This is a genomic window from Streptomyces sp. MCA2 (assembly GCF_023544705.1).
Lineage (GTDB): Bacteria > Actinomycetota > Actinomycetes > Streptomycetales > Streptomycetaceae > Streptomyces > Streptomyces decoyicus.
The window spans coordinates 1-40,658 of record NZ_JAMJFM010000073.1 but is presented as its reverse complement, the minus strand read 5'-3'; the positions used below and the strand labels follow the sequence as shown (position 1 = coordinate 40,658).

At 68.8% G+C, this 40,658-nt stretch carries 32 protein-coding genes; 11 read left to right on the top strand and 21 right to left on the bottom strand.

The features are described from left to right. Positions 1-393: 393 nt before the first annotated feature. The 3 genes from M8I34_RS37605 to thyX all read right to left on the bottom strand — a co-directional run bounded on the left by M8I34_RS37605 (position 394) and on the right by thyX (position 4,049). Positions 394-2,079: a ribonuclease J gene (locus M8I34_RS37605; protein ID WP_250057442.1), complete on the bottom strand. Its 1,686-nt coding sequence runs from the start codon at positions 2,077-2,079 to the stop codon at positions 394-396. 114 nt (positions 2,080-2,193) lie between these two features. Further along, entirely contained in the window at positions 2,194-3,093 is a 900-nt protein-coding gene (dapA, locus tag M8I34_RS37600) for a 4-hydroxy-tetrahydrodipicolinate synthase (RefSeq protein WP_030991931.1), read from the bottom strand. A 197-nt stretch (positions 3,094-3,290) separates the two neighbouring features. Next, positions 3,291-4,049: an FAD-dependent thymidylate synthase gene (thyX, locus tag M8I34_RS37595; RefSeq protein ID WP_244418436.1), complete on the bottom strand. Its 759-nt coding sequence runs from the start codon at positions 4,047-4,049 to the stop codon at positions 3,291-3,293. Positions 4,050-4,281: 232 nt separating this feature from the next. On the opposite strand from thyX, the gene M8I34_RS37590 reads away from it, so the two are divergent. Together M8I34_RS37590 and M8I34_RS37585 are read left to right on the top strand one after the other, a co-directional pair. Beyond that, on the top strand, positions 4,282-4,521 hold the full coding sequence (locus M8I34_RS37590) for a hypothetical protein (protein WP_030080836.1): 240 nt from the start codon (positions 4,282-4,284) through the stop codon (positions 4,519-4,521). A gap of 101 nt (positions 4,522-4,622) precedes the next feature. Beyond that, positions 4,623-5,180 carry a phage holin family protein gene (locus tag M8I34_RS37585; RefSeq protein ID WP_250057440.1) on the top strand — a complete coding sequence of 186 codons (558 nt, stop codon included), beginning with the start codon at positions 4,623-4,625 and terminating at the stop codon, positions 5,178-5,180. Positions 5,181-5,277: 97 nt separating this feature from the next. Here the strand turns inward: M8I34_RS37585 and M8I34_RS37580 are convergent, their stop codons facing one another. The 6 genes from M8I34_RS37580 to eccD all read right to left on the bottom strand — a co-directional run bounded on the left by M8I34_RS37580 (position 5,278) and on the right by eccD (position 12,325). Beyond that, positions 5,278-5,733 carry a hypothetical protein gene (locus tag M8I34_RS37580; RefSeq protein ID WP_250057438.1) on the bottom strand — a complete coding sequence of 152 codons (456 nt, stop codon included), beginning with the start codon at positions 5,731-5,733 and terminating at the stop codon, positions 5,278-5,280. Positions 5,734-5,738: 5 nt separating this feature from the next. Further along, entirely contained in the window at positions 5,739-6,491 is a 753-nt protein-coding gene (gene dapB / locus M8I34_RS37575) for a 4-hydroxy-tetrahydrodipicolinate reductase (RefSeq protein WP_250057436.1), read from the bottom strand. A gap of 42 nt (positions 6,492-6,533) precedes the next feature. Beyond that, positions 6,534-7,913: a pitrilysin family protein gene (locus tag M8I34_RS37570; protein ID WP_030991937.1), complete on the bottom strand. Its 1,380-nt coding sequence runs from the start codon at positions 7,911-7,913 to the stop codon at positions 6,534-6,536. Then, on the bottom strand, positions 7,910-10,129 hold the full coding sequence (locus tag M8I34_RS37565) for a polyribonucleotide nucleotidyltransferase (protein ID WP_250057434.1): 2,220 nt from the start codon (positions 10,127-10,129) through the stop codon (positions 7,910-7,912). The genes M8I34_RS37570 and M8I34_RS37565 overlap by 4 nt, the downstream gene beginning before the upstream one ends. Before the next feature lie 289 nt (positions 10,130-10,418). Beyond that, positions 10,419-10,706, bottom strand: coding sequence for a 30S ribosomal protein S15 (gene rpsO, locus M8I34_RS37560; protein WP_030991941.1), 288 nt, complete (start codon positions 10,704-10,706; stop codon positions 10,419-10,421). A gap of 155 nt (positions 10,707-10,861) precedes the next feature. Then, positions 10,862-12,325, bottom strand: coding sequence for a type VII secretion integral membrane protein EccD (gene eccD / locus M8I34_RS37555; RefSeq protein ID WP_030991943.1), 1,464 nt, complete (start codon positions 12,323-12,325; stop codon positions 10,862-10,864). Positions 12,326-12,580: 255 nt separating this feature from the next. Between eccD and eccCa the strand changes: the two genes are divergently transcribed. Continuing rightward, positions 12,581-16,537 (top strand): type VII secretion protein EccCa, encoded by a 3,957-nt coding sequence (eccCa, locus tag M8I34_RS37550; protein ID WP_250057432.1) that lies wholly within the window; start codon positions 12,581-12,583, stop codon positions 16,535-16,537. 168 nt (positions 16,538-16,705) lie between these two features. On the opposite strand, the gene M8I34_RS37545 is transcribed toward eccCa, so the two are convergent. After that, a complete protein-coding gene (locus tag M8I34_RS37545) occupies positions 16,706-17,455 on the bottom strand; it encodes a WXG100 family type VII secretion target (RefSeq protein WP_250057429.1) in 750 nt (249 codons plus the stop codon). Then, positions 17,452-17,760 carry a WXG100 family type VII secretion target gene (locus tag M8I34_RS37540; protein WP_250057427.1) on the bottom strand — a complete coding sequence of 103 codons (309 nt, stop codon included), beginning with the start codon at positions 17,758-17,760 and terminating at the stop codon, positions 17,452-17,454. Before M8I34_RS37540 ends, M8I34_RS37545 begins: the two co-directional genes overlap by 4 nt. Before the next feature lie 239 nt (positions 17,761-17,999). Between M8I34_RS37540 and M8I34_RS37535 the strand changes: the two genes are divergently transcribed. The 3 genes from M8I34_RS37535 (at position 18,000) to M8I34_RS37525 (ending at position 22,386) form a co-directional block, all read left to right on the top strand. Then, complete coding sequence (locus M8I34_RS37535; protein WP_030991949.1) at positions 18,000-18,407, top strand: hypothetical protein; 408 nt, start codon at positions 18,000-18,002, stop codon at positions 18,405-18,407. A gap of 419 nt (positions 18,408-18,826) precedes the next feature. Continuing rightward, positions 18,827-21,058 (top strand): ATP-binding protein, encoded by a 2,232-nt coding sequence (locus tag M8I34_RS37530; RefSeq protein ID WP_250057425.1) that lies wholly within the window; start codon positions 18,827-18,829, stop codon positions 21,056-21,058. Continuing rightward, positions 21,055-22,386 (top strand): SUKH-4 family immunity protein, encoded by a 1,332-nt coding sequence (locus M8I34_RS37525; RefSeq protein WP_250057423.1) that lies wholly within the window; start codon positions 21,055-21,057, stop codon positions 22,384-22,386. Before M8I34_RS37530 ends, M8I34_RS37525 begins: the two co-directional genes overlap by 4 nt. A gap of 376 nt (positions 22,387-22,762) precedes the next feature. Here M8I34_RS37525 and M8I34_RS37520 read toward each other — a convergent pair whose 3' ends face one another. Continuing rightward, complete coding sequence (locus M8I34_RS37520) at positions 22,763-23,062, bottom strand: hypothetical protein (RefSeq protein ID WP_030080343.1); 300 nt, start codon at positions 23,060-23,062, stop codon at positions 22,763-22,765. 596 nt (positions 23,063-23,658) lie between these two features. Between M8I34_RS37520 and M8I34_RS37515 the strand changes: the two genes are divergently transcribed. Together M8I34_RS37515 and M8I34_RS37510 are read left to right on the top strand one after the other, a co-directional pair. Beyond that, on the top strand, positions 23,659-23,988 hold the full coding sequence (locus tag M8I34_RS37515; protein ID WP_250057421.1) for a WXG100 family type VII secretion target: 330 nt from the start codon (positions 23,659-23,661) through the stop codon (positions 23,986-23,988). Between the two features lie 233 nt (positions 23,989-24,221). Beyond that, positions 24,222-25,214 (top strand): PE-PGRS family protein, encoded by a 993-nt coding sequence (locus M8I34_RS37510; protein WP_250057419.1) that lies wholly within the window; start codon positions 24,222-24,224, stop codon positions 25,212-25,214. A gap of 192 nt (positions 25,215-25,406) precedes the next feature. Here M8I34_RS37510 and M8I34_RS37505 read toward each other — a convergent pair whose 3' ends face one another. The 9 genes from M8I34_RS37505 to M8I34_RS37465 form a co-directional block, all read right to left on the bottom strand. Then, positions 25,407-25,574, bottom strand: coding sequence for a hypothetical protein (locus M8I34_RS37505; protein WP_250057417.1), 168 nt, complete (start codon positions 25,572-25,574; stop codon positions 25,407-25,409). A gap of 305 nt (positions 25,575-25,879) precedes the next feature. After that, positions 25,880-27,247 carry a S8 family serine peptidase gene (locus M8I34_RS37500; RefSeq protein WP_250057415.1) on the bottom strand — a complete coding sequence of 456 codons (1,368 nt, stop codon included), beginning with the start codon at positions 27,245-27,247 and terminating at the stop codon, positions 25,880-25,882. Positions 27,248-27,442: 195 nt separating this feature from the next. Continuing rightward, entirely contained in the window at positions 27,443-28,783 is a 1,341-nt protein-coding gene (locus M8I34_RS37495) for a S8 family serine peptidase (protein WP_250057413.1), read from the bottom strand. Positions 28,784-28,879: 96 nt separating this feature from the next. Then, positions 28,880-30,505, bottom strand: coding sequence for a hypothetical protein (locus tag M8I34_RS37490; protein ID WP_250057411.1), 1,626 nt, complete (start codon positions 30,503-30,505; stop codon positions 28,880-28,882). 62 nt (positions 30,506-30,567) lie between these two features. Continuing rightward, positions 30,568-30,885 carry a hypothetical protein gene (locus M8I34_RS37485; protein ID WP_250057409.1) on the bottom strand — a complete coding sequence of 106 codons (318 nt, stop codon included), beginning with the start codon at positions 30,883-30,885 and terminating at the stop codon, positions 30,568-30,570. 2 nt (positions 30,886-30,887) lie between these two features. After that, positions 30,888-32,150, bottom strand: coding sequence for a type VII secretion-associated serine protease mycosin (gene mycP / locus M8I34_RS37480; protein ID WP_374211041.1), 1,263 nt, complete (start codon positions 32,148-32,150; stop codon positions 30,888-30,890). A 219-nt stretch (positions 32,151-32,369) separates the two neighbouring features. Next, positions 32,370-32,663, bottom strand: coding sequence for a WXG100 family type VII secretion target (locus tag M8I34_RS37475; protein ID WP_006602760.1), 294 nt, complete (start codon positions 32,661-32,663; stop codon positions 32,370-32,372). 121 nt (positions 32,664-32,784) lie between these two features. Continuing rightward, the gene (locus tag M8I34_RS37470; RefSeq protein ID WP_006602761.1) at positions 32,785-33,108 is read right to left on the bottom strand and encodes a WXG100 family type VII secretion target; all 324 of its coding nucleotides are present in this window, start codon (positions 33,106-33,108) and stop codon (positions 32,785-32,787) included. Between the two features lie 361 nt (positions 33,109-33,469). Then, positions 33,470-35,086: a type VII secretion protein EccB gene (locus M8I34_RS37465; RefSeq protein WP_244418455.1), complete on the bottom strand. Its 1,617-nt coding sequence runs from the start codon at positions 35,084-35,086 to the stop codon at positions 33,470-33,472. A 345-nt stretch (positions 35,087-35,431) separates the two neighbouring features. Between M8I34_RS37465 and eccE the strand changes: the two genes are divergently transcribed. From eccE to M8I34_RS37450, 3 genes are all read left to right on the top strand, one after another. Continuing rightward, the gene (eccE, locus tag M8I34_RS37460; protein WP_244418456.1) at positions 35,432-36,658 is read left to right on the top strand and encodes a type VII secretion protein EccE; all 1,227 of its coding nucleotides are present in this window, start codon (positions 35,432-35,434) and stop codon (positions 36,656-36,658) included. Continuing rightward, positions 36,658-37,503: a hypothetical protein gene (locus M8I34_RS37455; RefSeq protein WP_250057405.1), complete on the top strand. Its 846-nt coding sequence runs from the start codon at positions 36,658-36,660 to the stop codon at positions 37,501-37,503. Before eccE ends, M8I34_RS37455 begins: the two co-directional genes overlap by 1 nt. A gap of 334 nt (positions 37,504-37,837) precedes the next feature. Beyond that, positions 37,838-40,654: an SCO5717 family growth-regulating ATPase gene (locus M8I34_RS37450; protein WP_250057403.1), complete on the top strand. Its 2,817-nt coding sequence runs from the start codon at positions 37,838-37,840 to the stop codon at positions 40,652-40,654. Positions 40,655-40,658 lie beyond the last annotated feature (4 nt).

Below are 40,658 nucleotides of genomic sequence, written 5' to 3'. Positions count from 1 at the left end.
CTGCGGGCCCGATTTTCGCCGGTGCGTTTCCGCCCTTCGGCTTCTTCGCGTTTCCGACTCTACCAGATCCGTTTCCGTCTCTGGCCCCTGTCGGAGCGGGTCGGCCGTTCGGCTTTCGCTTTCCGGCCTTTCCGACTCTACCAGGCCCGACTTCGTTCCGTTGCCGGTTCTCATTCGGTCCGATTTCCCGTCGGAGGGGGTTTGCCTTTCGGCTGATCCGACTTTATCAGATTGCTCTGGGCCGGAATTCCGCCTGGTTACACGAGGCGCTCCGTACGCACAAGCGTGCGGCGCTTCCCGATCAGGAGGAGACGTAAACGTACTGGAGCGGGGCGCCCGGATGCAAATCCGGGTGCCCCGCTCCGACTTGAGTACTTCGTGTGGCTCTGTGCGTCAGACCTCGACGACCACGGGGAGGATCATCGGGCGGCGGCGGTAGTTGTCCGAGACCCACTTGCCGACCGAGCGGCGGATCAGCTGCTGGAGCTGGTGCGCTTCCGCGACGCCGTCCTGAGCCGCCTTGGCCAAGGCCTCATCGATCTTGGGGACCACGCCCAGCAGAGCGGCGTCTTCGATGCCGGAGCCGCGCGCATGCAGGTCCGGGCCGCCGACGATCTTGCCGGTGCTGCTGTCCACGACCACGAAGACCGAGATGATGCCTTCGTCACCCAGGATGCGGCGGTCCTTCAGGTGGGTTTCCGTGACGTCGCCGACCGAGAGGCCGTCGACGTAGACGTAGCCCGCCTGGACCTTGCCGACGATCTTGGCAACGCCGTTGACCATGTCGACCACGACACCGTCCTCGGCGATGACGATCCGGTCCTTCGGCACACCGGTCAGCGCACCCAGTTCGGCGTTGGCGCGCAGATGGCGCCATTCGCCGTGTACCGGCATGAGGTTCTTCGGCTTGCAGATGTTGTAGAAGTACAGCAGCTCGCCGGCCGAGGCGTGGCCCGAGACATGGACCTTGGCATTGCCCTTGTGGACGACGTCCGCGCCCCATCGGGTGAGGCCGTTGATCACGCGGTAGACCGCGTTCTCGTTGCCCGGGATGAGGGAGGACGCCAGGATCACGGTGTCGCCCTGGACGATCCGGATCTGGTGGTCGCGGTTGGCCATCCGGGAGAGGGCGGCCATCGGCTCGCCCTGGGAACCCGTGCAGACCAGCACGACCTCGTCGTCGGGGAGATCGTCGAGGGTCTTGACGTCGACGACCAGGCCGGCGGGGACCTTCAGATACCCCAGCTCGCGCGCGATGCCCATGTTGCGGACCATCGAACGGCCGACGAAGGCGACCCGGCGGCCGTACTCGTGTGCCGCGTCGAGGATCTGCTGGATGCGGTGCACATGGCTGGCGAAGCTGGCCACGATGATGCGCTTCTGGGCGTTCGCGAACACCGTGCGCAGGACATTGGAGATGTCCCGCTCGGGCGGGACGAAGCCCGGGACCTCGGCGTTCGTGGAGTCGGAGAGGAGAAGGTCGATGCCTTCCTCGCCGAGCCGCGCGAAGGCAGGGAGGTCGGTCAGGCGGCGGTCCAGCGGGAGCTGGTCCATCTTGAAGTCGCCGGTGTGCACGACCATGCCCGCGGGGGTGCGGATGGCGACGGCCAGGGCGTCGGGGATGGAGTGGTTGACCGCGACGAACTCGCAGTCGAAGGAGCCGATCCGCTCCGTGTGCCCTTCCTTCACCTCGAGGGTGTAGGGGCGGATGCGGTGCTCCTGAAGCTTGGCCTCGATGAGGGCGAGGGTCAGCTTCGAACCGATGAGGGGGATGTCCGGCTTCTCGCGCAGGAGATAGGGGACACCACCGATGTGGTCCTCGTGGCCGTGGGTGAGCACGATGCCGTCGATGTCGTCGAGGCGATCCCTGATGGACGTGAAGTCCGGCAGGATCAGGTCGATTCCGGGCTGCTCCTCCTCGGGGAAAAGCACTCCGCAGTCGACGATCAGCAGCCGGCCGTCGTATTCGAAGACCGTCATGTTGCGGCCGATTTCACCCAGGCCGCCGAGGGGGGTGACGCGCAGGCCACCCTTGGGAAGCTTCGGCGGGGCGCCGAGCTCAGGATGCGGATGACTCAAAAGACTCTCCTCACCACACACGCCACGCTGCCGTCGAGGGCACGTGGCGCGCATGACATTCGTGCACTTGCTATGTGGCGGTTGTTGGTCCGTATTCAGTTGTGAAGTCTGTGGTCAGAGGTGTACCCCGCCGGCGGCGAGATCGCGCGTGAGCTGTTCGGTCTCCTCGGGGGAGAGCTCCACGAGCGGCAGCCGCAGCGGGCCTGCGGGCAGGCCTTGGAGGCCGAGGGCGGCCTTGGTCGTGATCACGCCCTGGGTGCGGAACATGCCGGTGAAGACGGGCAGCAGCTTCTGGTGGATCTCGGTGGCCTTGGTGACGTCACCGTTGAGATGGGCGTCCAGGAGGGCGCGCAGCTCGGGGGTGACGATATGCCCGACCACGGACACGAAGCCGACGGCGCCGACCGAGAGCAGCGGGAGGTTGAGCATGTCGTCACCGCTGTACCAGGCGAGGCTGGAGCGGGCGATGGCCCAGCTGGCGCGGCCGAGGTCGCCCTTGGCGTCCTTGTTGGCGACGATCCGGGGGTGCTCGGCGAGCCGGACGATGGTCTCGGTGTTGATCGGGACACCGCTGCGGCCCGGGATGTCGTAGAGCATGACCGGCAGGTCGGTGGCATCCGCAATGGCCGTGAAATGCCGCAGGAGACCCTCCTGCGGGGGCTTGCTGTAGTACGGCGTCACCGCGAGCAGGCCATGGGCGCCGGCGTCCTGGGCGGCGCGGGCCAGCTCCAGGCTGTGGCGGGTGTCGTTGGTACCGGCTCCGGCGACGACAAAGGCCCGATCGCCCACCGCATCGACCACCGCGCGCACCAGCTGAGCTTTCTCCGCGTCGCTGGTGGTCGGGGACTCTCCGGTGGTGCCGTTGACGACGAGGCCGTCATTGCCGGCATCCACCAGGTGGGCAGCGAGCCGCTGTGCGCCGTCGAGATCGAGAGCGCCATCCGGCGTGAACGGCGTGACCATGGCGGTCAGCACCCGCCCGAAGGGGGTCTGCGGTGTGGAAGTCGGAGCCATGGGTCCCACGCTACTCGTAGCTCACCGCGGGTTGCGCCTCTGGGGAGCAAGGATGTGGACTCCGGCACTGCCTGCTCGGGGGTTCAAGCAGTGCCGGGTCCGTCTGTTCAGCGTAGATGAACTTCTCAAAATGCCGCAATCCGGACACATCGCACGTCTGTCCCGCGGGCCGCGGTATCCAGCCCGCAACCTGGGCCTTACGGAGCGATCCGGCCGTTCGCATTGAATGCGCCGTACGTGAGCGGCATGAGCTCGGCCCAGTGGGCCTCCATCCGCTCGCCGACCATTTCGATCTCGCGCTGCGGGAAGGACGGCACCTTCGCCTGCTCGTGCTGGGTGCGCAGACCGAGGAAGTGCATCAGGGAGCGGGCATTGCAGGTCGCGTACATCGAGGAGAAGAGACCGACGGGGAGCACCGCGCGGGCGACCTCACGGGCGACGCCGGCGGCGAGCATCTCCTGATACGCCTCGTAGGCCCGGCGGTAGGAATCCTCCATGACGCGGCCGGTGAGCTCCTGCTGCGCCGGGGTGCCCTCGACGAATTCGTACTTGCCGGGGCGGCCCTGCTGGACGAGCTTGCGGTCCTCGCCGGGGACGTAGAAGACCGGATCCAGCTGACGGTAGCGGCCGGACTCCTCGTTGTACGACCAGCCGACGCGGTGCCGCATGAACTCGCGGAAGACGAAGATCGGCGCGCTGATGAAGAACGTCATGGAGTTGTGCTCGAAGGGGCTGCCGTGCCGGTCCCGCATGAGGTAGTTGATCAGGCCCTTGGAGCGCTCCGGGTCCTTCTGGAGCTCCTCCAGGGACTGCTCGCCTGCCGTGGAGACCCGGGCCGCCCACAGCACGTCACTGTCCGCGGCGCTGTGCTTGACCAGCTCTACCGTCACCTCGCTCCGGAAGCTGACGGCTGCACTGTCGGGGCTCTCAGTGCTCTCGGCGGGGGTGTGGGACACCGGCGGTTCCTTCCGTTCGATCCTCGTGCGCGACCAGCCTACGGCCCGCCACTGACAGCCCGGGAAACCTGGTGTGATGCCGCGTTAGCCACAAAACGGGCGTCGTATAGCAGCGCATGGACCGGCCGTTGATATTTTTCACAGAAGTCCCTGAAAACGGGCACCAACCGGACGCCACACACGTCTAACCCTGTGACAGTGCCCACTTCGAGGTTCCTAGGAGAGCCCGCTCATGTTCCGCCGGCGAGAGCCCGTCCCGTTCGCCTTCGTTGCCGAGGCAGACCGGTTCCGCAGCAATGTCACTCCCCCGCCGCGGCAGCGCGCCTCTCGTGCGCAGCTCCTCGGCCAGTCTCTCATCACGCTGACAGTCGTGGGCGGCCTGGCCGGCGCGCTGCTGTTCGGCGTTCCCGCGCTCCAGCAGGACAGTTCCGGGTCGAGCCGGGTGCATCACTCCGAAGCTGCCCATCGCTGAACGGGCGGGCGGGGCGTGCCGCAAAGTGGTTCCGCCCCGCCGGTCCGGATAGCCTCACCGGTCACAGCTTCAGTCAGCTTGCCCATGAGTGAGGATCAGCCGTGCCCCTGCCCTTCCTGACGGCCGACCGCGACCTCGATCTCGACACCCCTGCCGCGGATTCGGCCGCCCTTCCGCATGACGAGCCCGACCACTGGCGCCGTCCCTACCGCCCCGGACCGTGGCGGGTGGGGGCGGCGGCGGTGTTTTTGCTGCTCGCCTCGTTCGTGCTGATCTCCGCAATGATCATCGCGATGGCCGGCTCGCTGCCCGGCGCCGCGGCCTGTGCGGTGCTCGGCGCCGTGCTGATCGCCTTTGCCGTACGGCTGCTGCGGGTCGGCGTGTGGGTCAGCGCGCACGGTCTGCGGCAGGTGAATCTGCTGCGTACGGCGACCGAGCCGTGGAGTGCCATCGCCGCCGTGCGTACCCGCCAGGAGCCGGTGCGCTGGCTGGGACTGCCGCGGACGGTGCAGGGGCAGTCGCTGATCATCGAGCGGACGCAGGGCGAGCCGCTGCGCCCCCTGATCACGGACCACAACGGCGACTTCCTGTCCCGTCCGGAGGCGTTCGAGCGGGCCGCGGATGTGCTGGAGGCCTGGGCGGCGGAGTACCGCGACTGAGGTCCGGGGGCTTCTCTGCCCCTGCTGGCGCCCACCCGGGCGCCGCATCTAGCCCGTACGGGCCAGGGCCGGTCCGGCCAGGTCGGCCGGACCGGGCTCAGGCGGCCGGTACGGGCTTGTTGTCGTGCAGGGCGATGGCGCGCTGCATCGCCTTGCGGGCGCGCGGGGTGTCCCGGGCGTCGTGGTAGGCGACCGCGAGCCGGAACCACGTACGCCAGTCGCCGGGCGCATCCTCCGTCTCGGCCTGCCGCCGGGCGAAGACCGCGTCGGCCGCGTCCCGGTCGATGCGGCCGCCGGGGGTCCGCGCCGGCTCGTCGGCCGGGAGTCCGCCCTCGGCCTCCAGGGCGTGCGCCAGCCGGTGGGCGTTGCGGGCGAAGCGGGTGTTGTGCCACAGGAACCAGCCACCGATGCCCGGCAGCAGGAAGGCCACCGCGCCCATGCCCATGGCGGCCGGCTCGCCGGTCATCAGCAGGAGTACGCCCTCCAGCGCCACCACGCCGAACACGATGACCAGCACCGTGGCGAGGAAGAAGTACGTGATCTTTCCGCCCATACCCGTCAGCCCAGGTCGAGGAAGTTTTCCAGGCCCACGGTCAGGCCCGGAGTGGTGACTACGCGGCGCACACCGAGCAGGATGCCCGGCATGAAGCTGCTGTGGTGGAGGGAGTCATGGCGGATGGTGAGCGTCTCGCCCTCCCCGCCGAGGAGCACCTCCTGGTGCGCCAGCAGCCCGCGCAGCCGTACGGAGTGGACGGGGATGCCGTCCACGTCCGCACCGCGGGCGCCGTCCAGCGCGGTGGTGGTGGCGTCCGGCTGCGGGTCGCAGCCGGCCTCCTCGCGGGCCCGGGCGATCAGCTGGGCGGTGCGGGCGGCGGTGCCGGACGGGGCGTCCGCCTTCTTCGGGTGGTGCAGCTCGATGACCTCGGCCGACTCGAAGAAGCGGGCCGCCTGCTGGGCGAACCGCATGGTCAGCACCGCGCCGATGGAGAAGTTCGGGGCGATGAGCACGCCCGCCCCGGGCGAGGCGGCGAGCGAGGTGCGCAGCTGCGCGAGGCGCTCGTCGGTCCACCCGGTCGTCCCGACCACCGCGTGCATGCCATGACGCACGCAGAAGTCGAGATTGCCCATCACCGCGCCGGGGTTGGTCAGCTCGACCACGACCTGGGCACCGGTCTCGACCAGTGTCTCCAGCTTGTCGCCCCGGCCGAGGCCGGCGACCAGCTCCATGTCCTCGGCGGCCTCGACGGCCCGTACGGCCTCGGAGCCGATGCGCCCCTGGGCTCCCAGTACGGCCACGCGCAGCTTGCTCATCGTTTCCCGTCTCTCTTTCGGTGGTTCGCCGCGGCGAGGGGCCTAGGCGACGACGTCGTCCAGCCGGGCCGCCTGCCGGTCCTTCAGGGGGCCGATGACGGACAGCGAGGGGCGGGTGCCCAGCACCTCGCGGGCCACCTCGCGCACCTCGTCCGGGGTGACGGCCGCGATCCGCGTGAGCATCTCGTCGACCGACATCTGCTCGCCCCAGCACAGCTCGCTCTTGCCGAGGCGGTGCATGAGCGCGCCGCTGTCCTCCAGACCGAGGACGGTGGACCCGCGCAGCTGTCCGATCGCGCGGCGGATCTCGTCGTCGGTGAGGCCGTGGGACGCCACCTGGTCGAGTTCGTCGCGGCAGATCTTGAGGACGTCGTGCACCTGGCTCGGGCGGCAGCCGGCATAGACGCCGAACAGCCCGCAGTCGGCGAACCCGGAGGTGTACGAGTACACGCTGTAGGCCAGACCGCGCTTCTCACGGACCTCCTGGAAGAGGCGGGAGCTCATCCCGCCGCCCAGGGCGGTGTTCAGCACACCCATGGCCCAGCGCCGGTCGTCCGAGCGCGACATCCCCGGCATCCCGAGAATGACATGGGCCTGCTCGGTCTTGCGGTTGAGCAGTTCCACGCGGCCGGCGGCACGGATGCCGCGGGTGCCGGAGCGCGGCGCGACCGGCGCGGCGTCCGCCCGGTCCAGGGCACCGGCCTGCTCGAAGGCGCGGCGCACCAGGCGGACGACCTTGGCGTGGTCGACGTTGCCGGCGGCCGTGACGACGAGGTGGGTCGGGTCGTAGTGCTTCTTGTAGAAGCGGCGGATGCGCTCGGGGGTGAGGGCGTTGACGGTGTCGACCGTGCCCAGGACCGGGCGGCCGAGCGGGGTGTCGCCGAGCATGGTGTGCGCGAACAGGTCGTGCACACAGTCGCCCGGGTCGTCCTCGGTCATCGCGATCTCTTCGAGGATGACCCCGCGCTCGGCGTCCACGTCCTCGGCCTCGACCAGCGAGCCGGTGAGCATGTCGCACACCACGTCGATGGCGAGCGGCAGATCGGTGTCGAGCACCCGCGCGTAGTAGCAGGTGTACTCCTTCGCGGTGAAGGCGTTCATCTCGCCGCCGACCGCGTCGATGGCGGCGGAGATGTCCAGTGCGCTGCGCCGCTCGGTGCCCTTGAAGAGCAGGTGCTCGAGGTAGTGCGTGGCGCCGTTGAGCGACGGCGTCTCGTCTCGGGAGCCGACGTGCGCCCAGATCCCGAAGGTGACGGAGCGGACCGTCGGCAGCGTCTCGGTGACGATGCGGAGGCCGCCTGGGAGGGTGGTCCGGCGGACCGTGCCTGCGCCCGCGGTGCCCTTGAGAAGCGTTTGGGTACGGGCGACGGCCCGCCCCTCCGAAGAGGTGCGGGCCGTCGTCGTGTGCGTCCGGGACGTCACTTGGCGGCGTCGTCCTTCGTGTCCTCGGCCGCGTCCTCGTCCTCGATCACGGGGATCAGGGAGAGCTTGCCGCGCTGGTCGATCTCGGCGATCTCGACCTGGACCTTGGCGCCCACACCGAGCACGTCCTCGACGTTCTCCACGCGCTTGCCACCGGCGAGCTTGCGGATCTGCGAGATGTGCAGCAGGCCGTCCTTGCCCGGGAGCAGGGAGACGAACGCACCGAAGGTGGTGGTCTTGACGACCGTGCCCAGGTAGCGCTCGCCGACCTCCGGCATGGTCGGGTTGGCGATGCCGTTGATCGTGGCGCGGGCGGCCTCGGCGGCCGGACCGTCGGCGGCACCGATGTAGATCGTGCCGTCGTCCTCGATCGTGATGTCGGCGCCGGTGTCCTCCTGGATCTGGTTGATCATCTTGCCCTTGGGGCCGATGACCTCACCGATCTTGTCCACCGGGATCTTGACGGTGATGATCCGCGGGGCGTTCGGGGACATCTCGTCCGGAACGTCGATGGCCTCGTTCATGACGTCCAGGATGTGCAGACGCGCGTCACGGGCCTGCTTCAGCGCGGCGGCCAGGACCGAGGCGGGGATGCCGTCGAGCTTGGTGTCGAGCTGGAGCGCGGTCACGAACTGCTTGGTGCCGGCGACCTTGAAGTCCATGTCGCCGAAGGCGTCCTCCGCACCGAGGATGTCGGTGAGGGCGACGTAGTGGGTCTGGCCGTCGATCTCCTGGGAGATCAGGCCCATGGCGATACCGGCGACCGGGGCCTTGAGGGGCACACCGGCGTTCAGCAGCGACATGGTCGAGGCGCAGACCGAGCCCATGGACGTCGAGCCGTTGGAGCCGAGCGCCTCGGACACCTGACGGATCGCGTAGGGGAACTCCTCGCGGGTCGGCAGCACCGGCACGATGGCGCGCTCGGCGAGCGCGCCGTGGCCGATCTCGCGGCGCTTGGGCGAACCCACGCGGCCGGTCTCACCGACGGAGTACGGCGGGAAGTTGTAGTTGTGCATGTAGCGCTTGCGGGTCACCGGGGAAAGGGTGTCCAGCTGCTGCTCCATGCGGAGCATGTTGAGGGTGGTGACGCCCAGGATCTGGGTCTCGCCACGCTCGAACAGCGCCGAGCCGTGCACGCGCGGGATCGCCTCGACCTCGGCGGCGAGCGTACGGATGTCCGTCACGCCACGGCCGTCGATGCGGACCTTGTCCTTGATGACGCGCTCGCGGACCAGCTTCTTGGTCAGCGCGCGGTAGGCACCGGAGATCTCCTTCTCGCGACCCTCGAACTGCGGGAGCAGCTTCTCGGCGGCGATCTCCTTGATGCGGTCGAGCTCGTTCTCGCGCTCCTGCTTGCCGGCGATGGTCAGCGCCTGGGCGAGCTCGCCCTTGACGGCTGCGGTCAGCACCTCCAGGACGTCGTCCTGGTAGTCGAGGAAGACCGGGAACTCACCGGTGGGCTTGGCGGCCTTGGCGGCGAGGTCCGACTGGGCCTTGCACAGCACCTTGATGAAGGGCTTGGCGGCCTCGAGACCGGCGGCGACGACCTCTTCGGTCGGGGCCTCGGCGCCGTCCTTGACCAGCTGGACGGTCTTCTCGGTGGCCTCGGCCTCGACCATCATGATCGCGACGTCGCCGTCCGGGAGGACACGGCCGGCCACGACCATGTCGAAGACCGCGTCCTCGAGCTCGGTGTGGGTCGGGAAGGCGACCCACTGGCCGTTGATCAGTGCGACACGGGTGCCGCCGATCGGGCCGGAGAAGGGCAGGCCGGCCAGCTGCGTGGAGCAGGAGGCGGCGTTGATCGCGACCACGTCGTAGAGGTGGTCGGGGTTGAGCGCCATGATCGTCTCGACGATCTGGATCTCGTTGCGCAGGCCCTTCTTGAAGGAGGGGCGCAGCGGCCGGTCGATCAGGCGGCAGGTGAGGATCGCGTCCTCGGAGGGGCGGCCCTCACGGCGGAAGAAGGAACCGGGGATCTTCCCGGCTGCGTACATCCGCTCCTCGACGTCGACGGTCAGCGGGAAGAAGTCCAGCTGGTCCTTCGGCTTCTTGGAAGCGGTGGTGGCCGACAGCACCATGGTGTCGTCGTCCAGGTACGCCACGGCGGAGCCGGCGGCCTGCTTGGCCAGGCGGCCCGTCTCGAAGCGGATGGTGCGGGTGCCGAAGGAGCCGTTGTCGATCACGGCTTCGGCGTAGTGGGTCTCGTTCTCCACCAGGAATATCTCCTCGTCTGCGTCTGCTGCCCGTGTGGCAGCAGACCGTCTTCGGTGGAGCGCCGGTACGGGCCGGTCTTCGATCGAAGCACCCGGAGTGATGACGCTTGCGTCATGGATGTCCGGGGGCCACTACCGAGGACCGGCGGCCAGGAGCGCTCCTACCGCGTTCACTTTTGCGATATGGCACCAGACTACAAAGCTTCCGTCCACCATGAGAGGGCGTGAGCGTCCGGTGCGTATGGCAAAGGGAGCGGCCCCCGGTAGGAGCCGCTCCCCGTACAGCTTCTTACTTGGCGCCCGCCGCGCCGCGGCGGATGCCCAGGCGCTCGACCAGCGCACGGAAGCGCGTGATGTCCTTCTTCGCCAGGTACTGGAGCAGGCGACGGCGCTGGCCGACGAGCAGCAGCAGACCCCGGCGGGAGTGGTGGTCGTGCTTGTGGGTCTTGAGGTGCTCGGTCAGGTCCGAGATGCGGCGGGAGAGCATCGCGACCTGGACCTCGGGGGAACCGGTGTCACCCTCCTTGGTGGCGAACTCGGTCATGATCTGCTTCTTCGTAGCGGCGTCGAGCGACACGCGGTACTCCTCAGGGTTCCAGCCGGTGAGCGCCCCTGGTTTACCTCACAGGGAATCTTGGATGACTCGTCCGGGCCGTCACACAGCGTACCAGCTGGAAACGGCCCCCCGACCGGGTGGTCGGGGGGCCGCGGACAGGCCGGTGAACGGCCGCGTCAGCTGCCGGTGAGGCCTCGTACCTTGCCGTACACGTCGAGGACCGCCAGGCACAGCGGCACCAGGGACAGCAGGACCAGGCCGTCGAAGATGTCGAAGAGCCGGCCCCAGAAGGGGGTGACGCCCTTCTGGGGGACGACCAGGCCGACACCCACCAGGAGGGCGGCGCCCGCCGCGATGCTGCTGGAGAACCAGACGGTGCGGATGTTCAGCGGACCGGAGTCGTCGAACCGGGCCAGGTCGATGAAGATGTCCGTCGGCGGGTGCAGCGCGATGCCCAGGATGAGCAGGACGATCGTGAGGATGCCGGCGATGGTCAGGCAGGCGACCTGCGCGGTGTAGTCGAAGAGCCGGGCCCGGAGCATGACCGTGATGCCCGCGGCCAGCGCCAGCAGCTGCGCCCAGCCGTTGTCGGAGAAGCCGAGGACGGCACCGGCCGAGCCGACGACCAGGGCGGCGCAGCCGGCGACGAGGCCCAGGAGCAGCTCGTGGCCGCGCTTGGCCTGGTTGCCGATCTTGACGAAGTCGACGGACTCGGTCTCGCCGCCGCCGTCGTACGAGCCCTTGGCGATCTGGTCGGGCGACTTGTAGCCGATGGGCAGCCGGGCGAAGCGGGCGGAGAGGCCGGGCAGCCAGGCGACCATGGCGATGGCGACGACGGCGGTGACGGCGGCGACCTCGCGGGGCGCGGCGTCGGTGAGGATCGCGGCGAAGACCGCGAGGGTGCCGATGGCGGACAGGAACGCGGCGGCGACGAAGGGTGCGTCACCGCGCGGCAGCAGGACCACCAGGAGCACGGACGCGATCAGTACGGTCACACAGCCGACGAGGAGGTGCAGCCGGCCGGGGCCGGATCCCGCCTCGACGGGGAAGATGCCGGAGCCGGCGAGCAGCAGGTGCGGCAGCGAGGCCAGGCCCAGCGCGATGGAGGATCCGTGGTCGTCGTAGACGCGGGCGCGGACGCCGGCCAGCGCGACCAGCACGATGCCGACGACACCGGCGATGATGCCGGGCAGGCGGTGCATGTCGCGGTCGACGGGGTTCGAGAACCACAGGGCGAACGCCATCATGACGAGCAGCAGCACACCGGCCGGGAGGCCGACGACACGCATGAGGTCGTCGCTCCAGCGGCTGCGGTTGCGCTTGACCGCGGAGGCGACGGCGTCGGAGACATCGTCGAAGACCGGGAGCGGCAGCGACTCGGCGAACGGCTTCAGAAGAAGGAGGTCGCCGTCGAGGATCTGCTGCTGGGCGAGCGACTGTCCGGCGTCAAGAACCGTGCCGTCGCGGCGTACTAGGTGATAGCCGGTCGGTGCGCCCTCCGCCTGCGACTGGCCGGAGAGCCGAAGGATCTCCGGATAGATGTCGACGAGTGCGACGTCCTCCGGCAGAGCCACGTCGATCCGTGCATCCGGCGCGGCGACTGTGACCCGGCAAAAGCCGGTGCCAGTACTCGTGCTCACCTGGCGGTTCCCCCTATCCGTTGGGCGTTTTGTCGCGTCGCGCGCCCTATATATAGAGCCGTCACTTCAGGACGCGGGCACGCTCGCGAGGCGTCAGCGTACCGTCCAATTCAGCGACTGCCCCACCCACCCCGAGACTTGACGTTTAACAGTAGGATCAACGCCTGGTTCGGGCCAAGCACTTGGTCCGGGGGGACCGTCGAATCCAACGGGGGCGGTCCGAGACTGCGAGATGCATGAAGGACTGATGCCTCGGTGAGCGTTGTCATCGTCAAGCGCCCGCCCCGCGCGCTGCCACCCGAAGTCCCCTCGGAGGAGGTGACACTCGAGGCGCCTCCGGAGCTTCCGCGTGAAGGCGAATCAGAGAACATGCTGATGACCCTTATGCCCATGATGGGCATGGCGTCCTCGGCGGGATTCTTGTTCATGGGCAATCAGCCGTTCATGAAAATCATGGGCGGCTTTATGGTGGCGTCCACTCTGGCAATGGCGATCGTGCAGATCGTCAAGGCCCGCCAAGGGCCTTCCGGGCAAATGCTCCAAGAGCGCCAGGATTACCTCAAGTACCTTACGCAGAAGCGAAAAGAGGTACGGCGGACCGCGCGCAAGCAGCGCGACGCGCAGTTGTTCACCCACCCCGACCCGAGCCAGTTGTGGTCGATCGTGGCCGAGGGCAAACGCGTATGGGAACGCCGGACGACCGATCCGGACTTCGGGCAGGTACGGCTGGGGCTCGGACCGCAGCAGCTGGCCACTCCCCTGCGGGCTCCGGAGACCGCTCCGGTCGACGAGCTGGAGCCGCTCACCGCGCATGCGATGAAGGAGTTCCTCGACAAGCACGGGCAGTTGGACGATCTGCCGCTCGCGGTCTCGCTGCGCGCCTTCTACCACCTGACCGTCTCGGGTGACCCGGACACGGTCTACGGCGCCTCGCGCGCCATCATCGCCCAGCTGTGCACGATGCACTCGCCCGAGGACCTGGTGGTGGCGGTCGTCGCCGCGCCGGGTGCGCAGGCGGAGTGGGAGTGGACCAAGTGGCTGCCGCAGGTGCAGGACAAGACCACGGACGGCGCGGGTACCCGCCGGCTGGTGGTCGGCGACCTCGGTGAGATCGAGGAGCTGCTGGCGGACGACCTGGAGGGCCGTGGGCGGTTCAACCCGCAGGGCACTCCGGTGACCGACAGCCCGCATGTGGTGATCGTGCTGGACGGCGGCGAGGTCCCGATGGACTCGGTGATCGCCGGGGCCGAGGGCCTCCAGGGCGTCACCATCCTGGAGGTCGTACCGGGCGACCTGGACGAGATCCGGGGCGGTCTGGCCGTGCAGGTGTGGCCGGGCAAGCTGGTGCTGGAGTCGGCCAGCGGCGCGGTCTACCACGGTGTCTGCGACACCCTGTCGATCCCCGAGTCGGAGTCGCTGGCACGTCAGCTGGCCCCGCTGCGGGCGGGCTCCGGCGCCGACGGCGAGGAGCCGCTGCTGTCGAACCTGGACTTCACCGATCTGCTGAACCTCGGTGACGCCGGTTCCGTCGATGTGTCGCGTACGTGGCGGCCGCGCACGCTCCACGAGCGGCTGCGGGTGCCGATCGGTGTCGACAAGGACGGCCAGCCCGTCATGCTCGACATCAAGGAGGCCTCGCAGGAGGGCATGGGCCCGCACGGCCTGTGTGTCGGTGCGACCGGTTCCGGTAAGTCCGAGGTGCTGCGCACCCTGGTGCTGGCGCTCGCGGTCACCCACTCCTCGGAGACCCTCAACTTCATCCTCGCGGACTTCAAGGGTGGCGCCACCTTCACCGGTATGTCGGAGATGCCGCACGTCGCGGCCGTCATCACCAACCTCGGTGAGGACGTCACCCTCATCGACCGCATGCGCGACTCCATCACCGGTGAACTCCAGCGCCGTCAGGAGCTGCTGCGCTCGGCGGGCAACTACGCCAACATCACCGACTACGAGAAGGCGCGTGCCGCGGGTGCCCCGCTGGACCCGCTGCCGTCGCTGGTGATGGTGCTCGACGAGTTCTCCGAGCTGCTGACCGCCAAGCCCGACTTCATCGACATGTTCATCCAGATCGGCCGTATCGGCCGGTCGATGGGTGTGCACATGCTGCTCGCCTCGCAGCGCCTGGAAGAGGGCAAGCTGCGCGGTCTGGACACCTTCCTGTCCTACCGGCTGGGTCTGCGGACCTTCTCCGCGGCCGAGTCGCGGACCGCGATCGGTGTGCCGGACGCCTACCACCTGCCCAACGTCCCGGGTTCCGGCATCCTCAAGTACGACACCGAGACGATGGTCCAGTTCAAGGCCGCGTATGTCTCGGGCCCGTACCGCGGTCCCGGTGCCGGCGGCGGTCCCGGCGGCAGCCGGACGAACCGGCTGCCGGTGCCGTTCACGGCGGCCCCGGTCGTCGAGCAGATCATCGAGGACCCGACGCCGGTCGTGCAGGCCGAGCCGGAGCAGGACGACGCGCTCGCCGACACCGTGCTCGACGTCATCGTCCAGCGCATGCAGGGCCAGGGCCCGCCGGCGCACCAGGTGTGGCTGCCGCCGCTGGACGAGCCGCCCACGGTCAACCAGCTGCTGCCGACGCTCGCGGTCACGCCCGAACGGGGTGTGCACGCACCGGAGTACACCGCGCTCGGCAAGCTCGTGGTGCCGGTCGCGCTGGTGGACAAGCCGTTCGAGCAGCGGCGTGACGTGATGTACCTGGACTTCTCCGCCGGCGCCGGTCACGGTCTGGTCGTGGGTGGTCCGCAGTCCGGCAAGTCCACGCTCATCCGGTCCGCCATCGCCGCGTTCGCGCTCACCCACACGCCGTCCGAGGTGCAGTTCTACTGCCTCGACTTCGGTGGCGGCGGCATGCTCGCCATGGAGGGCCTGCCGCACGTCGGTGGTGTCGCCTCGCGTCTGGACGCCGAGAAGGTGCGCCGTACGGTCGCCGAGGTCGTCGGCATCCTCAACGAGCGCGAGGAGTTCTTCCGCTCCAACAACATCGACTCGATCGGGACCTACCGCCAGCGGCGGGCCGCGGGCGCCTTCCCCGACCAGAAGTGGGGCGACGTCTTCCTGGTCATCGACGGCTGGGGAACCTTCAAGACCGACTACGAGCAGCTCGACCCGGTGATTCTGGACATCGCCGGCCGGGGCCTCGGTTTCGGTGTCCACCTCATCCTCGCGGGCTCGCGCTACACGGAGGTCCGGCCCGCGCTGCGTGACCAGCTCCTCAACCGCGTCGAGCTGCGCCTGGGCGACCCGATGGAGTCGGAGTTCGACCGCAAGCGCGCGGAGAACGTCCCGATGGGCAAGCCGGGCCGCGGTATGTCCCCCGAGAAGCTCGACTTCCTGGCGGCGCTGCCGCGCCTGGACGGGATGGCCGACCCGGAGACGCTCAGCGACGGCATGGCGAACCTGGTGGAGACGGTCAACGAGCACTGGCAGGGCGAGCCCGCCCCCAAGGTGCGGATGCTGCCGACGATGCTGTACGCCAACGAGCTGCCCAAGGGCAACGACTACCCGGAGCACGGGATCGCGATCGGTGTCGACGAGACCACGCTGTCGCCGGCGTTCATCGACTTCGAGACCGACCCGCTGCTGGTCATCTACGGCGAGAGCGAGTCCGGCAAGTCCTCGCTGCTGCGCCTGCTGACCAAGCAGATCGCCGAGCGGTACCCCTCCGACAAGGCGCTGATGGTGGTCTCCGACTACCGTCGCGCGCTGCTCGGCGAGGTCCCCGAGAGCCACCTGTACAAGTACTGTGCCGCAGGGCCGCAGTTGCAGGAGGTCATCACCGGTCTGGCCGGTTCGCTGGGCCGGCGGATGCCGGGCCCGGACGTCACGCCGGAGCAGCTGCGCAACCGCAGCTGGTACGACCTGCCGGACGCGTTCGTGATCGTGGACGACTACGACCTGGTGGCGACCAGCAGCGGCAACCCGCTCCAGCCGCTGCTGGAGTACCTGCCGTTCGCCCGCGACCTGGGCCTGCGCCTGATCATCGCGCGCAGTTCCTCGGGCGCCGGACGCTCGTCGTTCGAGCCGGTGATGCAGCGTACGAAGGAGCTCGGCGCGCAGGGTCTGATCCTGTCCGCCGACAAGGCCGAGGGTCCGCTGATGGGCAACGTCAAGGGCCAGACCCTGACGCCCGGACGGGCGACGTTCATCACGCGCAAGCGCGGTGCGCAGCTGGTCCAGACGGGCTGGCTGCCGGCGAGCGGCCGCTGACCGGCCACGCACGGCAACGGCGGTGGGGCGTCCCTCCTGGGAGGGGCGCCCCACCGCCGTTTCGTCTGTGCGCCCGGTACGTCGGCGCCGGTGCCGCGGGGTGCGGGCTGCGGGCTGCGGGCTGCGGGCTGCGGGCTGCGGGCTGCGGGCCGCGGGCCGCGGGCCGCGTCAGCCGAAGGCGCCGTGCTGGGTGACGTCCGGGCCGGTCCCGCCGGGGGCCTCGCCGTCGGGCGCCGAGGTGCCCTTGGGCGGGGTGTCGTGGGGCGCGGCGGCAGGGGTGGCGGGCTTCGCGGCCGCCCCCTTCGTCTCCTGTGCGGCCTTCGGGGTCCGCTCCTCGCCGGAGGCCGGTTCCGCGTCGGCCGGCCGGCTCCGCACGCCCTTGGCGATGCCCTCGCCGCCGCGCGTCTTGGCCTCGCCGTCCCGCGCCGGTCCGAACGGGTCGGGCCCCGCCGCGGCCGTGGAGGTGTCCCACTGGTGCCGTACGGCCGGCCCCCGCGACTGGCCGCCGCCCCCGCCGCCGCGCTTACCGAACGCGCCGCCGAGGCCGTTGGCGAGCTGGCCGAGCGCCATGAAGCCATAGGCGGTCTCGGGGCCGGAGGACGACTGCGCGGGTGCGGAGTGGTTCACCGGCGGCGCCCCGTGGTGGTCCTCGCCGCCCTTGTCCTCGGCGGGCGCGGCCGCCGCGTTCTCCAGGTCGGCGGCGGCCAGTTCGAAGACCGGCAGCGACTCGTCGACGGACCGCTTGAGGCGGTGCCACTCCCCCGCGAACGCCTCGCCGGCCGGGCCGTGCCAGTTGGCCGCGGTGGCCGTGCCGACCTGCCGGTCCAGATCGCGGACGAGGCCGTCGAGGTGCTTGCCCATCTCCCGCCAGCCGGCCGCCGCTTCGTGCAGGGCCTCCGGGTTGCCTCGCTCGCTCACTGGACGCTCCGGATCATCTCGGTCAGCTCTTCCTCGGCCGTCTGCGCATTCGCGACGGTCTCCTTGATCCCCCCGCCGACCTCGGCCAGGCGCTGCTGAAGCTGGACGAGCGCCTGCTCGGCCTGCTCGTACAGCTCGCGGTACGGCCTGGCCGCCTCGTCGCTGCCGAATCCGTCCCGCAGGGCCTCGGCGTCCGCCCGCCTTCTGAATGCGGCCAGCTGCCGGCTCAGTTCTTCCGCGCGTGTCTCGAAGGTCGCACCGAGCGTGTGCAACTCCTCGGTACTGAGCCGGACTTCCTCGGACATCATTTTCTCCCCGAATTGAATGACGACTACCTGCCGACATCGCCTCAGGTCTAGCACACCCGCAATAGGCCCGAAGCCGTCCGCGGAGCGGGTGGGCGAAGGACCGCGGAATACCGGTGGAGCAATATCCGGCAATACCGACAACCCCCGCCTTGACGCCCCGTTCACACCCGTCATTACACTCAGGACGCCGGTGCCGCACACGCGGTTGCTGTGCCATCACGTTCAAGGGGGCAGACATGAGCAATGAGCGGCAGATCCAGGACGAGGACCTGATGGACGTCGCCCAGGATCCGGAGCAGGCACACCGGCTGCGCAAGGCGCTGAAGGTCCTGGCGGACAACCCCAATGTCGGCGGCAAGCTCCAGGAAATGGCCCAGGAGGTGCTCTCCGGGCGTATCGGCATGAAGGACGCCATCGAGACACCCGGCTACATGGACGCGCTGGGCGACCGGATGAACCAGATCCGGTCGGCCGCGGAGAACCAGACCATGGCCGAGCGCGAGGAGTCCCGCGAGAAGTTCGCCGCGTGGCAGAAGGAGCAGGAAGCCAAGGAGGACGAGGAGCGCGCCGAGCGCGACGGTCCGACGGGCAACATCGTGAGCACCCCGCGCCGCGGCGGCCGGGGCGGCGGACACCGGGGCTGACCGGACCACCGCGCGAGCGGTCCGCACCACTCGAGCGGTCCGCGGCGAGGTGAACGGCCGGTCGCCCGGCAGTTGCCCGGCGTCCCGTCGCTCTTTCCTCTCGCCGAAATCCGTGCACAAAGCCGGAGAACCGATACGGAAGAAAGCAGATCGGCCGACGGAACCCTCGGCAGATCTGCTTTCTTTCCGCACAAGGTGATCTCGAATTCTCCACATCGGGCCCCAGGGGCAACTCACTTCACGCCCGCTCCGCCCTTCCTCCCGTGCGACCGCCCCCGCACCGGCCCCGGCCTGCCTGTTCCAGTTCCGGCACAGCCGCCCCCGCGCCATGCCCCGCGCGCGGCCCGGATCATAGGATCGAGGCGGTACACGCAGAATCCACAAAGGTGGAGGCGGGATTGATGGGGGACGAGGAAGCCATGAGCGCCTCAGACGAAGGAAATGCCGCGGCGGCCGGATATGCACCGCATCCGTACGTCGGCGGGCGCACCGCCGTGCTCCGCGCACTGTCGGCCTGGCGTATGCGGTGGCCCGGCGCGCCGCGTGTCATCGTGCTCACCGGAAACCCGGGCAGCGGACGTTCACGCCTGCTCACCGGCTTCCTGATGATGTGCGACCCCGGCTACCGCAAGCAGTTGCCGCTGGACGATCTGGACCCGGCGACGGTGCCCCCGGACCTCCCGGCGCCCGCTGTGCCGAGCCCCGCGGGGCGCACCGCGGCGCAACTGTTGTGGCTCATCTCCGACCATTTCGGGCTGAACGCGGACCACACCGACGACATCTTCACCGAACTCGCCACTCGTGAAGAGCCGGTGACCCTCGTGGTCCCGGATGTCGATCAGGCCGGTCCGGTACGCGCCGCGAACGAGCCGGCCCGCGTCGTCCAGGACGTGCTCAAGCCGCTCGCCGCCACCGAAACGGTTCAGCTGCTCGCCGACGTGCCGCGCGAACTGGCCGCGGAGCTGGCCGGGGCGCTGCCGCGCGGCCAGGTGCAGATCATCGATCTCGACGAGGCCGAGTGGGCCGACCCCAAGGGCCTGGTGCTGCACGCCGAGACCGCGCTCACCCCCGAGTCCGGGGCGCCCGAACTCCCCTACACCACCGACCCGTCCGCGCGCCGGGCGCTCGCCGAGGCCATCGCCGCGCGCGCGGACGGCAACCGCCTGACCGTCCAGCTCGCCGTGCAGTCGCTGCTGATGCAGCCCGAGGGCTTCGACCCGGCGGACGACTCTCTGCTGCCCGGCACTGTCGGCGAGGCGCTCGATCTGCATGCGCGCCGGCTGGGCGCCGACCCGCAGACTCTGCGGCTGCTGCTGGCACCGCTCGCGTTCGCCGAGGGCGAGGGGCTGCCCGTCCAGCTGTGGGGTGCGCTGGCGAACGCCGTCGCCGGACGGGACATGAGCCAGGATCTCGCCGACGGCATGCTCCTGGCCGCGCCGTTCATCCAGCCGGTCGAGGCCTCCCCGGATGAGGACGAGAACGACGAGGCCGAGGCCGCGGACGGGGACGAGGACGGGGCCGGATCCGGAGCCGACGCCGGCCGTACCCTGCTGCGTCTGATGCACCCGGGGCTCGCCGAGGAGATCCGCTCCGCCCTGCCGGACACCCGGGACGCCCAGACCAGGATCGCCATGGCGCTGCTGGAAGCGGTGCCCCAGCAGGACTGGTCCAAGGCCGATCCGTACATCCGCGACCACCTGGCGGCGCACACCCTCGACGCCGGCCTGCTCCCCCAACTCCTCACCGACCCCGGCCTGTTCGCCCATGCCGACCCGGTGACGATGCGGGCCGCCATCGAGGCCGTACCGCTCGAGCAGCTGGGCGCGCCGGCCCGTACGTATCTGCGCACCGCGCCGCTGCTCACCCGCTCGCAGGCGCCGGCCGATCTGCGGGCGGCGTTCCTGGAGTCCGCGTTCGTCGAGGACGGACTGGCGCCATACGCGGAGGCCCTGCACACGCTCGGCTTCACCCTGCCGTGGCGCACCCTGTGGAGCGTGCCGCTGGTGGGCGTCCGCGCCGTGACGACGGGGTCCCTGCCCCCGCAGGGCGGGGACGGCGCGACGGCGGACGCGGCCGCGGGAGCGGACGGCACGACGGCGGCCCAGGCCCCGGACGGGACAACGGCCCAGGTCCCGGACGGCGCGACGCCCCGTTCCGCACGGCCCGGCGGTCCGGTACCGGCATCCGGCACCACCGCCGCCCGCCCCGTCGCCGCCTTCATCGTGCCCGAGGGCACCCCTGGTTCCCGTACGGTGCCCCGCCCGGACGGCGACGACTCCGAGGGCGACGGCCGGGCGCTGCTCCTCCACGACCTGCTGCGTCCCGAGTACGTCGACGCCGACCCGGCGCAGGTGCAGCTGCCGTCCGAACAGGCGCAGGCGGCGGCTCCCTTCGGGCTCAGCCGCGGCGCCGACTATCTGCGGGTGTGGGCCCGCGCCGACCGGGAAGTGGTGGCCGCACTGCTCTCCGACACCCCGTTCACCGGCGCCGACCTCTCCCCCGACGGTGTGCTGGTCGTCGCCACCGCGCGCGGTGTGACCGCCCGGCAGATCCTCGCCACGCCTCGGCCGGCCACTCCCACCGTGCCGGCCCAGCGCACCGGCACCGCTGACTCCGACGCTTCCGACGGCCTCGAAGGAGACCACTCGTGATCACCCAGGCGCAGGCACATGCCACCGCCGCCCGCTGGCTCAACCCCGAGGGCCACCAGGGCCCGCCGCGCGAGGTGGCCATGCAGGAGTTCGACCTCGGCTGGGTGGTGTGGGCCGTACCGCCGCCCCCGGAGGTCGACCCGCGGACCGGGCAGCGGCGCCCGCCCGCCGAGGTCGGTGCCGCCTGCGGTGTCGTCGACCGGGCCTCCGGCGAGCTGACGGTGTGGCCGTCCGTACCGGTCGACGAGGTCGTGCGGATGTACCGGCAGAAGCACGGCGCCGGGTCCGGCGCGGCCCCGGCGGCACCCGCCGAGCGGCCGGTCACCGGCCCCGGCAACACCGCCGTCGCGACCTACAACGACCCGTCGACCGGCGAGGAGACCAGCCTCGCCCGGGTGTCGGGACCCGGACAGCCGCCCGCCGAGTACCAGCTCCTCGACGAGCTCCGGCGGCTGGGCGTGAACCCCGCGGACGTCCGCGCGGTCCACACCGACCTGCGGTCGGCCCTGCTGCCCGGCGGCTACCCCGGCGACTTCATCCTCCGCACCTTCTCGAACGCCACGTTCTCCTGCACCGAGGGCTACGGCATGCGTCCCGAGGAGCGTGCCGAGGGCATCGCCGGGCTGGTGCGGCACGTGGAGATGATGCACCAGCTCGCGGGCCGGCCGGCGCCGCCGCGACCGCACCGGCTGCCGGTGCCGCAGCAGGTCGAGCCCGCGCCGCAGATGCGGGACGTGGCGCTCGGCAAGCACCTGGTGGAGGTCCTCGGGCCGCAGGGCGTCAGCCGCCCGGACGCCGACGATCTCGCCACGACCCAGCTGCCCGAGGCCACGAGGAACACCCTGATCTGGGCCGGACTCCCGGCCGAGGTGCCGTTCTTCTTCCACGCCGACCGTTCCGACGCGCCGCCTGCCGGCGGCCTGTTCACGGACGTGGCGACCTACCTCCGCGAAACCGGCACCGAAGCCCGCGAACAGACGCTGACCACCCTCGCCGGCTATGTCCGGCTCGGCACGGACGGTCTCTACACGCTCGCCGTCCAGTGCACGGCTCCGGAGCAGAACCAGAGCCTCGTCGGCACCGTCTGGGCGGTCCAGCCGTCCTCCGGCGGCGGCCGCTTCGTCAACCGCACGCTCTCCGCATACCTGCGCTCGCTCGCCCTGCTGGTCACCACCCGCCAACAGATGCAGGGCATGGACCCTTACGCGGCAGGCGCGGCGGTCGCCGCCTTCCAGGAGCAGATCGCGGCGATCGACTCGTGGGCGCTGGACGACGACGGCAACTGGTGGTCGCTGGTCATCGAGCAGATGTGGCACGGGTTGTTCTGAGGGACCGCCGGGCCGGGGGCTTCTCGAGAGGGGGAGGGGGCCGGGAGGGTTCCGGGAGGGGTTGGTTGGGGTTCGGGGGCCCCTGGGGGCAGGTTCGGGGGTCTCGGACGCTCCCGGGGCGGGGTCGCGAGTGCGGGGTCGGCTCCCGGGGGCGGATTCCGAGGGGCCCGGGGGGCGGGTTCGCGAGTTTGGGGTTGGCTTGGGGCCGGGTTCCCGGCTACCGGGTCGGCTTCCAGAACCGCCGTTGATCTGGCCCAGGACGGTTCGCGAGTTTGAGGTTGGCTCCCGGGGCCGCCCTAGCTCCGGGGCCCGAGGCCGGGGCGGGGGCCGCTGCCGTACGAGCCCCGGGGCGGCGGTGCGCCCCGCCCTCCCACCCTCAGGGCAGCAGCAGCCAGTCCGCGGCCAGCGCGGCCGCCAGGCCGATGCCCAACAACCAGGTGCCGAGCCGGGTACGCCCGTTCCGGCTGAGTTCGATCACCACGCCACAGAGCACCAGCGCGGCTCCGTACACCCCGACCACCAGCACCGACGTACGCGACGCCAGGCGCACCACGAGCACCCCCGCCATCGCGGCCATCAGCACCGAGGCCAGGACGATGCGTATTCGCCGAGCCTGACGAGGCGTCAGCCCCACGGGGCTCTCGGCGAGGGACTCTTCATTGCCGGGTACGTCCATGAGCGGGAATGCTACGGGACCAGTGATCGTCGGTCCGCCCCGCTCCCCCGGTAAAGCCACCACAACTCCGCCCGAGCCCCGGCTCGTTCGTCCGGCCCGCCCCTCGCCGGGAACCTACGACGGTACGACCGACCACCAGAGCGGCAACACCACACACCCGGTCGAATTACTCACTTCCGCACGCCCATTCCCCCATGGGCCCCTGCATCCACGACCGTCAACGTGCCACACCCACTCCTGCGAGCCATTCCCCAACGCACTCGATTGACGCCACCGACACCCGCCCTTGCTCGCGCAGCCACCTCCCGGCAACCAACAGAGGATGACTCCGCCCCACAATTGACCAATGCCGTACCAATATTTAACCTGCCCTTTCAGCCCGTCGGCCGGAAACCCTCGCCCCCTCCTCCCCCGCCACATTCACCAATGCCACAGGCGGGTCAATTCACCAAAATCCGCACGGGATTCAGCCTCAGGATTCCCACGCTCCCTCCACACATCTCGCCTTGACATGCCTGCGCTCAGATCGCCTAGTGTGTGAGATCGCTAAGAACGCGACAAGTATCTGTGTGGCACACCGCATAACGGGGGCAAGGGTGGCAGGCAAGGCATTTGATGTAGATCCGGATGTGCTGCGCACGCAGGGCAACGCATTCGTCCACATCGGCAGCGATTTCTCCAAGGCGTCGAAGAAGCTTCAAGACGATCTTGAAGGCCTCGGCAGCCCCTGGGAAAACTGCGACTTCGGCGACATCTTCGAAACGATCTACACGCCCATCAGGGACGGCATGTTCGAGTCGATGGACTCCCTGGGAGAGCGCCTCGAAGGCATCGGGGACAAGCTCCAGAACATGGCCGGCGCGTATTCCGAATCCGACGAACAGGGCATCCACACCATCAGCGCGGTGGGCCGCCCGGCAATCTGACGCCCGGCCCACCGCACGTGCGCCCGGGCTCACTTCTCATACGCTCGGGCTCGCCACGCCCGCGAATCGGCCGCCCGAGGTGTGCCCGCGACCTCTCCGCGCCTGAATTCCGGCCACCACCACCCACACCCCACCCTCTTCTTCACCACCACCTTTCCACTCCGCAATCGGCTACAACTGCACGGGGGACGATCGCTGTGTCATTGATGCTGCCAAGCGAGGTAGCTTGGGTCTTGGACCTCCTCGGCTACAACTGGCCGGACGCCGACGAGGACAAGCTCCACGAATGCGCGCAGGCCTGGCGCAACTTCGCCGAGTCGGTCAATCAAGCGTCTTCCCAAGGCTCTTCGGCAGCCAATGAAGTCGTCTCCGCCAACTCCGGCGAGGCGATCGAGGGATTTTCGAACGAATGGGGTTCCTTCTCCGGCGGCGGGGACGGCGGGGACAACTACCTCCGCGACGCCGCCGCGGCGGCTGAAGTCATCGCCCTCGCCTTCGACGCGGCCGCCATCGCCGTTCTCGCCGGCAAGATCGCCGTCATTGTCCAGCTCGTCATCCTGGCCGCCGAGATCATCGCGGCCCAGGCCGCTGCCCCCTTCACACTGGGCCTGTCCGAGATCGGCGCGGCAGGCGCCACCCAGGCGACCCGCGTGATGGTCCGCCAAATCCTCGACAAGATCAAACGCGAGGTCATGGAGGCGGCCACCAAGGCCATGGAGCACGCCACCATGGATGCCATCAAGAAGATGGCAAAGAAGGCCGTATCCAAGGAAGCCCGCAAGATCGCGGCGGACTACGTGAAGAAGACGGTCAAGGAGACCGTCAAGGACAAGGTCATCGACCAGGCGAAGGAAATCGCCAAGGACAAGATCGTCGAAGAGGGCAAGGCAAAGGCCCAGGAGGCCGCCACGGAGATGGCCCAGAACGTTGCCCAGCAAGGCATCGAAAGCCACTTCGGCGCCCGCGACGGAATCGACTGGGGCGAAACCGCCGACATCGGCAAGGAAAAGGCCGGCGAATACGTCGACGGCATCAAGGAAGGCGCCCAGGAGTACAAGGACGGCGTCACCAGCCTGGCCGACCCCACCACCTACATCGACCACGCCAAGGAAGACCTCACCAACCGAGGCCTCGACCACGCCCAGCGCCACACCGACCGCCACACCGGCGGCGCAGCCACCCGCCACCAGGACGTCACGGACGAGGTGCGGTCGGTGTTCGGCTGAGCCACTCTCCTCACCACTCGGCCAGCACCCTTGCCTGAGGGTCCTGACCAGCAGGCCGGGACGCCAGGCGGCCACTAGAAATACATGTGCGTAGTGGTGACTACCAACTGGTGGCCGGATGGGAAGAGCATGCCATCTACCACCCACCAGGCGATCAAGGCGGCCATGGCCGTTCCGTGGTCCTCTACGGTTTCATGGTCTGCCGTACCGCCTTCCTGGCAAGGCTCTTTCCGGGAAGTACGTTGGGCCCTTGAGCTCGGTGTGGTCTCCGTTGACGCCCAAGTCGATGACCGCCACGATGACGTTCTTGCCGGTGGGCTCCTCCCACACCTTCTGTGGGCTGAACGCGTCAAGCACCATTGCCCACACCTGATGTAGTCCGCCGAGGCACTAGGTCCGGCGGCGAAGGGCAGCGCTCCCGCCATAGCCACGCTGCCAACTGCACGCAGCCAACGCGCGGAGCCCATGCTGTAAATCCCCCCATGACGACTGGGTTCCGCACCCTCTGAGGCGCTGCGGAACCCAGTTATCTTTCTCCCGACGTCATGCTGCGACCTATGCGCCATGCTCGATCAGGCCCGGTGGCATGGCACGTCGCCACAGAAATCCACCGAAGACCTGGTCTGCTGCCGCACGATCAGCCGGCTCAGCACACGCCTGTCGCTTCACCTGAAATGGGGCGGCGGCTGAGTGGGCGGCGCCGGCGGATACACCCCAGAAGCACTGGGCTGCTGCTGATACGGCCCGGGCTGCTGATACGGGCCCGGCTGCTGGTAGGGCCCGGGCTGCTGCGGCGCGAACCCAGGACCGCCAGGACCGCCGAACCCACCGGAGGGCGGGCCATTGCGGCCATTCTTCTTCTGACTGACCACAACGATGACGATGACGATGATCGCGACAACGACGAGGACACCGACCGCGATCCCCACGATGGCGCCGGTGCCAAGTCCGCTGTCGCTCTCCTCGCTTGCCTGGGAACCACCGGCACTCGAGGCGCCGGGAGCGGTCGCTCCACCAGCGCTGGGAGTCAACTCATCCTCGGGGATCTTCAGTGGTCCATTCTTTGATCCGGCCGGGATGTCCTGCGTCAGCGCTCTAAAGGGCCGGATGAAGCCATAACCGTAGTGCGGGTCCGGGAGTTTCGTCCCGGTCCGCCCTGGCGGCAGACCGGCCGTCTTCGCCAGTCGGTTGACGATCTGACCGGAAGTGAGGTCGGGGAACTTGGCACGGAGAAGGGCTGCGGCGCCCGAAACATACGCCGCAGAGTCAGAAGTGCCACTTGCCAACCGATACGGTTTGGACGCCGCCGCCGACCTAATAAGAGTCCCGGGTGCCGTGAGGAGTGTCTGCGGGCCATAATTTGACTTGCCCCACACCTGACCAGCCTTGTCGACAGCGCCAACTGCAACTACACCCGGATAAGAGGGCAAGTCATCAAGACGCCCCTGCCCCTCGTTTCCTGTGGCAACAACCAGAAGGATATCTTTCTTGATCGCATAAGAAAGGGCCTCCTTTTCCTCTTCGGTTAGCACGCCGGCATCGATCGACATGTTGATGACAGATGCGCCGTGATCGGCAGCATACCTCAGCGCCTCAGCCAGGCTGTCCTCACCCTGCGTCGGCACGTCATCTTCGCCAGGAATTGCCGCTGGCAAAATCTTGGCAGCCGGGGCTAGCCCCTTCACCCCTTGCGAACCACCTGTACCGTGTCCATGACCTGCAATGATCGAAGCCATTCCGGTGCCGTGATCATAAACACTCTCTTGATTAGCAACCCCGCCTTGGTTGAAATCTCGCCCCGGCAGTACATTGCCCTTCAAGTCAGGGTGGCTGCCGTTAACGGCATCATCGATTACGGCGACGGTGACGCCCTTGCCCGTCGATTCCTTCCACACCCTCTTGGCATCAAAGGCCGTAAGCGGCCATTGATCATCCCTGATCTCATCTGCCAAAGCGGTCGGAGCGGCACCGAAGAGCAGTGCTCCCGCCACCGCCGCACCGCCCACCACACGCAGCGTCCGCGTGAAGCTCACTCCGTAATCCCCCTCCATAACGAGCTCGGGGCCCGCAACCTTCAGGCTGCGGGCCCCAAGCCGCCTCTCCCCATGACTCGCTAAGCCCTACGCATCGTGCCCGTTTCATTGAGGGTGACGCCGACACGGAATCCAGCTGGAGACCTGCCGCCTCACATACTCAACACGAGTTCAGACCCGATGATTGCCATGTCCTCACTGGCCCGGCGGCTGGGTGGGCGGCGCGGGCGGGAACGCCCCCGGAGCGCTGGGCTGCTGCTGATACGGCCCGGGCTGCTGATACGGGCCCGGCTGCTGGTAGGGGCCGGGCTGCTGCGGCGCGAACCCAGGACCGCCAGGACCGCCGAAGCCACCGGGGGGCGGGCCATTGCGGTCGTTCTTCTTCTGCCGGACTACGACAATGACGATGATCGCGACAACGACGAGGACACCAACCGCGATTCCGACGATGGCACCCGTACCAAGGCCCTCTTCCTGCTGGCCGCTCGCCTGCTGGTCACCATTGCCAGCGGTCGTGCCCCCCGTGCCGGCTGCCGGATCCGCCTTCGGCGTCTTGAGAGGACCGTTCTTGGAACCAGTGGGGATATCGGCAGTCAGCGCCTTCAAGGGCTGAATGAAGCCGTATCCGTAATGTGAGTCAGGAAGCTCAAGACCCTTCTTCCCCGGCGGCAGACCAGCAGACTTCACGAGACGATTGGCGATCTGACCGGCGGTGAGATCAGGGAACTTCGAACGCAGGAGCGCCGCGGCAGCAGAAACATACGCCGTGGCATCAGACGTACCATCAGCCAGCCGGTACTGACCAGCGGTAGCAGAAGCGGACGTGATCTCTACGCCAGGAGCCGAAAGCATCAGCTGGCTGCCTGAGTTGGACTTCGCCCAGACCTTTCCGGCCTTGTCCACTGCACCTACAGACACAACGCCTGGGTTAGCTGCCAAGTCGCCGAGCTTACTCTCTCCGGAATTTCCAGAGGCGACTACAACTAGGACATCCTTCTGAGCCGCATAGGCCAGCGCTCGCTTATCGGAGTCGGTGAGAAACGAGGGGCCGATCGACATGTTGATGATTGATGCATCGTGATCGACTGCGTACCTAATCCACTCGCCGAGGCCGGAGTTTTCCACCCCGACTCCGACTTCCGGCCTCCCAACGGGCAAGATCTTCGCATCTGGGGCGAGGCCCATCACGCCATCGGCATTGCCTCCACCATGCCCATGTCCGGCGATGAGTGACGCCATGCCAGTGCCGTGATCGCCCGTTCCCTTGCGGTCACCTCGCCCGCCATCGATGAAACTCTTCCCCGGCAGCACATTGCCTTTCAGGTCTGGGTGGCTGCCGTTAACGGGATCATCGATTACTGCGACCGTGACGCCCTTGCCCGTCGATTCCTTCCATACTCCCTGAGAGTCAAATGCCTTGAGCGGCCACTGATCATCCCTGTTCTGGTCTGCCAAAGCGGTCGGGGCGGCGCCGAAGAGCAGTGCTCCCGCCACCACCGCGCCGCCCACCGCACGCAGCGTCCGCGTGAAGCTCATGCCGTACACCTCTCCCTAGCGAGGTGGGGCCCGCAGCCCGAGGACTGCGGGCCCCACCTCGATTCCGCCGAGCACTTGATCGTGACCGTCAGGTCTCTACTCGATGACCTTGGGCGCCACGTTACGCTCCGGCGTCCAGGTCTCCTCATCTTCTACCAGGTAGTCCGGACGCTGTCCGTTCTCGCTGCCCTTATCCTTGCCCTTGGCGCCGTGAGCACCATGACCCCCGGCCATCCCCGCCGGACGGCGACCGCCTGTCGCACCCTGCTGCGTACCGCCACGGCTGCGGTGCAGACCGGATCCTCCCTGCCCTGCGGCTCCGGCCTTGCCACCCTTGCCGCCGACGAGACCGCCCTTCTGCCGTGCCATCGCGCCGCCCTTGCCGCCGGCGCCCTTGGCACCAGCGCCCTTGGCTCCGCCACCAGCGGCACCGCCCATCCCGGGCATGCCGGCACGGCCGGCGCCCCTTGCCCCTGCTCCAGCTCCGGCGCCACCGGCACGAGCTCCGGCGCCTCCGACCATGCCTGGCATGCCGGCGCCGCCCATACCCGGACCTGAGCCTGCGCCACCGCTGCCGGAGCCTGCGCCCAGACCGCCGGTGCCCACGCCTCCGCCGACACCGCCGCCGATTCCGCCGGCACCTGTGCCACCGCCGGGCCCAAGACCGCTGCCTCCTGAGAGGCCGTCAAGGCCAGTTCCAATGTGGGGTGCAGGCGCCTTCGGGATGCTGCCGACACCGCCGTCGATGCCGTTCGGCCGGGGCGCTTCCATCGGCTGCGGGGTCGTGTACCCGCCGCCCTTCATGCCGGGCATCTTCCCTGATGGTGCGCCTGTCTTCGGGGTGGACGGCATCGGGCCGAATGCCCCAATGCCCGGGATAGCCCCGCCACCATCGGTGTCGTGTTCTGGCTGCTTGATCCGACCGTCATCCCACGGGGGGGTGGTCCCCATGGCCTTCACCCCGGCCCGGTACGTCGTCCCCAACTGCTCCATGTAGTGAGCAGCCTGGAGCTGACGCTCCTTCCCCAGCGACAGGTTGGTGCGGTTCTTGTTCATGGCATCCCAGATGCTCATGTTCGGGTTCTGGAGGTCGACCTTCAGCTGTGAGTCATCGCGCCCATCGCCGCCGACCATCCCACCCACGAGGCCGCCGACCAAGGCACCTGCGCCCGGAGCGAGAGCGTTTCCGATCGCTGCGCCCTTTCCGACGCCGGAACTACCTTTATCGGCGAGCCAGTCTGCCTTGCTCTCCCACCCACTCGGCTCTTCGACGTCGGCGACAAATTTCTGGACGTCCTTCAGATTCTCGCTGATCTGCTTCAGGACCTCGCCGGTGTTATGCGGATACAGCGCAAGGTTCGCGAAGTTGTCGCTGATTTTCTGCGCCGAGGTGGCGAACTGATCGGCAGAGGAACCGTGCCAGGTCTGCAGGACCTTTGTTACCGCATCATCGAAGTGCTTCTTGATTCCTTCGTGCCAGCCTTCGCCGACAAGTGCAACTCGAACATCCCGCCAGCCCTTGGCGACATTGCCGACCTCGCCCGGGTTGGCCCCCGCCACCATCTGCTTGAGGTCGTTCAACCCCTTTTCGGTGAACTGAGGCCGACTCGCGACAACGTCGTGACCCGTCTCCTGGGCCTCGCCGGATCCCTTCGCCGGCTTCTTGCGTGGCTCCGGCACCTGGACCTTCGCCGGCTTGAACTCACTGTCCTTCGATGCCATCTGCTGTCCCCCACTCCGTCATCGAACATGCCCTGTCTGTCACTGCGATCCGCCGGCGGAAGTCACTTACCGCTCATGCTGATTGAGTTGTCTGCTTCCGCGTCCTGGTACGCGCCCCTGACCTTGTTCGACTTCTTCCCGAACGTATCGACCAGGCCCTGGACCATGTCCAGCATCTTCTCGATGTCGCCCTTCATCTTCTCGTGAGCGCCATAGAGCTGCGTCTCCTCCTTGAATCCCTCGCCCAGGGAACCCTTCGGAAGATAGGTGCTGTTCTTGGCTGTGCTCGTCGAGTCGCCCATCTCCTTGAGGACATGGTTGAGTTCCTTGATGACCTGGTCCAAGGCGTCCAGATCAACGCCGTACTGCCCCTGCGCCATGATTAAGCCTCCCCGTGTGTCTTCAAACCAGTCTTACGGCGCCAGTCCCGGATAGCGATCGAGGATCCGACGACCGCGCCGACGGCGAGAAGGCCGCCGCCGACAATGTAGATGGAAATGCGGGCACGTCGTTCCTCGGTGCTTTCGCCGATGGTGAGGACGGCCGGTTGGATGTTGGAGCCGTCAGCCGCGTTGGAGGGCTTGTCCGGCTCGGGTTCGGCAGTGGGCTCGGTGTCGTCGTTGAGGGCTGCCACCGGGTCGACGACGCCCCAGCCGATGAAGTCGTCGCGGTTCGCGCGCACGCGCTCGGCGGTCTGCTCGAGGTGCCAGATGAGCTTCTGCGGCGTCCAGCTCTTGTGCTTGGCCTTGAGGAGGGCCGCGGCTCCCGTGACGTAGGGAGCGGCGAAGCTGGTGCCCTGGTCGACGCAGTTGCCGCCGTCGGGGACCGTGGAGACCATGTCGACGCCGGGAGCGGCGATCTGGACGAACTTTCCGGACTGGGAGAAGGGCGCGCGCTCGTTGTTGCGGTCCGAGGCGGCCACTGCCAGGACGTTGGGGTAGTCGTCCGAGAAGGCGGCGGGGTACATGTCCTTTTCGCCGCCGTCGGCGCCGCCGTTGCCGGCGGAGGCGACCACGAGAATGTTCTTTTGCGCGGCGTTCCGGATCGCTTGTTCAAGGGTGGGCAGAAAGCGTCGGTCGGCGCCGGTTCCCTGAGAGATGTTGATGATGTCGACACCCTCCGCCACGGCCTTGTTGATGGCCTTGGCGAGGCTTTCGGCGGTGCCGGGCTTCTCTTCCGAGGTCTGCTGGAACGGGACGACGGTCGCCTCGGGCGCGATACCGAAGAAGCCCGAGCCCTTGATCTGGCGGGCGGCGATGATTCCGGCGACCTTGGTGCCGTGGCCGACCTTGTCCTCGGTCGGCTTGCCCTTGACGAAACTCTGGCCGCCGCTGCCGATCGCGCCCTGGAGCTGCTTGTTGCCCGCGTCGATACCGGTGTCGATGACGCCGACGCGAATTCCCTGACCCTTCATCCGGCCGTTCGCCCACAACTGATTGGTCAGGAGGCGCTGGAGCGACCAAGGGGTCTCTTCGATGTTGTCCGTGCCGAACTTGCACTCACCGCTGTTGAGCGGCACGTTCTCGTCCGCGATCGCCGGCGCGGCGGTGACGCTGGAGAGGCCGGCAATGCACGCCGCCGTAACCAGAGCGCCCGCCGCTCGGCGGCGGTGCCCGGCTCGATGACCAATGGCGCGAGATCCCACGGGTTGTCTGCTCTCCCTGTGTGACGGAATGGGCGGGGACGAGGAGTGAGGAAACGGCGGAGAAAGAGGCGATGTGGAGGAGGTGGTGGGGGAGTTACGGGGCGGTGCCGGACGGCAGAAGGGCGAGCGCACTGATGCAGCGCGCTCGCCCTCATTGACCACTGTGCGAGCCTTCGGGCTGCTCAGCCGATCGCTATCCGTGCTTGTGCCGACGCGAGGTCAGCCCGCCCAGATACCGGAGTTCTTGTGCTCGGTGGCCTGGTAGTTCTGGGCGGCCTGGTCCAGCGCCTTGGCGATGGCCTCAAGCGTGGAGTGCAGGGAGGCAGCGCGCTGGTCCCACTCGCGCTGGCGGGCCTGGTAGCCCTCCTGCGCCGCACCTTCCCAGCTGGCGGCGATCTTCTTGACGCCCGCCTCGAGGTCGTCGAGCTGCTGGCGGATGTTGTTGGCAGTACCGCGCACGTCGGAACTGGCCTGCGAGATCGTCGCGAAATTAACGAGGATCTGGCCTGACATGGTGTCTCCTCAGGAGTTGATGAAGCCTGGTCGATACATGCCACAGCGGGCCGGCGGGGACTGCCCGGCTGGCCCGTGCTGTGGCTGCTGAGCTACGCCGCACAAGCGCGACGCGGCCCCATCATCCGAACGGGGAAGCCGAGGCGGAGACGTGCGAGATCGACTGGGCCTGCTCCTCTTCGGAGGCGGAGTAGTTCTTCGTGGTCTCGTCGATCGCTTCCTTGATCTCACCCAGAAGCTGGTTGAGACGGTTGGCGTCCTCGTTCACCTGCGACTGCAGCTGGTTGTACGAGGAGGCCGCAGCACCCTTCCACCCGGACGTGATGGTGTCGACGACCGTGTTCAGGCGCGAGATCTCGCCCTGGATCGACTGGTTGACCGAGGAGATCTTGCCGCTGAACGCGACCATCTCCTCCTCGGTGGTTGTGTACTGCTGACCAGCCATAGTCAACGTCCCCCATGAGACTCGTACGTCGTACCGCGGCATGCCGCCACAGGCGCTCGCGCGGTAGGCATCTCCTGCTGACGCCTTTGGCTACTTTACCCACTCCATATGCCCGTTCCCAACAGGGGGACGGTTGTTGTGACGGGATCACAACATTGTCAACTGGCCGTCGCTGAAACGTTGTTCAAAAGAATCGGACAGAAGTGATGCTATCGGTCAGGACCGGGCTTGCCGGAGTGCGACGAAGATCGCACCGAGAAGGCGGCGGACGACCTCGTGAATTTACGGTGCAGAGAATCGGCGATGCGCCGAAGTCCGCGCCGATAGCCCGTCCCGGGCGTCGGCGCGGACTTCACCCATATCAGGACGACTGCGGCTTCTGGGCGCTCCGGATGTCCAGCGACGGGCCCTCGGACAGCAGCGAGGACCAGGCCTTCAGAATCAGCGGCGGGTGCGAGGCCCCGTAGCCGAGGTGGAGCCTCGACTGGTCCTGCTCCTGCTTGTCGTTGCCGGCCTTGTTCCCGCCGTCGTTGTTCCTGGGAATGGAGTAGCGCAGCCCCGTGTCGGTCACCAGGAACAGGCTGCCGCTCTTCGCGGAGGGGGTGGGCACCTCCGTGTAGAGCAGCCCGCTGCCGGGGGTGACATACGAGCTGGCGCCGCTGGCGATCTTGGCCGGGTAGTCCGTGCCGACCCAGGCCTGCATCTTCGGCACGCCGTTCGGGTAGCCGAGCTGCTTCTCCTCGCCGCCCGGGTACTTGTCGTTGGTGCCCTTGTAGACGCTGCACGACACGCCGCTCTTGGTGGGGCTGGTGAAACCACCGGTCTGGGAGCCGTGGTCGAAGTCGTTGGCCGCGGAGACGGCGTCGGTCGGCCACGGCGACGGGACGCCGAACAGCGTGCCCATGAAGTCCGTCGGCTTCTGTGCGTCGTCCAGCTTCGGGTCGACGCTGCCGGTGGCGATCGGGACGGGCGTCAGCGGCGAACCGTCGCCGTTCAGCGTGTCCGCGTTCGCGCCCTCCTCCAGGAGCTTCGCCACGAAGTTGGACACCTGCTCGACGCCGTCCTTCTCCACGACGTACTTCTGGCCGTTGCTGTCCTTGAGGATCGAGCCGACCTTCCTGGCCTTCTGCGGGACCTTCGGGTCAGTGGTCTCGCTCCCCGCGCCGGCGACCGTGGGCATGCTGATGCCGGCCTTGTCCGGAACCGTCAGGAGGGTGTCCATGAACTGCTGCGACACCTTCTGCGGGGTGGCGTCGGAGCCGAAGATGATGCGCCGCAGGGCGGCCCGGCCCGTTTCCTGGGGGGCGTTGAACGCAAAGGCCTTGCCGCTGTTGTCGACCAGCCACTTCTTGCCGTCGGGGTCCTCGACGTACAGCGCCTGGTGCAGGTCGAGCTTGCCCTTGTTGTCCTCGACGAGCTGCTTGTCCTTGCCGGCCAGCACGAAGACGGCCTGCTGCGGCTTGCTGTTCTCGCCGGTGCCGGGGCGATTGCACACCGCCCAGGTCTTGGGCTTGTCGGCGTCCTCCGTGGCGGGCAGCCGGTCGGGGGCGTACGGAATGCCGATGGCAGGCCCGTGGGGAAGCTTTCCGTCCAGCTCGGATTCCTTGACCTTGACGACGCTGAACTTCGGGTCGAGAAGAAGGCGGGCGGAGGCGAGGTTCAGGATGGGGTGCAGCAGTTTCTGGCTTTTGCCGTTGCGGTCCTTGTTTTCCAGCACGATGTAACGCGTGGTGGATTGGTCCCCGACGATGACATTCTTGCCGACTTCGTCCCACCCCTGCGGCGCAACGGGCTTGAGAATGCCGCACGCACCAAATCCCACAAGCACCAAGACACCCACGACGATGCTGGGCACCACCGCCTTGAGCGGCCTGGGGGCACTCTCGATCGAACCGTTCGGCAGCGGCTTCAGAAATGCCGCATTCGTGCGCTTTCGAGCAAACGAATACGCATTCAGCTCGTCCCGACGTGATGCCATTGTTGCTTTCTCTCCCCGCCTGTTGGATCCACAGCGACCGCCCCCGGCACTCACGCCGTAGCGCCCTCTACTATGCCGTGTATCGATCGACCCGTACGGTACGGGTGCCACCTTCCAACGCACCAGTCTCAGCGGGCGACCGATACGTCTAGAGGCCACACCACCAGTAGAGGAGCAGGCCGGGGGATGTCCAGCGCCACCAGGGCTCGACGCCGCAATGGGCGGCAACAGCAGCAACAGCCTTCCGCTGCACCGCAATACGCGGGAAATGCTGGCCAAAACGGTACAGCTTCGGGCAACAGAGGAAATGGCGGCCGGGATTCCGCGGCCCGTCCGGCCGGTCCGGTGGCACCGCGGCTGCGCCAACAGGCAGGAACCATCGGCGGGGTGCGCGTCCAGCAGCTGGCCATCATCGAACTCGCCGCGGCACTGGTGCTGGTGGGCTGGACGATCCACCCGGCCGCACTGACCGCGGCCATTGTGATCGCGGCCCTGCTGGTCGTTTTCGCGCTCGGCCGGCGGCGGAAGATTCCGCTGCCGGAATGGATCACGACCGTGCGCGCCATGAAGCGCCGCGGCAAGGACAGCGCCTCCGCGATCGCGGCCACGCAGGGCGTGGACCCGGCCTTCGCCCCGGTGGTGGAGTGCGAACCGGCGCTCCAGACCTACGAGTTCACCACCGAGGCCGATCAGCGCGCCATCGGGTTCGTCGGTGACGGGACGTTCCTGACGGCCCTCGTGCAGGTGGACGCCCGGGACGAGCCGCTGCGGCCGCAGCGCGGCAGCCACATGCTGCCGCTCGAGGTACTGCACACCGCACTGGACATCGAGGACATCCACCTCGAATCGGTGCAGTTCGTGCAGTACACCCAGCCCGCGCCGGCCCCGCATCTGCCCGAACAGGCCGTCGCGGCCCGCTCGTACGCGCCCCTCCAGGCCCAGGCGCAGACGCCGGCACTCCAGCTGACATGGATCGCGCTCAAGCTCGACCCCGAGCTGTGCTCGGAGGCGATCGAGGCCCGCGGCGGCGGCATGGAAGGCGCCAAGCGTTCGCTGCTGCGCGCCGCCGACCAGCTCGTCAGCCGGCTCACCGCACACGGCGTCCGCGCCAAGGTGCTCGCCGAGCGCGAGGTCGTGGCCGCGATCGGTACCGCGGTGTGCGTCAGCCCGCGGGCCGCAAACGGCGCGATGGGGCGTGACGGCCGGGCGGCCCGTCGCACCCAGGAGACGACCCGCGCCATGCGCTGCGACGACCGCTGGCACACCACGTACTGGATCGGCCGGTGGCCCCAACTGGGCCAGGGCGGCGCCCCGTTGGCGGCCGTCACCCAGCTGCTGACCAGCACCAGGGCCATGGCCAGCACCTTCGCGCTGACCGCCACGCACGGCGGCGGCCGCGCCCCGGCCATCTCGGGCTACGTCCGTCTTTCCACCCGCAGTGAGAACGAACTCTCCGCCGCGCAGAGCGAGTTGGAGCGCCGTTCCGGTTCCGTGAAGGTCGGGCTCGTCCGCCTCGACCGGGAACAGCTGCCCGGCCTGCTGGCCACGCTCCCCCTCGGAGGTACCCGCTGATGGCCTCTCCCACCTATCAGCCCCGCGTCAACACCAGCGGCAACGGCTGGCGCAATCCCCCCATCGGGGGCGCCGGCACCGGCGGCGGCCGGCTCTCGCACCAGCCGCGTCCGGACGAGGAGCAGTCGGGTCCGACCGGGCCCAAGCCCCGGCCCGGCTTCGGCCTGCGCGGCCCGCGGCGCAGCCCGCACGTCCTGACGGCCGAGTCGCTCGCCTCGCTGACCCTGCCGGTCGGTGACGACGGCGTGATCATCGGCATCGACCCGCAGAACCAGCCCGCCGTGCTGAGCCTGCTGCGGCCCGCGCCGATGGAGATCGTGCTGGTCGGCAGCATGTGGATGGCCCAGGTGCTGGCGCTGCGTACGGTCGCCACCGGCGCCCGGGTCGCGGTCGAGACCGCGCGGCCGCCGGCCTGGGGGCAGATGGCGCAGGCCGCGGGCGGCGGACAGCAGTGTGTGTCCGTCCACGAGGTGCGTCAGATCGCACCCCAGGGGCCGTCGGTTTCCAGCCCGGTGCTGGTCGTACGGGACATGGGTGCGCGGCCGCCGCGCAATCAGCTCGCCCCGAGCCCTTGGCAGTCGGTGCTGACCGTGCTGCCGTTCCTCGGGCCGCGGTCGCCGCAGATGCTCAGCCGGGCCGATCTGGTCGGTCTCCAGCGGCTTTCGCCCGAGGAGGCGGAGGTTGTGACGCGAATCATGCGGCTGCCGGAGCAGGTCGGTGCGGTGCTGCCGACGCTCAGCGACAACGCCATGCTGTGGTGCTCGCGCGACGGCCACCAGTTCGTCATGACCCAGCCCACGGAAGCGGAGACCAACCTGCTCGGCGGGCCGCGCCGTATGGACTGACCGTTCACTGCGGGCCGGTTGCCCGCGGGACGCTGCGCGCGGCCCGTAGGCAACCGGCCGCAGGCACGTCTTACGGGCGCACCCACGGGTGCGCCCGTAAGTGTGCCAAAGGGGCTTGAAGACCACATGACACCGACTGCCGATATGGGCCGACTCTTGATTAGGCTGTGTGGGAGAGCCGCAGGAGCACAGCACGACGGCAGTCGAAACGGGGACGGAGACAGTTAGTGTTGGCGCAACCCCGGGTGGTGTGTTCCGACTTCCGCTACATCCGATCGATCCGCCTGTATCCGGTCCTGCCGTTCAGGTGCGTTGCAGTACACCAGGAGGCACAGTGAACGAGCAGGAGGCTTTCCGTCCGGACGGAAACGATCCTGACGACGACCAGTCCGAGTTCGACCTGACCGGTGAGTTCAAGATCGATTTCGCCGCACCGGCCTGGTATGCGAGCAACGACACCAGTGGTGGGGGCACGAGCGCTAGCTCCCCCACGGCTCCTCCTGCGTCTTCGCCCACCGCTCCGCCCGCCGATCCCCCGCCGCCGCTCGGCCGGCCGCTGCCCGGCCCCGCCCAGGGTGCTCCCGGCATTCCGCAGCAGGGTGCGCCGACGGCCCCGCCGCCCGTAGAGGCCGCACCGCCGGGCTTCCCGACGCTGCGTCCGCAGGACTCCGGCACCGACGCGCCGGCTGCCGCGACTCCCGCGCCGGAGGCGTCCGCGGAGGCCGCGCCGGCCACGAACGACGGTGCGGGCTCGGGCAATCGTCGTGCGGGCACCGGTGTCGACCCGTCGGCCTCCCTCTGGGACGACGACGATGACTCGGAACCGCAGGCGGTGAGCACCCCCGAGCCCGAGGCGTCGCCCGCCGTGGCGCCCGAGGCCGCACCCGCCAACGCGGCCCCGCAGCCGGAGGCCGCACCTCCGCACGCCTCCACCGAGGGCGGAGCCGGGGCCCCCGAGGCCGCCGCTCCCGTCCAGCCGGCCCCCGATGCCGCCGCGCAGGGCGCACAGCCCCCGCAGGGCCAGCAGCAGCCGCAACAGGGCGCGCCGCAGCAGGGCGCGCCCCAGCAAGGTGTGCCACAGCAGGGCATGCCGCCGCAGCAGCAGGGGGTTCCCCCGCAGACGGCTCCGCAGAGCGTCCCCCAGCAGGGCGCGCCTCAGCAGGGAACGCCTCAACAGGGCGCTCCCTGGGGCGCCGCGGCGGAGGGGCAGCAACAGGGTGTTCCCGGGCAGGGCGCACTGCCGCCGCTGCCGGCGGAGTTCCAGCCCGCGGACCCGCGGATGGCACAGGCCCAGGCACAGGCTCAGGCCCAGGCCGGTCAGCAGCCGCAGCAGGGCCAGCCACAGGCGCAGCCGCACCAGCAGGCCCCGCCACAACAGGCGCAACAGCCGCAGACGCAGCAGCCGCAGGCCGGATACCCCCAGGGGCAGCCCGCTCAGGGCGGCTATCCGCAACAGCAGGGCGCGCCCGTTCAGCAGCCTGCGTACGGCTATCCCCAGCCCGCGTACGGCTACCCCCAGCAGGGCCAGCAGCCGCAGCAGGCACCGCACACGGCCGCACAGCAGTCGGCTTACGGCTATCCACAGACCGGTGCGCAGGGCTACCCCCAGCAGGGCCAGCACCCCCAGCAGGCGCAGCCCGGCTACGACCAGCAGCAGGCCGCCCAGCAGGCGGCGCAGGCGCAGGCCCAGGCCGCCCAGGCGCAAGCAGCGCAGGCACAGGCGGCACAGGCTCAACAAGCCCAGCAGGCACAGCAAGCTCAGCAGGCGCATCAGGCACAGCAAGCGCAACAGGCTCAGCAAGCCCAACAGGCGCAGCAAGCTCAGCAGGCCCAACAGGCGCAGTACCAGCCGCTCCCCGGCCAGCAGACCGGCGACCCGAACGCGGCGGCGAACTACGCGTCGTACTCGCAACCGGGTCAGCAGCAGCCGCAGCGAGCCGCTCCCGGCGCACCGCTCGGTTACAGCGCCGCCGTGGAGCTGACCTCCGACCGGCTGCTGCGCAACCAGCCCAAGAAGCGCAAGCCGGGCGCCAATGCCCAGCCGTCCAAGTTCAAGCTGGGCGCGAAGAAGGAAGAGGCGGAGCGGCAGCGCAAGCTGGAGCTGATCCGTACACCGGTGATGTCCTGTTACCGGATCGCGGTGATCAGCCTCAAGGGCGGTGTCGGCAAGACCACCACGACCACCGCGCTGGGTTCCACGCTCGCGTCCGAGCGGCAGGACAAGATCCTGGCGATCGACGCCAACCCGGACGCCGGCACGCTCGGCCGACGGGTGCGGCGCGAGACCGGTGCGACCATCCGTGACCTGGTGGGTGCGATCCCGCATCTGCACAGCTACATGGACATCCGCCGGTTCACCTCGCAGGCCCCCTCGGGCCTGGAGATCCTCGCCAACGACGTGGACCCCGCGGTCTCCACGACGTTCAACGACGAGGACTACCGGCGGGCGATCGACATCCTCGGCAAGCAGTACCCGATCATCCTCACCGACTCGGGTACGGGTCTGCTCTACAGCGCGATGCGCGGAGTCCTCGACCTCGCCGACCAGTTGATCATCATCTCCACCCCGTCCGTGGACGGTGCGAGCAGCGCGAGCACCACCCTGGACTGGCTGTCCGCGCACGGCTACGCCGACTTGGTGCAACGCGGCATCACGGTCATCTCCGGTGTCCGTGAGACCGGCAAGATGATCAAGATCGATGACATCGTGTCGCACTTCGAGACCCGCTGCCGCGGTGTGGTGGTCGTCCCCTTCGACGAGCATCTCGCCGCCGGTGCCGAGGTCGACCTGGACATGATGCGGCCCAAGACCCGCGAGGCGTACTTCAACCTCTCCGCCCTGGTGGCCGAGGACTTCGCGCGGGCGCAGCAGGCGCAGGGGATGTACCCGCAGCAGCAGATGGGCGGCGATCCGTACGCCCAGCAGCAGTACCCCCAGCAGGGCCAGCCCCCTCAGGCGCAACCCCAGCAGGCACAGCAGCCCCAGCAGGGACAGCCGCCTGCCGGTTACCCGCCGCAGCAGGGCGGCTGGACCCAGCAGCCCGCCCAGCCGCCGGCCCACTGGCAGCAGCAACAGCCGGCTCCGGACGCACCGCAGCCGGAACAGCCGGGCCTGGCGCCTGGGTGGCAGCAGCAGCCGCCTCCGCAGTGAGGCG

Bases quoted from the DNA above. Each gene is read 5' to 3' on its own strand.
- M8I34_RS37590 (WP_030080836.1), top strand. From the start codon at position 4,282: ATGTTCCGCCGGCGAGAGCCCGTCCCGTTCGCCTTCGTTGCCGAGGCA.
- dapB (WP_250057436.1), bottom strand. From the start codon at position 6,491: ATGAGCAAGCTGCGCGTGGCCGTACTGGGAGCCCAGGGGCGCATCGGC.
- M8I34_RS37475 (WP_006602760.1), bottom strand. From the start codon at position 32,663: ATGTCAGGCCAGATCCTCGTTAATTTCGCGACGATCTCGCAGGCCAGT.
- M8I34_RS37530 (WP_250057425.1), top strand. From the start codon at position 18,827: ATGAGCGCCTCAGACGAAGGAAATGCCGCGGCGGCCGGATATGCACCG.
- M8I34_RS37455 (WP_250057405.1), top strand. From the start codon at position 36,658: ATGGCCTCTCCCACCTATCAGCCCCGCGTCAACACCAGCGGCAACGGC.
- M8I34_RS37580 (WP_250057438.1), bottom strand. From the start codon at position 5,733: ATGGGCGGAAAGATCACGTACTTCTTCCTCGCCACGGTGCTGGTCATC.
- dapA (WP_030991931.1), bottom strand. From the start codon at position 3,093: ATGGCTCCGACTTCCACACCGCAGACCCCCTTCGGGCGGGTGCTGACC.
- M8I34_RS37490 (WP_250057411.1), bottom strand. From the start codon at position 30,505: ATGGCATCGAAGGACAGTGAGTTCAAGCCGGCGAAGGTCCAGGTGCCG.
- M8I34_RS37535 (WP_030991949.1), top strand. From the start codon at position 18,000: ATGAGCAATGAGCGGCAGATCCAGGACGAGGACCTGATGGACGTCGCC.
- M8I34_RS37540 (WP_250057427.1), bottom strand. From the start codon at position 17,760: ATGTCCGAGGAAGTCCGGCTCAGTACCGAGGAGTTGCACACGCTCGGT.
- M8I34_RS37465 (WP_244418455.1), bottom strand. From the start codon at position 35,086: ATGGCATCACGTCGGGACGAGCTGAATGCGTATTCGTTTGCTCGAAAG.
- M8I34_RS37505 (WP_250057417.1), bottom strand. From the start codon at position 25,574: ATGGTGCTTGACGCGTTCAGCCCACAGAAGGTGTGGGAGGAGCCCACC.
- M8I34_RS37485 (WP_250057409.1), bottom strand. From the start codon at position 30,885: ATGGCGCAGGGGCAGTACGGCGTTGATCTGGACGCCTTGGACCAGGTC.
- M8I34_RS37470 (WP_006602761.1), bottom strand. From the start codon at position 33,108: ATGGCTGGTCAGCAGTACACAACCACCGAGGAGGAGATGGTCGCGTTC.
- M8I34_RS37520 (WP_030080343.1), bottom strand. From the start codon at position 23,062: ATGGACGTACCCGGCAATGAAGAGTCCCTCGCCGAGAGCCCCGTGGGG.
- M8I34_RS37495 (WP_250057413.1), bottom strand. From the start codon at position 28,783: ATGAGCTTCACGCGGACGCTGCGTGCGGTGGGCGGCGCGGTGGTGGCG.